The organism is Antrihabitans cavernicola (assembly GCF_008297975.1).
In the GTDB taxonomy this organism is placed as follows: domain Bacteria; phylum Actinomycetota; class Actinomycetes; order Mycobacteriales; family Mycobacteriaceae; genus Antrihabitans; species Antrihabitans cavernicola.
The window spans coordinates 1-56,870 of the sequence record NZ_VLNY01000017.1 but is presented as its reverse complement, the minus strand read 5'-3'; the positions used below and the strand labels follow the sequence as shown (position 1 = coordinate 56,870).

Genomic DNA, 56,870 nt, shown 5'->3' with positions numbered 1-56,870 from the left:
CACCGAAACGATGACAGCGCCGTTCTTGGCTTCGTAGGGTTCGCTGAATATCAACACTCGTCCATCATTGCCAATGGAAGCCGCGTGCGGAAGCGGCCGTCTGGATGTGTCGGGGCAAAGCTTCGCTCAATCACGGGCCGTCGCGATCGATTCCCGAGGCGAGGCGCAGGCGACCTGGCGACGTTTCCACGTTAGGTGGTCTAGGGCTGAGTGGAAATCGACACCCGCCGCGATCGAACCAGCACGGGTCGGACGAGACCCGTCATCGGTTCACACGTACGTCACCGAGTAACTGACCTGGACGGAGTACTTGAACTGGTCGCCGTCGGTCGGGTCGGCTTGCACGGTCTTCGACTGGTTGTCGACCTCCTCGACCTGAAGTTGGCGGCGGGGTCGTCGGTGCCGAAGTCGTCCTCGGCCAGCCCGCGGGTCAGCAGCGCCATCGAGTGGCTGTCGAGGTCGATCACCGAAGGCCCGATCACGTCCGGCTGCCCGAATTCGGCGCCAAGGTCGATGTTCTCTTGGCCTTCGTCCCCGGGGTCGGGCCGGTCATTGATCCGCCGACGGGCCAACTCGTAATGGCGCACGACCGTCGCCTGGCTCCCGAAACCCTGCACCAGCCAGAACGCGAAGGACGCGTTGGTGGGTCGACGTTGCTCACCAGCGGGGATGACGACTTTCGGGTTGTTCGTCCGTAACGCGGCGCGGCGGGGCGAATATCTACAACACCTGTAGGTTCTCAAATTCCGTGTCATCCCGCGACGCTCTGACTTGCGGTTTTCCAACCTGTCTCACGACGATGGCCAGGCGGTTTGTCTCACGAACGGTGTCATTTCCTACGCCGGCGCCGACGGTGCGTGGTTGATCCCGACGAAAGTCGGTCACCCGTTGAGTTCGCGTTCAGTGGCAGGCCAGGTGTAGGGGGCCGGGGTGCTTCCGAATGGTTGTCCGGCGACGAGCGCTGCGGCGGTAGCTGGGTTTCGAGATTGAATGGCTCGATCGAGTTGATTCGAGTGGCCCGCGGTCGAGACGCGGTATGAGAGCGCAAGGGGCTGTGCCGATCCCCGATCCCGGTCACCTTTGCAGCATTGCCGTGAAGTCGCTCATCGAACGGCAAGCTTCGGGCGTCGTCCAGTCCGGGCCTAGTTTTCGGTCAGCGCTGATAGGTGTAATCGTCGAGATCGAAAGTGGCACTCTCCCAAATTGTTTCCAGCGTCAGCGCCGGCCGGAACGGAACGTCGCCGTGCTTGTCGAAGTAGTAGCTGTTCGCTCCGTCGCACCCGCCCTGGAAGAACACCTGGTTCGAGCGACGCGACCGCATCGTCGCCATGTACTCGTCGTTGGCCTGCGCGGTCACTTCGACGCGGGTGGCCGACGTTCGTCGCGCTTCGGTGAGGCAACGCAGGATGTGGCGAGCTTGCGTCTCGATCAGGTTGAAGTACGAGGACCCGTTGTAGCCGTACGGCCCCAGAATGGTGAACATGTTCGGAAAGCCGGGCACGCTGACTCCGTGATACGACTGGTACCGGTTGTCGTCCCACCACGCCTCCAAGTCGAGTCCGCCGAGGCCCGAGACCGGAAACGGCGGCGTGTTCCCGGATTCGAACACCTTGAATCCGGTCGCGAGGATGAGAACGTCGACGTCGTGATCGACACCGTCGACGGTGCGCACTCCCCTGGGGGTGATCGAGTCGATGGTCGTCGTTTCCAAGGCGACATTGCCGCGGTTGAAAGTGCGCAGGTAGTCGTTCGACGCACTGGGTCGCTTGCAGCCGAGCGCATACCGCGGGGTCAACTTCTCCCGCACTACCGGATCGGCGACCTGCTGACGCAGAAAAGCCCGGCCGAGTGGCTCGGCGAGCCGGGCAATCGGAAGCGTGCCCGCGAAGTGCGCAGGAATGGGGAAAGTTGCCTCGACGAAGATTTGGCTGAGCAGTCGCGTCGCCGATTTCGCGCCGGGGAGATACTTCATCGCAATGCGGGCGGGCGACGGTAACGGTGCGTCGGGCTTGGGCAGGCACCAGATCGGGGTCCGCTGAAATACGACGAGGTGCTCGACTTCCGGAGCGATCGACGGAATCACCTGAACCGCCGACGCACCAGTTCCGATGATCGCGACCCGTTTCCCGGCTAGGTCGACGCCATGGTCCCACCGTGCGGTGTGCATCACGGTGCCGGCGAAAGACGACACGCCCGCGATGGCAGGCGGTTTGGGTTTGGTGAGGATTCCGGTGGCGCTGACCACGTGGCGGGCGGTGTACTCCACCCCGCCCTCCGTCGACAACCGCCACACATCGGCCTGCTCGTCGAACACGGCGCCGGTCACTCTGGTTTCGAACACGATCCGATCACGCAGCGCGTACTTGTCGGTGCACGATTCGGCGTACTTTTTCAGTTCCGCGCCCGGCGCATAGGTTCGCGACCAGTCGGCGCGCCGGTCGAACGAGAACTGGTAGCTGAAGGACGGGATATCTACCGCCACACCGGGATAGGTGTTCCAGTGCCACGCTCCACCGACGCCGGAGCCTTCTTCCAGAAGGACGAAGTCGTGGAAGCCCGCTCGATCCAAGGCGATGGCAACACCGATGCCGGAGAACCCCGCGCCGACAATGACGACCTCATGATCTGGCAAGACTGACATTCACGTGTCTCCTCATCAAGATTACCGAATAATCTGAATGACGCGATCATCGCACAGTAGGATGAAACTATGCAAAGGCTGTCTCGTGCCGAAAGCCAGCAGCGCACTCGGCAGCAGATCCTCGACGCTGCGGCGGAACTGTTCTTGGAGCGAGGTTTCGGGGCTACGTCGATCGGCGAAGTCGCGGAGACAGCGGGCTTCTCGCACGGCGCTGTGTACTCGAATTTCACCGGTAAAGCTGCACTCGGAGTCGCCGTCATCGACTTGCTCTACGAGCGTGAAATGGCGCAATTGCAACACGAGGTGGAGGCCACTGCGGGTGACCTTGCGGCGCTGATCCCGGCGTTGGCGGCATGGGGAGCGGGCGCGATCGGCGATCCGCGGTGGGCTCGTCTCGAACTCGACGTGGCGGCGGCCTCTGCAGGCGGCGACTCCGGTATCCGCGGCTCCAACGCGCGGCGCTACGAGCGTGTTCGTAGTGCGGGTGCCGACATCTTGGCGACGATCGCCGATCGCAACAAGATTGAGCTGCCGATGGCGCCCGACGACCTGATGGTCGGAGTGTTGGCGCTCGGCCTGGGGCTCGGCCTGCAGCGCGCAGCCGATTCGGAGATCCCCGGATCGCTGTTCGGGAAGTTCCTCGCAGCCTTGATCGCGTAGATGTGCCCCCCAACCGGGGAGGCATGCACTAAGGGGAGTGGGGTGCCAGAAACACGACGAAAGTTCGACCCGGAGTTTCATGAAGGGGCAGTCCGTATCGTTGAGGAGACCAACAAGTCAATCGCGCAGGCTGCCGAGATTTGGGCACACGCCGGCACGCTCGGCATTTGATCGCGAAGGACCGCCTCGACACAGCGTCGGCGACCTCATGCACCGCCAGGGCTTACAGGGACGCACACCAAGCACCGGCGGGGGCTGGTGTTCCGCAGGCATCGAAGTAGCGTCCTTTTGCCGCCTTGGTAGTCGTTTCGTCGGACATCCGTATGGGTCCGTTCTCGAATCAATGGCCGTCCATGTCTGCCAGATTTGTCCCCCACGAGATGAAGGTGTCAGATAGGGAGCGTTCGTCCCGACGCCGGTCCCGAAGGATGCGAGACGTAAAACGGCGACCATCGGCTCGATCACCCTAGGGGAGCACGCACCATCGGGGGATGTGCACACAGTTCGGCGGACACGAAGGGTGCAGACCGCTCCAGCACTTCGAACGCACGCCCCGGGTGAGGGAAAACAGGCGCTTGGATTCCGGCTTCCCTGGGTTGTCGGGCACCTCCGGCACCGCGGGTCGGCATCGCGTCGCTCCGCGACGCCGATTCAGAATGCCGCCGAATCGAGATCCATCACGTCGCTGTCCTCGGTCGCCAACACGGTTCGGGTGGCGGTGAGTTCGGGCAGGACGTGTCCGGCGAAGAATCGGGCGACCCCGACCTTGCCGTCGTAGAAGGCCTTGTCTGCACCCTGCACTCCGCCGTCGAGTGCCGCGATCGCGATCTCGGCCTGGCGCAGCAGTTGCCAGCCGACAAGAAGATCGCCGACGGCGAGCAGGAACGGCACTGCACCGAGACCGACCTTGTACAGCTCGGTGGGCTGTTCCTTGGCACCCATCAGATTGCCGGTCAGTGTCGCCGCCATCGCCTGCACATCCGCGAGCGCCGTGGCCAACAGCCCGCGCTCGTTCTTCAGCAGATCGGTGGCCGGTCGGTCGATGAAGCTCTGGATCTGCCCTGCGACATGAGCGAGCGCGACGCCGCGGTCACGTGCGATCTTGCGGAAGAAGAAGTCCTGCGCCTGGATCGCGGTGGTGCCCTCGTAGAGCGAGTCGATCTTGGCGTCGCGGATGTACTGCTCGATCGGATAGTCCTGCAGATAGCCCGACCCGCCAAGAATCTGCAGCGACTCGGCCAGGTACCGGTAGGCCCGTTCAGAGCCGACACCCTTGACCACCGGCAGCAGCAGATCGTTGACCCGTGCGGCCGTTTCGGCGTCGGCGCCGGAAACGTGCTGCGCCACATCCGTGTCCTGATGCGCCGCGGTGTAGAGGTAGATCGCACGCAAGCCCTCGGTGTACGCCTTCTGCAGCATCAGACTGCGACGCACCTCGGGATGGTGAATGATGGTGACCTTCGGTGCGGTCTTGTCGGTCATCTGTGTCAGGTCGGCACCTTGAACACGCTGCCTCGCGTATTCGAGGGCATTGAGGTAGCCCGTCGACAACGTACCGATCGCTTTGGTGCCCACCAGCATCCGCGCGAACTCGATCACATCGAACATCTGATTGATGCCGTCGTGGGTCTCGCCGACCAGCCAGCCTTTCGCGGGGACACCGTGTCCGCCGAAGGTCAGTTCGCAGGTCGCCGAACCCTTCAATCCCATCTTGTGCTCGAGATTGGTCACGAACACACCATTGCGTTCCCCGAGTTCGCCGGTCTCGGTGTCGAAGTGGAACTTCGGGACGAAGAACAGACTCAGACCCTTGGTGCCCGGCCCTGCGCCCTCGGGGCGAGCGAGTACCAGATGGAAGATGTTCTCGAACAACTCACCCGAGTCACCGGAGGTGATGAAGCGCTTCACGCCCTCCAGATGCCAGGAACCGTCGTCCTGGCGGATCGCCTTGGTTCGACCGGCACCCACGTCCGAGCCCGCATCGGGCTCGGTCAACACCATCGTGGAACCCCACAGACGTTCGGCAGCGATGACTGCCCACTTCTTCTGCTCGTCGGTGGCGTTGTGGAACAAGATGTTCGCCATGGTCCCGGTCGACCAGTACACGTGTGCGGCAGGATTGGAGCCGAGAAACAGCTCCAGCATCGCCCAGTACAACGCTTGCGGGGCCGGCGTTCCACCTACTTCGGGCGCGAGACCGAGCCTGTCCCAGCCACCCTCGAATGCGACGCGCAACGACTTGATCATCGATTCCGGCAGCGTCACGGTGTGGGTGTCCGGATCGAACGTCGGCGGGTTCCGGTCCGCATCGGCGAACGAATCGGAGTACGGACCCTCCGCGATGCGGCGTACCTCGTCGAGGATGCTGCGCGCCGCGTCCACATCGAGGTCGCCGTAGCTTCCCTGCTCGAGTATCGCGTCGAGGCCTAGCACCTCGAACAGGTTGAACTCCAGGTCTCGAACGTTGCTCTTGTAATGACTCACTGCCGCTTCTCCTCGATGACGTCGTGGGCGGTTCGGGCTACAGGTGCGAGCTGAATCACGGACACGATATCACTGTTATGACAGCGATATATCGTTGCGCGGATACGATGCAGAAGTGACGGAACGCAGGCTCGATACCGACGTTCGCGCCCGGCTTCTCGAGTCCGCGGCCCGACTGTTGGCTCAGGACGGACCGAGCGGTATGTCGACGCGCAAAGTCGCCGCCCAGGCAGGCACATCGACGATGGCGCTGTACTCCCAATTCGGGTCGATGCCCGAGCTTGTCCGCGCTATCGTCGACGAAGGATTCACCCGCCTCCGCGAGCAGATCGACCGAATTCCGCAGACCTCGGACCCTGTCGCGGATCTGGGCGCAATCTTCGCCGCTTGGCTCGACAACGCGCGCGACAATCCCGACCTCTATGTGGTGATGTTCGGCGCGACCGCACTCGGCGGCTACCGCCGCAGCGGCGACGACCTACAGCAGGGCCGCTACGCCTTCGACGCACTGGCCAGCGGTGCCGATCGCGCGATCAGTGCGGGCCGGTTCAATCCGGGCGAACCGGTGGCGATCGCCTCGCGGCTCTGGAGCGCCCTGCACGGGTACGTCATGCTCGAAATCGTCGGCTACTTCGACCCGCCGAACTCGGGCGTCAAATACGTGTTGCAACCGATGCTCGTCGACCTCGTCATCGGCCTGGGCGATCAGCGCGCTCGGGCGCAGGCATCGGCCACATCGTGGTTCGCGGAAGCAGCCACCGTCGACAGCGCGTGACACCCCCCGTTCGCGCACTACCTGCGTTCATCGCATCGAGCGATCGCTTCGAGTGTTGGTTTCTTGCGCGGGCGATGTGCGACATGATCATGGCTCCGCCGGTCGAGTTTCGGGCGGGAGTTCGACATACCTCAGTCCGTGCGGCACTCGAGTCTCCGGGCATGCCGGGACGATTCACAAGTTGTCGCGCAGGTCGCTACACGCTGGAGATGATTACTGGATAAAATCGGCACGATGGCCGCATCTCGCACATGTTGCTTGTTGGAGGGTGTAAATGAGCGCTTCGCCAGACTTGGACGTCTACAGGGCAATCGACCGTATCGGTTCGGTGGGCGCGGTGCGGCTCGATCGGCTCAAACGGAAGTACCGACCCCTCCCCGATTACGGTTTCTTCGGGCCTGGTTCGGTGACGTGGAAAGTGTGGTCGTATCCGACTTCGGCGATCATGGGCTTTCAGCGCGCTGTGACAATCGAGTTCCTGGACCCGAATCTCAATGCAGCGGTCGTCGCATCGGGCGGCGTCAAATCTCGTCCTCGCAACCGGTACGAGCGGACGATGCGCTATTTTGCGCTGGTCGCGGTCGGGGACACCGCGGCGGCCACCAAGGCCGCCGATATTCTTGTGAAGGTTCACTCGTTGGGCATCGGGGTCGACCCGGTGACGGGCGGTCGGTACGACTCGAACTCGCCGAAGTCCCAACTGTGGATTCACATGACGGCGTGGCATTCGATCCTGTACTGCTACGAAGTGTTCGGACCGGGCCAGCTCTCTGCCGCCGAGGAGGCGGAGTACTGGGAACAATGTGCGGTTGCGGCCCAATGTCAAACTATCGACCCGGATGAAGTGCCCCGCACCCGCGATGCCGTAATCGAGTATTTCGAAGCCTGGAAGCCGCGGCTCGCCGCTTCGCAAACGGCGCAGTCGATGGCGAGGATGATTCTCCACACCGAGGTTGCCTTGCCTCCCAATCAGCCGGCATGGGCGACGCCGGTGCTGCAGCCGGTGGCACGGCTAGCCGCGATGGCGACGATATCGACGTATCCGCAGTACATGCGCCAGTTGTTCGGCATTCGACAATCAGCAGCCGAGGATGCGGTGGTGCGCCCGGCCGTACGTGCTCTGATGACGGCCATCAACAGCAACATGCATCTCTACGATGCTGTTTGGTCGTGGCTGGTGCCGGGGGTTGCGGACCTCGTCATGCCTGCGGCGCTCGGTCTACCGGCAACCAATCCGATCACCATGACGCCGCGTGCTGCTCAGCAGCTCTACGGCTACGACATTCCAGCACAAGCCCACCCGCAGCTACGCCGGAAACAGGAACAGCGGGTCTTCGGCGAGCACACAGCACCGAGTTACGAGGGGTTGGAGGAGTCCGAAGAGTTCTTCGGGAACATGCGCGGAGTCCCCCAATAACTGATGCACTGAGTTATAGGTACCAGCTAGCCCCGCGCCATATCGACGAAGCGACTCAAATGCAATTGATGTGCGACGGTAATCGTTGCTGTCGGACCATTGCGATGCTTGCCGAGAATCAAGTCAGCCTCACCACCACGCGGATCATCGCGCTCGAACGCATCTGGTCTGTGCAGCAAGATGACCATGTCGGCGTCCTGCTCCAGCGAACCTGATTCACGAAGGTCGGAGACCATCGGCTTCTTGTCGGTGCGCTGCTCGGGACCACGGTTCAGCTGACTGATCGCGACGACGGGGACTTCCAGTTCCTTCGCCATCAGCTTCAAACTTCGCGAGAATTCCGAGACTTCTTGCTGACGCGATTCGACCTTCTTGCCGGACGTCATCAGCTGAAGGTAGTCCACCACAATGAGTTTCAAGTCGTGGCGCTGCTTCAGCCGTCGCGCCTTGGCACGGATTTCCATCATCGTGAGGTTCGGCGAATCATCGACGAACAGGGGCGCTTCGCTGATCTCGCTCATACGGCGGGCGAGCTTGGTCCAGTCGTCGTCGCTCATCCGCCCGGAGCGCATGTCACCGAGCTTGATCTTCGCCTCCGCGGACAGCAGACGCATCACGATCTCGGTGCGGCTCATTTCCAGCGAGAAGATGACGCTGGCGAGGCCCTGCTTGACCGAGCACGAGCGCATGAAGTCCAAGCCAAGTGTGGAGTTGTGTGTCGGCACCATCGAACGTCCAGCGAGGTAGAGGTGCTCCCCGTTCTCGACCTCGACGCAGCGCACCGGCACGCTCTCGACCTTGCGAACGTCGACGATGTAGCGCGAACCCGAGCGGGCCGTGCTGTGGCTGGCGCGTCGCTCCTTGTGCAGTAAGGACTTTCGCGTCAGGCCGAATACTTCGTCGTCTGTCGAGAATGTCAAGGTGAATGCGGTCGAGGAACTTTCGCTACGACCGCGGACTCGCTTGGTCGCCGTGTGGCAGCGGTAACCGAGGCTGACGATCAGTTCCTCGACACCGCGAACCAATTTCTCACTGGTGACCGAGAACTGAACCGAGCCACCGTTGGTGACAGTACCGTCCGTATCCAGGAGTCCGGCAAGCAGAGCGCGACGCTGCGACTCGGAGCCGCGTAGGTAGTCGGCGGGTACATGCTTGTCGCCGAGGACACCGATGGTCCGCAGCCGTCCCTGAACGGTCCCGACCTCGTTACGGCACACCTGGCACAGCCGCAGCCCGATGGAGCGGCCACCGCAATGCGCACAGGTCGGCGCCGCGACCGGCTCGGACATGAACCGCGCTTTCCCACACGATCGACCGCAGGTGCGCACCTCACTGGTGTGCGGAATGAACTCCGCACCACAGACAACGCATTCGCGCGATGCGATTGGAGCCTCGGGCGGAAGTTGGATCTGATACCGCAGGGCAGCCGACTTGGACGGAACTGCGACGTGCCCCTCCGCCTCGATTCGCACGATGATTTCCGGATCAGCAGAGGTAATCTGCGCGCACGCCGACGTCCCATCGCCCAGCCACGCACCTAGCGTGTAGGGCCCGACGAGATACTCGCGGGCAGGCAGCTGGAGCGGCTCGGTGTTGACGACCGAGTGGTTGAGCCGCCGATCAGCGCTGTTGCAGCGAACGGAGTCGGCAATGTCGGCCGTGGTGCGAACTTCGGCGAATGTCTTCTGATTGCGATAGCGGTTGTAGCCAGTTCGCGCAGCTTGGGCCGACTTTCGCGACGCACGCGTCTCGGTCAACCACTGGTGCTGCTCGTCGGCCACGATCACCGTGCCATCGGAGAACTCGACCTCGTAGCAGGGACGTCCGCTCATCACCTCGGTCGCAGCGACGACGCGGGTAGGACGGCCGTGTGCGTCGAGCAGCTGATCGCCGACCGATACCGAGCCCATCGTCGTCCAGCCGGTCGGGGTCGCCAGCGGTGTATCCAGCGCCAACGCCTTACCCACACCAGGCCGGGCCGCCACGATGATCATCTGACCCGGATGCAAACCGTTGGTCACTTCGTCCAATTCGGCGAAACCTGTTGCCACACCGAGTGATACGCCACCACGACTCGCGATGGAGTCGATCTCGTCCATCGTCGGCTGCAGCAACTCTTCCAACGGCACGAAGTCTTCCGCGGTGCGACGCTCGGTGACTTCGTAGACCTCGGCCTGCGCGCGGTCGACCACCTCGGCCACTTCTTGTCCGTCGGCGCCGGCATAGCCGTACTGCACGATCCGCGTACCGGCCTCGACCAGCCTGCGCAGGATTGCCTTCTCCTCGACGATCCGCGCGTAGTAGCCGGCGTTCGCCGCGGTGGGCACGGTCTGGGTCAACGTCACCAGATACGGCGCGCCACCGATTCGACGGAGCTGGCCGCGGCGGTCGAGCTCTGCGGACACCGTCACCGGGTCTGCAGGCTCACCCTTGCCGTAGAGGTCCAGGATGACGTCGTAGACGTCCTGATGCGCGGGGCGGTAGAAGTCGCCCGGGCGCAGCACCTCGAGCACGTCCGCGATCGCATCCTTGCTGAGCAGCATGCCGCCGAGCACCGACTGCTCTGCCGCCATGTCCTGCGGAGGCTGCCGTCCGAAATCCTCCCCGGTGGGAGAGGGCTCCGACGGACCCGAGTAGTCGGACCCGGAGTGCTGGGACCCCGAGTACTCCGCACGACCTCGATCATCGACAACCGCCACTCGACTCGTCCGCCCTCTCTCGGTCGACACAACCACAGCCGTCCCTCATCGCACACAAGTTCTACCCGGGGGTACCGACATGTTCGTGGCAACCCGTTCGAATCGCAGCGATGGAGAGATGTTGAGACGACGTTAGGGACTGCTGGACCTCCGTACAAACCGACCTGTGTACACACCTGGGGAGGGATTGTGGAAACGCTTGGACAGCTGTGTGAACCGTATGGGGATAACCTGAGGATAAGTACGAATCACACTTGTATCGTTGCAGCTAGACGCCAGTTTTCACAGATTTTTGCCTGTGCATTGATTTCGGGACGGCGTGTCGCTCAAGTTGACGGCTCGGGCGTGTTGAGTAAACAGACGACAAACTGACCTATGACCTGGGCCACAGTATGGTCGGTATGTTTGTAGCCCCGCTTTCGATCTCACGCTCAATTAGACGCCCGTCCAGGCGATGTTCGGTTAGGGAGCCCGCAAACACGCCGCGAACGCATGCGCTCGATGCGGCGAGTCGCAAAATGACAGGATCGGATTGCGGTTTTTGGCCATGCGGAGCGGACTGAAGGTCGCCTTCGGTCCGTTCGACAGCAGCGAGGTGACATTCAGTCCGCGGCGGCGGACGGCCACATTCGACCCGTCGGGCGACTGAAGGTCACGTTCAGTCCGCCTGACGGCATCACAGTGACCTTCGGTCCGCAACGGCCGGAGCCAGCCAACGCAAAAGGCCCCGCAGATCGAAATCTGCGAGGCCTTTCGAGGTAAATCGGGGGACTAGCTGCCGACCACGTTCAGATCGAACTTGGCGGTGACATCGGGGTGCAGGTTGACCACGATGGCGTGCTTGCCCGTCGACTTGATGTGCGCCTTCGGCAGGTCGATGCTGCGCTTGTCCAGCACCGGGCCACCGGCGGTCTTGACCGCACCGGCGACGTCGGCCTGAGTGACCGAGCCGAACAGCTTGGACGAGCCGGCCGTCTTGACCGTCAACGACACGTCGGCCAGGTTCTCGATGGCCTGCTTGAGCTCGTTGGCGTGATCGAGACCGCGGACCTGACGCGCCTCCTGGGCGCGACGGATGCCCTCGACCTGCTTCTCGGCGCCACGGGTGGCGACGATCGCAAGACCGCGGGGCAGCAGGAAGTTACGGCCGTAGCCATCCTTGACCTCGACGGTGTCGCCGGGCGCACCGAGGTTGTCGACATCAGCAGTGAGAATCAGCTTCATGATGTAACTCCCTTTCTCAGCGTGCCACTGCGACGTAAGGCAGCAAAGCAACCTCACGCGAGTTCTTCACTGCGACAGCGATATCGCGCTGGTGCTGAACGCAGTTGCCGGTGACTCGACGCGCGCGGATCTTGCCGCGGTCGCTGACGTACTTACGCAGCAGCGTCGTGTCCTTGTAGTTGATCTGCAGGTTCTTCTCTTTGCAGAAGGTGCAGGGCTTCTTCTTGAGCACCTTCTCGCGAGCTGGCGCCTTCGCCATGGTTATTTCTCCGTACTAGTTCTCGATCGTTCCCATGTGGATGGGATCAGAACGGTGGCTCATCGTCCGCAGGTCGCGATCCGCCGAAGTTGCCCGATGCCTGAGGCGCGCTGCCCCAAGGATCGTCCCCGCCGGAACTCTGCTGCTGCGGACGTCCGCCGCCCGATCCACCGGAGGAACCGCCGAACCCGCCTCCGCCGCCACCACGACTGGCCTTGTTGACCTTTGCGGTGGCGTACTTCAGCGATGGGCCGATCTCGTCGACCTCGAGCTCCACGACAGTGCGCTTCTCACCCTCACGAGTTTCGTAGGACCGCTGCTTGAGCCGCCCGCTCACGATCACTCGCGAGCCGCGGGTCAAACTTTCGGCCACATTCTCCGCCGCCTCACGCCAGATGTTGCAGCGCATGAAGAGGGCTTCGCCGTCTTTCCATTCGTTGGAATTACGGTCGAACATCCGCGGTGTCGAGGCGACCGTGAAATTGGCCACCGCGGCGCCCGCAGGGGTGAATCGAAGCTCGGGATCTGCCGTCAAGTTTCCGATGACGGTGATGATCGTGTCGCCTGCCATGTGGTTCCTCCTGCAGTGTTGTGTTGCGCTAGAGCCTAGAGCCCAGCTCCGACTTACACCGGAGGCTCCAACTCAGCGCAACCAAGAAATCACTTGTCGTTGCGCAGGACCTTGGTGCGAAGCACCGACTCGTTCAGGCCGAGCTGCCGGTCGAGTTCCTTGACCGTGGCAGGTTCTGCGCTGATGTCGATCACTGCGTAGATACCCTCAGCGTGCTTGAGGATTTCGAAAGCGAGACGACGCTTTCCCCAGACATCGACCTTGTCGACCTTGCCGCCATCCTTGCGAACGACGTTGAGGAAAGTATCGAGCGACGGGGCGACGGTGCGCTCATCCAGATTGGGATCGAGAATGACCATCAGTTCGTATTGACGCATAAGACCTCATCACCTCCTATGGACTGTGTACGGCCACGGACGTTCCGTGGCAGGAGGGTCGTTGCGTCAGCAACCTTTGCAGGGTACACGAGGGGCCCCTGACCTGCGAAATCGTCGGAGGGGCCTGAACACGGCGGCTGACGACTTAGGCTGTTGCCATGCGCAGCGGAGCCACCACCAGCAAAAAGCTGATTGCTGTCATCGTTCTGCTGTGCGCGCTGACCCTCGCCCTCGCCTACTTCAACAAGGCCCGTTGTGCGGGTTCGCCGTACTACGACAACGGTCGCAGCATCATCTTCGACCAGAAGAAAGACAGCAACGTCTGCTATTCGGACATCCAGTTTCTGTGGTTGGGCCGCGATATCGACAAGCACGTCTTCCCTTATGTCGACGGTGGCATCAACGGCAACGGCGACCTGGTCGGCGGCTCCGTCGAGTACCCGGTGCTCAGCGGTGCGTTGATGTGGATCGGCGCCATCGGGGCACACACCGATGCGCAATTCCTCTTCGACTCCGCACTGTTGCTCGCACCGTTCGCTTTGCTGACCGCGTGGATGTTGGGACGAATGGCGGGCCGCGCGGCACTGTTGTGGGCGATCGGCTCACCGCTGGTTCTCTACGCGTTCCACAACTGGGAACTACCGGTCGTCCTGACAGCCGTTGCCGCGATCTATCTGGTGACGATGGTGCAGCGAATACCCTTGCGCACGCGCGCAATCGGCGCCGCCGTGCTGTTGGGAATAGGTTTCTGCCTCAAGCTCTATCCCGGCGCTTTCGTCGTCCCGCTCGCTGCGTTCGTGCTCACCGGCGGCATCGGCGGACGTGAGCTGCCGTCGACGGTCAAGGGGCGCTACGACATTCGCGGCGCCATCGCCGTCGCGGTCGCCGCCGTCGTCACGGTCGTCGCGATCAACGTGCCGTTCGCGGTCGCCGGATTCACCGGATGGCGCGCGTCGTTCACGTTCCAGCAGAACCGTGAAGCAGACATCACCACCAACTCCATCTGGTACTGGGGACTACGCCCGATGTTCGGGCCGGATCCTGCGAGCGAGGCCGCCTTCCAGCACGCGGTCAGCATCGCGTCACCGGTGTTGGTATTGGCATCGTTCGCCCTGGCCGTCTGGTTGGGATGGCGCAAATTCGGTACCACGGGCAGCTATCCGTGGGTCGCGGTCAGCGGCGCGATGCTCTGCGGGTTCCTGCTTTTCCACAAGGTGCATTCACCGCAGTACACGCTGTGGCTGGTCCCGTTCCTCGTGCTGCTGATCGTGTCGTGGCCCGCCATCTTCGGATATCTGCTCGCCGACGCGGCGATCGGAATCGGCGTGTTCCTCTACTTCCATGCACTCTCGTCCGGCGGACCGGCCGATTGGCAGGAGAACGTGGTCCAGTTCGGCGTCTGGGGTCGCGCGGTGCTGTTGGTCTTCTTCTTCTTCGCGTTCCTGCGAGCCGGGCAGAAGTCCGCGGTCAAGTCGACCGAGCCGGCGACGCTGCCGGGCGCACTCGTCCAATCGGGCAGCACCGCATAGCTCCTGTCATTCGACTGAATGAATGCCTCTGACCAGCGCCGATTACGGTGTTCAATGGGCAGGTGGGGAGTTCTGGTTGGTTCACCAAAACCGTGTCGACACGCGTCGCCGACAGCCCGATCCGGCGAATCGGGCATGTCGAGGACCACGAGACGATGGCGATCGGACTCGCGACCGTCCTTGCCGACGACAACAGCCTCGAGCTGGTCGCGGCCGCCGACACCGTCTCCGGGCTGTTGGCCCAGACGACCGACCTCGATCTCGCCATCCTCGATCTCCGGCTCGGTGACGGATCGACGCCGCGATCCAACGTCGACGCCCTCGCCGAGCACGGCATCGAAACGCTCGTCTACACCTGCGGCGAGGATCCGTACCTGGTGCGGGCAGCAGCGAAGGCCGGGGTACTGGGAATTCTGCTGAAGTCGACACCCGCGGCCGACACGCTCGATGCGATCCGGCAGGCCGCGCAAGGCACACCGGTGCCAACCCAGGACTGGGCCGCCGCCATCGACGGTGACCCCGCTTTGCGTGAAGTCGGTTTGACACCAAGGCAATTGGATGTGCTCGCGTTGTACGCCAATGGCGAGAAGGCGTCGACAGTCGCCCGGATGACGGGCCTGGCCGAACAAACGGTGATCGACTACCTGGCCCGAATCCGCAAGCGCTACGCCGAAGCCGGTCGACCGGCGCCGACCAAGACCGACCTGTACAAGCGAGCGTTGGAGGACGGATGGCTACCACGGCCGGAGCAGCCGCGGCGCTGACCAGCATCCCCAGCGCGCACGACCGGCTGACGCGCAGTGCGGCCGCGTTTGCCGGCGTCGGTGGCCTGTTCTACGGCGTCGTGCTCATGCCCGACATCCTGGGGCAGACGATTCTGAGCCCGGCATGGTGGACGCCTTGCGCGGTGATCGCCGTGTTCGGATCGGCGCTCGCCATCGTGATCGCCGCAGCCCGCGGCTCGATCCGTGCGATCCACTGCTCGATCAGCACGTTTGCGATCGTGTATCTGGTCGCGATTGCGACCTGGTTCGTAAGCTACGACGGCGCCGCCACACTCTCGAACGAAAAGGGTCTGTGGCTCAGCATGTTTCCCGGCTTGGCCGCATTGGCAGTCTCCATCACCTGGCGGCCCACCGCAGTCTTCGGATACCTGGCACTGGCTTGTGTGATGTGCCAATTGCAGGGCTTCAATGCACGCATCGATCACGGCAACAATCCGGTCTTCTTCGAGATCGCATTCGGATTCACGTTCAGCGCGTTGTTCACCGCTGCGTGCATGGGCGTAGTCCGCGCGGGGCGAATCCTCGACGAGACAGCGTTGTCGGCGCGGACCAACGCCGCACAGTCCGCGGCCACCGAAGCAAGGGGTGCCGAACGTCGGCGATTCGACGCTCTGATTCACGACGGCGCCATGGCGACATTCCTGAGCGCATCGCGCGCCGACAACACCGCGGAACTCGCAGCGCAGGCGACCGCAACTCTGCGACAGCTGGACCGCTTGCGATCGGGTGCGTCGTCTGCCGACACATTCGACGCCGCCGGCCTGGTCACCCACATCCGAACATCGGCGGCGGCGATCGACGACAACGCACCGATCGTCGTTGCGTTGCAGCCGAACTCGTCCGAACTGCAGGTTCCACCCGAAGTCGCTCGTGCACTCGGCGCAGGCGTGATCGAAGCGATTCGCAACATCGAGCGCCACGCAGGCGCTGCCTCCTACGAGGTGCGCGTCGACGTGGATGGGTCGTCAGCCCGCATCGACGTCGTCGACGACGGAGTCGGGTTCGACCCGACCGCCGTGCCACCGCACCGCTTGGGATTGCAGGTGAGCATCCGTGGCCGATTCGACGAGCTCGACAACGGCTGGTCCCGCGTGGAGTCGGCACGCGGTGTCGGTACCCGCATCAGCATGGGCTGGCGACGCGTCTGATGCCGAACCCCGTTGTCAGCCAAGATGTTCGCGACATCCTGCGACTGCGTAGTCCGGCGGCATGGTTGCTGGTCGGCATGTTCTTCGCGACCTGCCTGTCGATGGGACTGTGGAACGACGAGGGGGTCGACCACATCTGGGTCATCGTTCTTGCCGCGGTTCTCTTTGCTGTCGCAGCACTCGGCGTCATGTACCTGCCTGGCGATCCGTTACCGACCTGGGCGGGTGCGCTGCTTGCCGCAGCCAGTCCCGTCATGGCTCTGCTGGTGGTCAGCCAACTACCCACCCCGCCCTTCAACGCCCAGCAGCACTGGTTCTTCGCAGCAACCGTGGCCTACCTGACGTTCATGTGTGTCCGCGGCGCCGTCGTGTGGGCATGGATCGGGCTGGCCTGCCGATTCGCCGTCTACATCGGCTGGTGCGTCGTGACCGGACAGGGTGCGTTGACGGGCCTCACACAATCAGCGGTCGACATCGCACCATTACTGATGGCGACCTTCTTCGCATACACCGTCCGCCCGACCGCGCGATCGATATTCCAGCTGCGCGAGCAAGCCAACCTCAGTGCCGCATCGGAGGCCGCGAGTGCCGCAGTCCTCGAGGAACGTGACGCGCAACTCGATCGTCTGGACGTGATCGCACGTCCACTGCTGGAAGTCATCGCGAGCGGTCGGCCCTTGTCCCGCGCGGAGCAAGACGACTGTCGTCTCCTCGAAGCCCGCCTGCGCGATCGATTGCGCGCGGGACTGCTGATCGACGACGGGGTCGCCGACGCCGCGCGCGAGGCACGTCGGCGGGGCGTCACCGTTGTGCTTCTCGACGACGGCGGCCTGGACGACTCGACGCCATCTGTCCGGGAGTCCGCGCGCGGGGCCGCGAGATCCGCACTGACACTTGCACGTAGCGGCAAAGTGTCCGCACGTGTGCTGCCACCCGGCCGTCCGATGGTTGCGACGATTCTGGTCAACGACGGCGATTCCGAGTACCACGTGGAGGTCGACCGCGCAGGCGTGGTGCATTCGGATCAGTTCGTTAGCGTGGGTAACTTTGACCCCACAACACTGGGCTTGGAAGATTCGGATACCACGATGCCCGGCAAAGGCATACATTGAGCTTCACCGCTATCGGGGTAGCGGCGGAGGCACCAGATCAACTGGTGCACAAGGTAATTAGGGGAGGAAACCAGTGGCTACCCTTCGTCAAGAGCGTGCGCATTCGACGTCCCGAGATCTGCTCAATCATCTGCAACACGAAGTCGCCGCTGCCGAAACGCGCAGCGTCGTCGTGCCTCATCTGTCGGACCGCGAGAAAGAAGTGCTCCGCACCTGGCTGCTTCTCGACTCCAAGAACGACGTCGCCCGTGCGCTATATCTGTCGCTCGGTACTGTCAACACCCACCTCACCCGGATTCGATCGAAGTACGAGGCCGTCGGCCGAGTAGCGGCCACCAAGACGGCACTCCTGGCGCGCGCCCTGCAGGACCGCATCATCGAACTCGACGAACTGTAGCCGCCTCAGGGGCACAGGCTGCCGACGGGAACACCGGGGAGATACCGATCTCGTTCGTCTTCGGTCAGCGCCGTACTTCCGCTGGCGCACAACCGATTTGCGACGGCATCGGGGTCGGTTGCCCAGAGACGGACGGTTTTGTCCGGCCCTGCACCTGCCAGGACGTCGCCGCCATGACCGAACGTCGCATCGTTGAGGTCGCCGGCGTACGCGGTGAGCGTGGCATACCCGGTCGGCTGCGCGGGATCCGTTGTGTCCCAAACCCACAGCGCATCCTCGACGCCGGCGGCCAAGCGATCACCGCGTGGCGCGAAGTTCAACGACTTGATCGCGCCCACCGGCCCCGTCGCAATGCCGATCAAGTTCGGCTTGGCGGCGTCGGACACATCGAACATGCGAACCTGCCGATCCGATCCGCCCGCGGCGATCGTCTTGCCGTCCGGGCTGAACGCGACCGCAAGGACATCGTTGCCGAACCCGGTCAGCGACGGCAACGGCTGTGGCGCAGCGGGATCGGAGACATTCCACAGCCGGACCACGTTGGCGACCGTCGCGACCGCGAGGATCGTGCCGTCCGGGCTGAACGCCGACAGTTCCGGTAGGTCGCCCGCGTCCAATTTCGCAAGTTGGGTGGCGGCCGCCGGTGCGGCGGTGTTCCACAGCGTCACGTCGTTGCCGTCCTGTCCCGACACCGCCAACACCGTTCCGTCCGGCCGAAACGCAATGCCCGCAACCAAAGTCGAGGTCGCGGCGAACGGCGTTCCTTCGAGCTGCGGCGGATCGACGGCGATGTTCCACAGGGCCACGCGGCCGGCGGCGGTGCCGACCGCGGCCAACGCACCGTCTGCACTCACACCGACCGCACCCGTCACCACATCGCCCGGCCCCGCACCGAGCCGCCCACGCTCGACGGGATTGCTCGGATCGCCGATGTTCCACAGATGCGGGCCCGGATCCTTGGAGCCGACACCCACCAGCAACGTCGTTCCTGCCTTGTCGAAAGGCGTCTGGAAGATCGTCGAGGTCGCGGACGAGAGCACTGGGCCCGGCAGGTGCCACAGCCGAGCGCTACCGTCGTCGGAACCGGTGATGATCGTGGTACCCGCCGCGTCGAACCTGACCGACTCCAGCGTCACCGCTCCCGGCAGAACATGTTCCAGCGCAGCGGTTTCGGTGTTCCACACTCGTACCGAGTTGTCCGAGCTGCCCGCGGCGACGTGCTTGCCGTCCGGGCTGTACGCGACGTCGTTGACATAGCTGGTGAAACCTGTCAGCGAGGGGAGCGGGGCCGGGTGAGCCGGATCGTCGAATTGCCACCGCCGCACCTCGGCTGAGCGCATCGCCGCGGCGATCGTCTTCCCATCCGGGCTGAAGGCCACAGCCTGCACCTGGTTGGTCGAGCCGTCTCCCGCAATGTCGACCAAAGGAGATGCCGCCATGGCGTCGGTCGGCCAGATGCGCAGCGCGGCCTGACCGCCGTACGCCACCAGGAATCGCCCGTCGGGACTGAAGGCGAGCGAGGCAAGATCGGTCGGCAACGCCGCACCCGGAAGCGATGCGGGATGCGTCGCGTCGGCAATGTTCCAGGCCGCAATCGTGTCCGCATCGGCAGCGCTGGCGGCGAGTCTGGTGCCGTCCGTGCTGATGGCGAGATCGTTGATCACGTACGTGGTGTCCAGCGCCGCGTCTCGACTCGGCTTCGCCGGATCGGCGATGTTCCAGATCTCGATGTGCTGCTTGCCCGCGACCACCAGTAGATCGCGAATGTCGTTGATCACCACAGCATTCGGCTCCGCAGCACCACCCGGCAGCGTGATGGTCGACAGCAAGTGACCGTCGACATTGCTGAGCAATTGCACTGTTGCACCCGCTGTCGCGACGGCGTCGACGTTCTTACCGGTCGCCACCAGCGTGCGACCGGGCGCGTTCAGCAGCCGAACCGGCGTCTCCACAGCCGTCGAATCGAGCAGCGCCGAGCGCGCCGCCACAGTCGGCCGCACCCGATACGCTGCCAACGCCAGCTGGGCTGCGAGCGCAGGATCCTTGGTACGCAAGCGAATCGACTCGGCCGCCACTTGCCGAGACATGGCGTCGTCGCGCGCTCGTTCGGCGACCGATCGCTGCTCGCCTGCATTCGATCGGGCGACGAAGGCGGTGATCGCCAACACCAGAGCGATCACCGATGCCACCGCCAACGCTCCGACCAGCCTGCGCAGATTGCGGGTACGGCGCCGCTCGGTGACGGTTCGGCTTTCTTGCTCGGCGATGCTGGCCTGCAGGTACTCGCGTTCGAGAACATTGAGATCGGCGTTGTTGGTCTCGGCCCAATTGCGCACCAGCGGCAGGCTGGTCGCGCTCATCAACGATCCTGTGTCCCTTCCGCTTTCCCGCCAGAGATCGGCCGCGCGGGTGAGTCGACGATGAATGACCAGACCGGTTCGATCTGCATCGACCCAGTCACCCAGTCGCCCCCACGCGCGCAGCAACGCTTCGTGCGAAATCTCGACCGACTCCTCTTCGACCGTCAGCAGGCGATGCGACGCGAAGCGGTCGATGACGGCGTTGACGTCGGCAGTGGCGTCGTCGTAGAACAGCTCGCCGCGATGAACGGTGCGCCGAGTCTGGGCGGTCTCGTCGACGTGAACGAGGCGCAGGAAGATGCGTCGTGCGATGTCGGCCTGCGTTGCGCTGAGCGAGAGATAGGCCTTCTCCGCCGACTGTTCGACCGCACCGGCGATGCCGCCGGTCTCGGTGTACGCGCCAACCGTCAAACGCTTGCGGCGCGCGCGTTCCCAGGTCCCGAGCAAGGCGTGTGAGAGCAGCGGGAGCGCGCCGATATCGTGCGCCGAACGAGAACCCGGCGGGGCAAGCTCGGTGAGCAGCAACTGGACCAGGTCGTCATCGACCGACCAGCCCCGAGTGCGAGCAGGCTCGACGATCACCTCGCGCAGGGCCTCGCTGGTCAACGGTCCCACTACGACTGGACCGGATTGCAGCGCGGGAATCAACGCTTCGTCTTCGGCGGCGCGCGCGTAGAAGTCGGCGCGCAATCCGATCACGACCACGGGTGCTGCCTTCGCGAGAGCGTCGAGGAAGGTGCGGCGCTCGGCATCGTCGCGGCACAGGCTCCACACTTCTTCGAATTGGTCGTAGACGACGACGTCCGCTGGCTCGACGACCGATGGGTGCTCACCGGGCGACGTCACGCACGCCGTGACTTCGCGGCGGGCCAGCGCGGGCACCAGACCTGCTCGCAACAACGACGACTTGCCCGATCCCGATGCGCCGATCACCACGATCATGCGCGGGCCGTCGGCGCTCAGGACACGATCGGTCAGATCGGCGGCCAGCTCGGCTCGACCGAAGAAGAGCTCCGCGTCCTGCTCCTGGAATGCCTCCAGCCCGCGGTAGGGGCAGCTGGTGTCGCCCGGCTTGCCGCCCGGCGCTTGGCGCAATCGTCGAACTGCATCGATCCACGGTGTTTGAGCATCGCCAGCGACACCGCATGCGACGAGCAGCTCTCGGAACGTGGACTCGCTGTGCTTTGTCGGCACGTGATGGCCGACGAACCAGCCGCTCACCGTGCCCGGATGCGACCTCACCGCTCCGGCAAGCTCACGCACCGTGAATCCAGAGGCGACGCGGAGCTCGGACAGGGCGTCGGCGAACTCTTCGCGAGTGTGAGCCTGCGCAGGATCGTGCACGACTGGACACTACAGAACTGCAGGTCAGCGCGCTGGGTTTGTACGGACTTGTACGGACCCGGCGGTTTCTATCGACTGGGGCGCACCGTCACCGCACGATCGAAATCGGGCTGTTCGGCCGAACAGAACAGGGGAGATTCTCACACACGGGGAGAGGCATGACCGCTGTGCTCACTTTGCTCACGTCACCGGAACCACCGCGCCGACCCGCGCTCAGCACTCGCGAAATCGAGGTGATGCTCGCGTGGTTTCGCTCGGACTCGAAAGTCGACGCGGCACGCAGCCTCTTCATTTCGATCGGCACCATCAACACGCATCTGAGTCGGATCCGTGCCAAATACTTGGCGGTCGATCGCCCTGCGACCACCAAGGCAGCGCTGTTCGCCCGCGCGCTGCAAGACGGGATTACCCGACTGGGGGACTGGTGAGCTCTCGAGCTCGAGGCCGCAACCACGTCGGCAACCACTTCGGCTGTTCGTCGGCGGCTTGATCGAGCACACCGCCGACCGGGTCGTCGATGAATCCGTAGCGAACGATGTCTTCGTCCGGCCGGTAGATCTGCCGAACGATCAACGCGCACAGACCGATCACCGCGATGTCACGCAGCACGACGGCACCGGTGAACCACTGCTCGGGCAAGCCCTTGTTCGATTCACCCAGGTAGTAGTACATCCGTGGCACCCATACCAGCGCGTCGATCGCCATCCACGTCAAGAGGATTCGGCGATGCGGCAGTGCCAGCACCGCCAACGGCACCAACCACAGCGAATACTGCGGGCTCCACACCTTGTTGGTCAGCAGGAATCCCGCGACCAGCAGAAAGCACAGCTGCGCAACCCGAGGTCGTCGCGACGCGGTCAGAGCGATGTAGCCGACGCCGACGCACACCGCCGCGAACAACAGCAGTGACACCAGGTTGAGGATCACCGGCTTGTCCGAGCTTTCGAGAACGCCGTCGAAGCCGGGCCAACCTGTGAACGAGGTGATGACATTGTAGATGGAATCCGGATCGGCGGGCCGATCGGTGTTGAGCCGGAAGAACTCTCGCCAGCCGGTGAAGAACAGCGCGGCGATCGGCAGGTTGACCACCAGCCACGCGCCGACCGCGGAGAAGAAGGTGATCATCCACGGCCGCATCTTGCCGACCCGCAGACACAACAGGAGCAGCGGCAACAGCAGGAAGAGCGGATACAGCTTGGTCGCACCGCCGACGCCGAGCAATATCCCGGCCAGGACGGGACGCTTACGCGACCACGCCAGCAGGCCCGCTGCCGCGAACGCCGTCGCCAGCGGATCGAAGTTGGTGAACGCGTGCACCGCAACCAGCGGCGAGCACGCGATGAGCGCACCGTCCCAAATGCGCCGTCCCGCAAGCAGACTGCTGGCCCAGACCGTCACCAACCACGCAAGGGCGAGGCCGAAGGCAACGATGTTGAAGTAGACCGCGACCTGAATGGCCTGCGGAAGGAAGGTGGCGGAATCCCAGGCCTTGGCCAGCTTCATCGACACGTACTGATACATCCCGGCGACCACCGGGTACTCCATGTACCGCGTCTGCACGACCCCGTCGGGCGACTTCTCCTGCCACGACTTCTTGTACGGGAAGGCGCCCTCGTTGAGATGCTCGGCGCCGTAGAGCGGCACCGTGTCGGAGTAGCACATGGCCGTGTACTGGCGGCTGCCCGACCAGTCGAGGCCGAGTACACCGTTCGGCCCGGACGGGGCTTGCTGGATGCAGCCCATCTTGGTGAACCAGCCGAGAGCCAGGAAGATCACCGTGAGCAGCATGATCACGCGCATCGGCGTGAAGAACCGCGTCCGACCCAGCAGCGCGTGCTTGCCGACCGGACCACCTGCCAGCGAGGACAACTCGATGGTCAGGGGGTCGTTGGTGCCGGGCAGATCACGCCAGTCGGCGGAACGTAGGTCGTCGGCAACCGGTGCCGGGGCCACGTATTCGCGCTCTTGCGTCACCGGGCGACGCCCCGGCCGACAAGTCGCTGCACCGTCGGTTCGCTCACCACCTCGCCGAGGCTACCGGGGCCTGCCGGGCACAGCCGGTTCACCCGGTACTGCTGCCCCGCCTGCTCCGGCCCCACCTGCTCCGCCCTGCTCGGGTTCCACAGCATTGGGCTCCGCACCGCCACCCGCAGCGCCACCGCCAGCCTGACCCGGTTGCACGGACTGTTGCGGCTGCGGTTGCTGCTGGATCCCCGGCACCGGAATGGTGATGCCCGGCAGGATCTCCACCGGCGACGGCGTGATCACGATCGGCGCAGGTGCCGACTGGGTCACGCTCGGCTTCTCAGATGCCTGTTGCTGCTGCGTGGTTTTCGGCGCGACGTACGGCGCTGTGTACTCGGGTACGCCTGCCTGACCACCGATCGGATCCGGGTCCGGGAAGTCCTCCACGTCGGTGCCCGACAAGGCACCGTCCATGGTGGCCTTCCAGATATCGGACGGAACACCCGAGCCGTACATCGGTCCGCCGTACGACGTGCGCAGCGGCAGCCCCTGCTCGGTTCCGACCCAGACCGCGGTGGACAGCGACGGCGTGAAGCCGATCATCCACGCGTCCTTGTCTTCACCGGTGTCGCCGAGCTGCGTCGTGCCGGTCTTCGCCGCCGACGGCCGCCCACCCTTGAGGTTGTGGCCGTTGGAGTAGCCGGCGATCGGTTCCATGGCCGACGTCACGTTGTCGGCGACGGCCTTGTCGATGCGCTGCTCACCCGGCGGATTACCGCGATCCAGGAGTACGTTGCCGTCGGCGGTGACGACCTTCTGCACGAAGTGCGGCGCGTGATACATACCCGAATCCGCGAGCGTCGCATAGGCGGACGCCATGTCGATCGGGCGCGACTGGTACTGGCCGAGCACGATGCCGTTGTTCGGCGGGCCGCCGTCGGGCTCCACCAACGACTTGCCGACGCCCGGAATGACGTCCGGGATTCCGGCCTTGTGGGCCATGTCGGCAATCGCCTCGGGGCCGTTGTTCAGCGACAACTCCAACCGGTAGAAGCTGGTGTTCAACGAGCGCTTGAGTGCCTCGGCGATGGTGCAGGTACCGCAGGCCTCGCCCTCGACGTTCGTGATCTCGATGCCGTTGACCGTCAGCGGCGACGAGTCGAACATCTTCGACAGCGGGATGCCCTGATCGAGCGCGGCAGCGAGGCCGAAGACCTTGAACGACGAGCCGGTCTGCAATCCGGAGTTGGCGAAGTCGAAGCCCTTGCCGTCGGTGCCGCCGTAGTACGCCCGCACCGCGCCGCTCTTGGGATCGATCGACACCACGGCCGAACGCAGTTCCGGCGATTCGCCTTCCAGATTGTTCTTCGCAGCATTGACCGCCGCGTTCTGCGCCTTGGGATCGATGGTCGTGGTGATCTGCAGACCCTCGGTGTTGAGGTCCTGCTCCGAGACACCGGACGATTGCAGTTCCTTGAGGACCTGCGCCTTGATCAGACCTTCGGGGCCTGCGTCCTGGTTCGGATCGGCGGCGGCGTTGGCCGGGGCGACCTGCGGGTACTGCATCGTCTTGCGGTCGGCCGCGGACAGGTTGCCGCCGTCGACCATGCCGTCGAGAACGTAGTTCCAGCGATCCTGCGCACCCTTGGGGTTGGTCTCCGGATCCAGGTTCGACGGCTGCTGAATGGTCGCGGCCAGCACCGCGCCCTCGGCGACGCTGAGCTGCTCGACCGGCTTGTTGAAGTAGGCCTTCGACGCAGCCGAGATGCCGTACGCGCCGCGACCGAAGTAGATGGTGTTGAGGTAGGCGGCGAGAATGTCGTCCTTGCTCCACTGCCTGGCCATCTTCGACGAGATCACCAGCTCGTGCATCTTGCGGGTCAGCGTCCGCTCGTTGCCGACCAGCGCGTTCTTCACGTACTGCTGGGTGATCGTCGAACCGCCGCCTGCGCTGTCCTTACCGAGAATGTTGTCTCGGGCGGCGCGGGCGAAACCGGATACGGAGAATCCGGGGTTGGAATAGAAGTCGCGGTCCTCCGCGGAGATCACCGCGTTGCGAACATGCGGCGGGATCTGCGCGATCGTGACGTCGGACCGGTTGCCCTGCGGAGGCACCACCTTGCTGAGGACCGTGGTGCCGTCGGACGCGAGGATGGTCGCAACCTGATTGGTCTTGATGTCCCCCGGCTCGGGCACATCGACAACCACGTACGCGACCAAGAACCCCAGAATCGGGATGACAAGGCCGAGAGCGACGAGTGTGAGCAGGATGTTGCGCACCTTGTGCGATTTACGACGACGCGGTGGCTGGCCGCCGGGGCCGCCTGCTCCGGGCGAACCGCCGGGCGGCGGCGGACTCGGCGGCTGCGACGAGCCTGCCGGGACGTAGGGCGGTACCGGGCGACGATCAGCGGCGGCAGCCCGTTGTGTCGGCGGCGGAACCGCGCGACGACCCATCGGCGTCGCAGGTGGCACGCGGCGGACTACGGGTGGCTGACCACCCTGGTTCAGATCGGTGCGCGGGGGGAGATCGGTGCGCGGCGGCAGATTGCGCGGCGGGTAGCCACCACCCTGCGGCTGGGGGTTACGCGGCGGCGGTGGGTTGCGCGGCGGCGGCGTGCTCCGCGGGACGGGACCGCCCTGCCGAGGCGGTGGCGGCGGCGCATTGCGCGGCATCGGGGCGTGACGCGGTGGCTGCTGCCCGAACCGATCACCGTCGGCTCCACCCCGATTCGCTGGGGGCGGAGGGAGCGGGCGCCCCGGCGGGGGTCCACTCGGCCTGCGGTGTGCCGGCTGATCTCCCGGCTGGTCATCGGAGGGGTAGGTCACTGAACGAAACTCCCGTGGTCGGACTGACTCCCGTGGTTCGGCCTACACGGGCGGTGCTGATTACTCGGTGGCGGTGCGCCGGCTGGGTCCTTGCGAACCCGTGGACCGTCGCCGCTTGGGGGCAGGAACGGCGCCAAGTACATACGACTGGACCAAGTGGTTCCAGCTGCACGTGCGGCACACCTCGACGACGTGGACCGAGAACTCTTCCCGAGAAGCCGCCAACCGAACCAGCTCTTCGGCGGTTCGCGCCGAGCCGTTGACCGGTCCGAGCTTCTCGCCGAAGACCCAGGATACGAGCGTCAGCTGCTCTTTCCTGCAGATCGGGCAGACGACGTCGCTTCCTTTGCCATGAAACTTGGCCGCACGCAGGAGATAGGGATTCGCGTCACATACCTCGCTGACACCGGTGCGGCCTGCGTATACCTCGGCCAGCACGGACCGACGCTGAAGCGCGTAGTCCACCACCTGCCGCTGTATTCGCACGGGAACCAGAGTACGTGCACCCCACCTGTGCGCGGGCCGTGCGGACCCAAGTTCACAGCAATGTCGTATCTGGAAAGCCACATTGCCGACACTGCGAAAGTCGTGCACAACGGACATATCATCAGCGCCATGCCGCCCCGATATTCGTCCGCCGTGCGCGCGCGGGATCAAGATCGAACCGATACCTGTTCGGCGCTCGACGAGGGGCTCGCAGACGGTCAGCTCAGTGACGCCGAACATGCGACACGGATCGCGTCGGCAATGATCGCAACGACGCTGCAGGAACTGCACGCACTGGTCGACGATCTGCAAGGCGACAACGACCTGGCGCCGATCCGCGAGCAGCGGCCGGTCCGCGACTACTCGACGCTGATCGCGGTCGTGGTCGGCGCCGCGATACTGCTGGTCGGGGGCGGGTTGGCCTTCCGCTCGTGCGGTGGACCGGACAGTCCTGCCGAGTCGTTCGGGAAGATCGGCTATCTGACACCCGCAGGCCTCACCGATGTGGTCGCGGCTACCAAGAAGGAATTCGGCAACGGCATCGTCGACGACATGACCGTGTACCCGAACTATGCGGTGATCTTCCGACCCGATCCCGGTGCGCCGCGACGCCAACTGGTCTATCGCTACGACGAGGACGGGTTCGCCGACCCGTCGACGTCCAGTCGGGATCCGAAGGAGCCGCCGGTCGACCTGACGCAGCTCGACGTCGCGAAGACCGCGGGCGTGATCGCGGGAGCAGGCCAGAGTTTGAATCTGCCGCAGATCGACACCATCTATATCGTCGTCCGCAGCTCCGACGACGGCCCGGAGTTGGTGCTGCACGCCAACAACGACCGGAACGAGAACGGCTATCTGACCGCCGATCTGCAGGGCAACTTTCGATCGGTGACCCGCTTCGATCCGGAGAACTGACAAATGGCCACCACCGCTCCGCGCCTGCGTGCGCGCGATATCGATCGCGCGACCGTCGCCTCCGCCCTCGATCAGGCGTATGCCGACGGTCAATTGAGCTTCGACGAGCATCGCGCACGGATCGCGACCGCACAGTCCGCCAAGACGCTGGGCGAACTGCATGCGATGGTCGCGGATCTCCAGTCGCCCGTCGACCTACCCGAGCCGACACCGCTGCCGCGGCCACGTCGTGCGCGCTGGGTCGTGATCGCGGGTGCAACAGCCGCGGTCGCCGTCATCGCGATCGTCGTGGCAACGATGTGGCCGGACGCGACGACGGTCGAGGCGGTCGATCCCGCGCCGACCACCATCGCGCCGACAAACACCGTGGCCGTCGCGCCCGCAGCTGTGGTGCCGATCGTCGCGCCGCCGGTTGTGCTCGACAGCGCCGAGGGTGTGCAACGGTTCATCGATCAGTACCGTGCACGATTCCGCGACACCGTTGCGGATCAGATCGTGCTGTATCCGAAGTCGAAGCCGCCGTACGGCTACGTGACCCGCGAGGTGGCACCGGGAACGCAGCAGAACTACAACTTTCGCGGCGGCTTCGACCTGTCCGGACCTCAGTCGGCCAGGCAACCCGATGTGCAAGCCGTCGATCTGGCAACGATCGATGTGCAGGTTCTCGCTGCGACCATGGGCGCTGCGCCGGCGATACTCGGCGCACCGACAGGAGCGATCAGCCACGTGATGATCGAGAACGACGGCACGCCGGAGATGCGGTTCTACGTCTCCGACGGCGTGCGCAGCGGGTACCTCACCACGACGTTCACCGGTGAACAGCTGGCGTTGTATCCGGTGAACTAGCGGTACGGCCTGGTTGCGGACTGCCCAGATCGGTGGTCGACTTGGTTCGACCGACGATGCCGAGGAGTTCCTGTCATGCCGTCTATGTTCGAGTTCGCCTGCGGCGCCGAACCGATTCACCGGCTCGAGGGCGATTTCTATGCCCGAGTGCTGGCGGACCCGCTGTTGCAACCGCTCTTCGGTGCGGGAAAACCCGAGCATGTCGATCACCTGAGCGCGTTCACCGCAGAGTCCTTCGGCGGGCCCGACAGGTTCACCCGCGAGTTGGGATTCGCGCACCTGATCGACGTGCATCGCGGGCTGGGGATAACCGAGGAGCAGCGGCAACGTTTCGTCGAGCTGTACATGGCGGCACTCGACGACAGCGACCTGCCGTCCGATCCGCAGTATCGCGCAGCGATTCGCGAGCACGTCGAATTCGGAACGAAGGTCGCGATGCAGAACTCGAACGCCACCACCGACGACGAACTCCATCCGCTGCGCGAGGTGCCGCGATGGACTTGGCCAGGCGACTAGAGGTACGGCCTGGTCAGCAGCTCGAGAGCATGACCTGACGGATCTTTGAAGTACACGCCGCGGCCTCCGTGCTCATGGTTTATTTCGCCGGGGCGAGTGGTCTGCGGATCGGCCCAGTGTTCGATGTTCCGCTCGACGATGCGGGCGTAAGCGCGGTCGAACAGGTCGTCGTCGACGAGAAATGCGTAGTGCTGCATCTGAATCTCGACCGGCGGCTCGGCAAATTGCAGCAGGACACCGCCGTCGAGCTGGAGGTTGGTGAACGGACCCCACGACGGCGCTTCGGCCGCTTCGAGAATGTCGCGATAGAACGCGGCAGCGACCTGCTGATCGATGGACGCGACGATTGTGTGATTGAAAGTTGCTGGCATGGGAGCCCGATTTTAGCCCGAATCAGGGTCACCCTGCCGCTGTCTGACGTGGTCAGGGGACCCTCGACTCGCGTCGTGGAACGTGCGATACCTCGCAGATGACTATGCGAAGTTATATCGGTGCGATATAGTCAGGCATCGCATCAATCGGTTAGGTTCGACGACTCTGGGGGTGAAGCCCGTTGCTGGAACTTGCAGTGCTCGGGCTGCTGCTGGGGTCGCCGATGCACGGATACGAGCTGCGTAAGCGGCTCACCGGCCTACTCGGCGCTTTCCGTGCCTTCTCCTACGGCTCGCTCTACCCGACGCTGCGTCGTATGCAGGTCGACGGGTTGATCGCCGAAGAAGTGGGCCCGGTAGCCGTGAAGCGTCGTGCGCGTCGCGTCTATCAGCTCACCCCGCTGGGCATTCAGCGGTTCTCCGAACTGGTAGCCGACACCGGCCCGCAGAACTACACCGACGATGGCTTCGGCGTTCACCTCGCCTTCTTCAGCCGCACCCCCGCGGAAGCGCGGATGCGGATTCTCGAAGGCAGACGACGCCAGGTCGAGGAGCGCCGGGAAGGGCTCCGCGAGGCAATCGGACGGGCCAGCGGCTCGCTCGACCGCTACACCAAACAGCTCCACGAGCTGAGCCTCGAATCCAGCGAGCGCGAAGTGCGCTGGCTCAACGAACTGATTGCCGCAGAGCAGTCGCCGAATTCGGCACTACCGAAAGAAGGAGAACCCGACCATGGGTGACAACAGCAACGCAGTGCGCGTGGCCATCGTAGGCGTAGGTAACTGTGCGTCCTCCCTGGTCCAGGGCGTGGAGTACTACAAGGACGCGGACGAAACCGCGACCGTCCCCGGCCTGATGCACGTGAAGTTCGGCCAGTACCACGTGCGCGACGTCCAGTTCGTCGCCGCGTTCGACGTCGACGCCAAGAAGGTCGGCTTCGATCTCTCCGAGGCCATCTTCGCGAGCGAGAACAACACGATCAAGATCTCGGACGTTCCCCCGAGTGACGTCGTCGTTCAGCGCGGCCCGACCCTCGACGGCATCGGCAAGTACTACGCCGAGACCATCGAGCTGTCCGACGCCGAGCCGGTCGACATGGTCAAGGCGCTCAAGGACGCCAAGGTCGACGTCGTTGTCTCCTACCTTCCGGTCGGCTCCGAGCAGGCCGACAAGTTCTACGCGCAGGCATGCATCGACGCGGGCGTCGCCTTCGTCAACGCGCTGCCCGTCTTCATCGCCTCCGACCCGGTCTGGGCCGAGAAGTTCAAGGCTGCCGGCGTCCCGATCGTCGGTGACGACATCAAGAGCCAGGTCGGCGCCACCATCACCCACCGCGTGATGGCGAAGCTGTTCGAAGACCGCGGCGTGCAGCTCGACCGCACCATGCAGCTCAACGTCGGCGGCAACATGGACTTCAAGAACATGCTCGAGCGTGAGCGTTTGGAGTCGAAGAAGATCTCCAAGACCCAGGCCGTCACGTCGAACCTGACGCGCGAGCTCGGTGCGGGCAACGTCCACATCGGCCCGTCCGATCACGTCGGCTGGCTCGACGACCGCAAGTGGGCCTACGTGCGCCTCGAAGGCCGCGCCTTCGGTGACGTGCCGCTGAACCTGGAGTACAAGCTCGAGGTGTGGGACTCGCCCAACTCGGCAGGCATCATCATCGACGCCGTTCGTGCGGCCAAGATCGCGCTCGATCGTGGCGTCGGCGGACCGGTCTACCCGGCGTCGGCATACCTGATGAAGTCCCCGCCGATCCAGATGGCGGACGACAAGGCTCGTAACGAGCTGGAAGCGTTCATCATCGAGGCGTAGCGCTCTCGTAACGACGAAAAGCGCTCACGACCACTCTCTTGTGGTCGTGAGCGCTTTTCGTTTCGCGTGATCAGGCGAGGATCGAGACGTACACCTCTACCGATGTCGCATCGACGAAACGCTCGATATCGGTGTTGTGCGTTCTCGTGATCCTGCCTTCGTTCTCGGCCTTCACGACTTCTGCCCAGGCTGTCCGCGTCAAGTCGTAGGGCTTGCCCGCGACGACGAACTTCGCATACGCGCCCGCCGGAATCCGGGTCACCACGTCGCCGGGCTCTGCCTCGTCGAGCGACCCGCACTCGTAGCCGAGCACCGCCGCGCTTCGACCGTCCTGTGCCACATAGGCCGCGACTCTCGGGCCGTCCTTTTCCCGGGCCAGATACCGGTCCCAGGTGAAATTCACCAGATCCAGGTCGCGGCGCGTTACTTCTTTGCCTGCGAGCGGAATGGTCAGACCAGCGACATAACTGTCCGGCAACTGCACTTTCTCGAAATCCATGCTGTCCCTACTCGCTCGCCAGAGAGACGAAGACTTCTACCGTGCGCTCGTCTGGGTAGCGTTCGAAATCGCCTGTGTACGCCCGCACGATCTCGCCGTCGGCCTCCGCATCCCATACCGACCGCCACAGTCCGGCAATGGTGTCGCCGATCTCGTCACCGCTGGCGCGAAAGTGCGCGAACCTGCCTGCCGGAACTCGCGCGAGTACATCGCCCGGTGCCAGGTCGGCGATGGTGTGGCAGCGGTATCCGATGATGTGGGTCAGGTACGAGTTCAGCTCTGGCGCGTGATCGACGTAGGCCGTTGCGGGAGGTCCTGGTAGCGGCCGAGACAGCGTACGCTGCCACACTTCTTCGACTCTCGTGCGGCGCGAGCCCTCGACTGCAAGGGCCGGGCTTCGAAGCACGGTTCCTGCTACCAGCGTTTCCCTCCGTTCCACCACGCTGAAGCTCACCCGGCTCCCCCCTTACTCGATGTTGTAACTGTCGTTTCATCATGCCGCACGGAACGCTGTTTCCAACCCGATCGCAACTTGATCACGACTGTGATCTGACACCTAGCATTGCATCATGGCGAGGCGGCGGCGATAACACCGGTCTGATAAATCCGTCGAACATTGTCACCGAGTGTTAGCTCGGGTCCCGAGAGATGCGTCAGCCGGGGATCGGAATGGTCACACCCGGGAGGATTTCGATCTGGCGTGGCAGCGGCGGCGGCGGCGGCAACTGAATCTGCGGAAGCTGGATCGGCGGCGGCGCCACCGGCGCGTTGTTGGTCTCCGGAGCGGGCGCGGCAGCACCACCACCGGCGCTGGTGTTCGTGTTGCTGTTGCTGCTGCCGGAGCCCGACGAGGACGACCCGCCACCACCGCTGTATGAGGGCACACCGGCCTGGCCGCCGATCGGGTCGGGCCACGGGAAGTCCTCGAAGTCGGTCCCCTCCAAGGCGCCGTCCATCGTCTTCTTCCAGATGTCCGACGGCAGCCCTGAACCGTAGATCAAGCCGCCGTAGCTGTTGTTGATCGCCGTACCCTGCTCGGTGCCCATCCAGACAGCTGTGGACAGCGACGGCGTGTAACCGACCATCCAGGCGTCCTTGTTCTCACCTGTGTCGCCGAGCTGCGCGGTTCCGGTTTTCGCGGCGGAGTCACGACCGCCTGCGAGCCCGTGGTTTCGGGAGTAGTTGGCTATCGGCATCATCGCTTGCGTCACGTTGTCGGCGACGGCGGCATCGAGCTTTCGTTCCCCCGGCGAAGGCGCCCGGTCGAGCAGTACGTCGCCGTCGGCGCTGACCACCTTCTGCACGAAGTACGGCTTGTGGTACATGCCCGACGCGGCAAGCGTCGCATACGCCGATGCCATGTCGATGGGTCGAACCTGGTACTGGCCCAACACAATTCCGGTCTCCGGCGGGTCGACACCGTTCTGATACAGGGACTCACCCTGCACGCCGGGAATGTGCTCCGGGATGCCGGCCTCATGGGCGGCGTCGGCGATCTTCTGCGCACCGTCCTCCATGGACAGCGTGAGCCGGTAGAAGCTGGTGTTCAGCGATTGCTTGAGCGCCTGCGCGATGGTGCAGGTGCCGCAGTTCTCACCTTCGACGTTGCTGATGTCGATGCCGTTGACCGTCAGCGGCGCGCTGCTGTACATCTCCGAGAGCGGGATGCCCTGTTTGAGCGCTGCGATCAGGCCGAAGACCTTGAAGGCCGAGCCGGTCTGCAGCGGCGCCTGGGCGAAGTCGAAGCCTGCCCCGTCGGCGCCGCCGTAGTAGGCACGCACCGCACCCGAGCGCGGGTCGATCGAGACGACGGCCTCGCGCAACGCCGGATCCTCACCCTGCATCACGTTGTTCACCGCGCCGACCGCGGCGGCCTGCGCCTTCTGGTCGAGCGTTGTGGTGATCTGCAGACCACCGGTGTTGAGTTGCTCGTCGGTGATGCCGGACGCCTTCAGCTCGTCGACCACCTGGGTCCGGATCAGGCCCTCGGGTCCATGCGCCGCGTTCGCATCGGCAACCTGGTTGGTCGGGACCACCGCAGGGAACGTGGTGGAGCTGCGCTCTTCCTTCGGCATCACGTTCATGCCGACCATGCCGTCCATCACGTAGTTCCAGCGACCCTGCAATGCATCCATGTGCGTTTCCGGATCGAGGCCGGATGGGCTGCGGATCACCGCGGCAAGAACGGCACCTTCGGCGGCGGTCAACTGCTCGACCGGCTTGTTGAAGTACGCCTTGGACGCCGACGCGATGCCGTACGCGCCGCGTCCGAAGTAGATGGTGTTCAAGTAGGCGGCAAGGATGTCGTCCTTGCTCCACTCGCGGGCCATCTTCGTCGAGATGACCAGTTCCTTCATTTTGCGGGTGATGCTGCGATCGGCACCAACCAGCGCGTTCTTGACGTACTGCTGGGTGATCGTCGAGCCGCCACCGGCATCGTCCTTGCCGAGGACGTTGTCGCGGGCCGCACGGAAGAAGCCGGTGACGGAGAACCCCGGGTTTGCGTAGAAGTTGCGGTCCTCGGCGGACAGCACCGCGTTGCGCACCTGCTCGGGCACCTGATTCAGGGCCACTTCGGTGCGGTTGCCTTCCGGCGGCACGATCTGGGTGATGACGCTCTTGCTGTCCGACGCCAGGATCGTCGCCACCTGGTTGGTGCGCATGTCCGACGGATGCGGCACGTCGGCCCTGACATACCCGATCGCGAACGCGACAAGCGGAACGATGATCACGAAGGCCAGCAGCCCGATCAGCAGGCGGCGGAGCGTGTGCTTGCGATTGGGGCGGTGATGCCGATTGCTTGCGGCGAGTGGCGACAGCGAGCGATCACCGAGGGGTCCGCCACCGGGCGGCGACGCAATACGGTGCGAGCTCACGTTCACATCCTTCGATTCTTGGACACCCGCCAAGCTCGACCCCTACTACAGGGTCGGTCGCTAACCCTAGCGGCAGAACTGATCGAACAACCAGTCAGCGGCTAGCACAGACCGAATTTCAGCGCCCGACGACACGCCGTCGAGCCGCTATCGCCAAGACCGAAAGCACGACGCAAACAGCCAGGACCAGCGACGGAACGACACCGGGGTCGCCCGAAACAATACCGACCAGTGCGGAAATGAAGGCCATCGAAGTGAAGAAGCCCAGAATGCCGATCAGCACTTCCAGACGCTGTTTTTTCGCAACCGGGTGCATTGCTAGCTCTTCACGCCGCCGGCCGTCAGCCCCGAAATGATTCGACGCTGGAACAGCAACACCATGACGACCAAGGGAATCGCCACGAGCGTGCCCGCCGCCATGATCGCGGCGTACGGAACGACGTGCGGGTCGTTTCCGGAGAAGCGCGCGATCGCGACGGTGACGGGCTCGGTGGAGTCCTTGGACAGCTGACTCGCCAACAGATATTCGTTGACCGCGGCGATGAATGCCAGGATCGCCGTCGTGAACAGGGCGGGCGCCGCCAACGGCAGCATCACCAGCCGGAAGGCCTGGGCACGGCTGGCACCGTCGATGCGCGCGGCTTCCTCGAGTTCCCACGGGAGTTCGGAGAAGAACGACGTCAACGTGTACACCGTGAGCGGCAGCACGAACGAGATGTTCGGGATGATCAGCGCCTGATACTGGCCGATCCAGCCGATGTTGGTGAAGAGCTGGAACAGCGGCGTCACGAGTGCGACGACGGGAAACATCGACGCGCCCAGGATGATCCCGACAACCACGTATTTGCCGCGAAACGTCATGCGCGCCAATGCATACGCCGCGAAGATGCCGACGACCAACGCGATCAGCGTGGTTGCCCCACCGATGATCAGGCTGTTGACGATAGCGCGGGCGAAATCGTTGCCGTTGCTGGTGGAGAGCGCGTTGCGGAAGTTGGCCGTTGTCAGATGAGTCGGCCACGGCGTGGTGTCGAAGGTGTAGTCCGGGTCCCGGAACGCCGTGACGACCATCCAGTAGAACGGCGCGAGTCCCCAGATGAGAATGACCGCGACACCCACGTAGACGCGCGCACCCTTGAAACGGCGCGCTTGTGACTTCACAGGTGCGCCGGCGATTTCGGGTCCGCGATGTGCCATCGTGCGGTGTGACATCACTTGGCGGCCTCTCGCTGGTTTTCCTGCGTGCGAACTGCGTTGGCGCCCAAGAACTTCACCAGCACGAATGCGACGAGGAAGATCAGCACGAACGTGATGGTCGACAGCGCCGACGCATTGTTGAAGCCCTGGCGAACCTGATCGACCACCAGGATCGACACGGTGGTGGTCGCCGGAATGCCGCCGGTGAGGATGGCGGGCAGGTCGTACATGCGGAGCGCGTCCATGGTGCGGAAGAGGATCGCGACCATCAGCGCAGGCTTGACCAGCGGCAGCGTGATCTGGGTGAACCGCTGCCAGGCCGACGCGCCGTCGACGCGGGCCGCCTCGTACACGTCTTCCGGAATCATCTGCAGCCCAGCGAGAATCAACAGCGCCATGAACGGCGTCGTCTTCCACACGTCCGCGATGATCACCGCGAATCGCGCGGGCCACTGATCGTCGGTCCACAGAATGTGGGTGCCCAGCGCTTTGTTGGCGATGCCGTCGTAGGCGAAGATGAAATACCAGAGTTTGGCGGTGACTGCCGTGGGAATCGCCCAGGGGATGAGCACAGCCGCACGCAGCAAAGCCCTGCCGCGGAACGACTTTCCCATCACCACGGCCATCCACAGCCCTACACCGGCCTCCAGCGCAACGGTGATCACCGTGAAAAAGAGTGTGATCCCGACGGCGGACCAGAACTGTGCACCCAGTGTTCCTGGCGGGCACGACACCATCTGGCCGCTGGGAGAGGGGCACTGCTGCAACAGCCAGTGGGTGTAGTTGGAGAATCCGGCGCTGCCGCCTTCGACGAACATGCCGGTCGACGGGTCGAGGCCGGCGTCCTTGGTGAAGGACATGATCAGCGCGCGAACTACCGGATACCCGATGACCAGCGCGAGAACCACCAGCACCGGGCTGATCAGCAACCACGGCGTCCGGCCGAAGGCCGACTTACCTTTGAGCACACGCCGACCGCGGCCGGAGGTGGAACCTCCGGCCGCGGTGACGTCTTGCTTGGCTTCCCCAGTAGGAACAGCCATCAATCGACTCCTGAGTTACGACCCGGCCGACTCGATGCCTGCCTGCATATCGGTGACGGCCTGATCGACAGACTTCTCACCCTTGAGAGCAGCATAGGCATTGTCCTGCACAGCCTTTGACACCGCGGGGTAGAACGGCGACACCGGGCGAGGCACGGCGTTGGCGATCGACTCCTCGAGCGCGGGCAGGTACGGCATCTTCTGGATCAGTGCCGGATCGTCGTACAGCGACGCGAGCGTCGGCGGCAGCGCGCCGTCCGCGATGATGCGCTGCGCGTCGTCACCGGTCAGGAACTTCAAGAAGTCCAGCGCGGTGGCCTTGTGCTGCGAGAAGGCGTTGATGCCGACGTTGTAGCCGCCGAGCGTCGAGGTGCCGACGCCGTTGACACCGGGCAGCGGCGCAACGCCGTACTTGTCCTTGACCTGCGAGCTGTCCTTGGCGGCGGTGCCGAACACGTACGGCCAGTTACGCAGGAACAGCAGCTTGCCGTCCTCGAACGCCTTCTGGCTCTCCGGCTCCTTGTAGGTGATGGCTTCCTGCGGGATGTCGCCGCTCTTGAAGCCGTCGACCAGCTGCTGCAGACCGGCGCGCGCCTGCGGGCTGTTGACCGTCGGTGTCTTGCCGTCCGGTCCGACGAAGGTGCCGCCGTTGGCGTTGATCGCTTCCGCGGTGCTGACCGTGAGGCCCTCGTACGGTGCGAACTGGCCGGCGTAGCAGCCGATGTTGTTGGTCTTGGCGATCGCGCAGTCACCGGTCAGCTCGGCCCAGGTCTTGGGCGCGTTGGGAACCAGATCCTTGCGGTAGAACAGCAGGCCCGCGTTGGTGTTCTTCGGCGCCGCATACAACGTGTTGTTGTAGGTGGCGCTGGCAACGGTCGGCGGGAGCAGCTTGCTGGTGTCGAGCGCGAACTGATCCTTCAGCGGCTGCAGCCAGCCCTTCGCTGCGAACTCGGCGGTCCAGACGACGTCGACGGCCATCAGGTCGTAGTCGGATTCCTTGGCCTGCAGGTGCTGAACGAAGTCGTCGTGGGCCTGATCGGCGTCGTTGGACTGCTCCTTGAACGTCACCTGCTCGTTCGGGTGCGTGGCGTTCCACTTCGCGGCGAGCTGCTTGACGACGCCCGTCTCGGTGGTGTCCTTGCCCTCGACGTAGGTGATCGGGCCGCGGCCGTCGGTGTTCGACGACGCCGAGTTGTCCGATCCGCTGTCACTCGAGCAGCCCGTCACGGCGAGCAGCGAAACCGCCGCACCAGCCACGACCACCCGCGAGATCAGCGATCTCCTGATCAAAGTCATATCGAATTCTCCAGTTGAGTTATGCGGGCAGCTGTGACCCGACGCACAAGGAAGATACAGGGCCGGGTGGGTCACGCGCGCGGTCAGCTGGATTGTCCGACCGGCTGCGTACCCTCGACGCCGTGAGTTCCGAGAAGATGCTGACGCGGATCGGCGGCCTACTACGCCAGGCCGAGTCCACCGACAACGAGCACGAGGCGGAGGCATTTCTGGCGGCCGCGCAGCGGCTCGCGACCCAGTCGTCGATCGATCTGGCTGTCGCACGCTCGCACATCTCCAACCGGGAACGCAGGCCGGTGCCGAGCCAGCGCATCATCCGGATGGGCGAGCCGGGCAAGAAGGGGTTGCGCACGTACGTGCAGTTGTTTCTGCGGATTGCCGCGGCCAACGACGTGCGATGCGACATCGCGCAGTCGTCCACGCAGGTATACGCGTACGGCTTCGATACCGACATCGACGCGTGCGAGGCTCTCTACGCCAGCTTGATCGTGCAGATGGTGCGGTCGTCGGATCTCTACATCAAGTCGGGCAGGTATCGCGACGAGACGGTCGAGCGGCTCGAGACCGTGGTCCGCGGTCGACGACGGGTCACCCGCACAGTGCAGGCACCGCTGGCCGGAGTGACAGCGCGGTTGAATTTTCAGCTCGCCTATGCCGATCGAATCGGGAAGCGACTCGACGCGGTCAAGCGCGAGGCCGAGGTCGAGGTGGTAGCGGCCGCTACCTCCACCGAGACCGCACTGGCGTTGCGCGACAAGCAGATCGAACTGAGGGACTTCTACAAGGAGACCTCACCGGCACGCGGCACCTGGCGGGGTGGGAAGGCCGCTGCGGGCTACTCGTCGGCGGCGCGACGAGCCGGCGATCGAGCAGGCCGATCGGCGCGATTGGGAATGTCGCCGGAGTTGGGCGGCGCGCGGGGTGAGCTCTCGTCGTGACGCGCGACGCGCAACGATCGAAGGTCTACGACGCGGAACAGTTGGTGCGCACCATCTTCGACCGCGCCGACGAGCATGGGGTCCGGTCGTTGGCGGTGGTCGGGTCGCAGATCACGTTGCCGATCGAGCGGCGCTTCGCCTCCATCGAATCGGTGCAGAGCTACTGCGATCGGGTGTTGGAATTGAACTGGGTGCAGGAGCAGTGGCCGGTTCGACCGATCACCGTGCGCGCTCGGGCCGGACATCAGGCGGCGCACTACGAGGTGGAGACGGCAACTCTTGCAGTGCCGCTTCATGTTTCGGGCAAAGCCTGGGCGCTGCGCGAGCTGGTGGTGCTGCACGAACTAGCACATCACCTCGAGCCCGCGGGGGAGTTCGCGCCGCACGGCCCGGAGTTCGTCGACCGCTATCTGGATTTGATCGACGAGATAGTCGGTGGCGAAGCGGCATTCCTGATGAGGACGACGATGCTCGATTGCGGCGTTCGCATCGGCTGATTCGAGAGGGGACATCATGGAGTATCGCGAGGTAGATCCGACGGGTGCGTCGGCGGCAGGCCTGCGTGCGGAACTGTTGGACACCTGGATCGCAGCGACCAATGCCGGCGGCAGTGTCGGTTTCACGGCACCCGCACCCGAATCGCTGATCGCCGTGACGCTGCACCGCGCCCTGGAACGAGTATCGACCGGCGTGGACGCGCTGGGTGTGCTGCACAACGGCGAGCGCTACGTCGGTATGGGGCTGCTGGTCGCGAAAGAGTCTGCGTTGACAACGCATTGGCGAACCGTGCTGCGGGTGATGGTGCATCCGGAACACCAAGGTTCGGGAGCGGGCCGGACGTTGATGACGGGGTTGCGTCAGACCGCCGTCAAGCTGGGACTCGAGCAATTGCAGCTCACCATTCGTGACGGCCAAGGCCTGCAGGGTTTCTACGAGCCTCTGCGCTCCGCGCAGGTGAGCGGTTAATTGGGACAGGGACCAACTAACCACTCACCTGTGACGAAGTCACATAGCTTCGTAGATCGTCGCGTTCGCCAGACCGCCTGCTTCACACATGGTTTGCAGGCCGTAGCGCGCGCCGCGATCGCGCATCGCGTGCACCAACGTCGTCGCGAGTCGCGCGCCGCTGGCACCTAACGGATGTCCGATCGCGATGGCACCACCGTTGACGTTGACCTTGCTCATGTCGACGTCGAGTTCCTTCGCCCACGACAGGACCACCGGCGAGAACGCCTCGTTGATCTCGAACAGATCGATGTCGTCGATGCTCAATCCGGCTCGCTGCAACACCTTTCGCGTGGCGGGGATGACGCCGGTGAGCATCAGCAGCGGATCGTCGCCGACCACCGAGAAGTCGTGCACGCGCGCCAGCGGAGTCAAGCCGAGTTCTCGAGCCTTCTCGCTCGACATGATCAGCACCGCCGAGCTGCCGTCGCTGATCTGGCTGGCCGTCGCGGCGGTGATCTCCCAGCCGATCTGCGGGAAGCGCTTGCCCATCGCCTCGTCGTAGTAGGCGGGTCGCAGCTTGGCCAGCGATTCCAGATCGCCGCCGATCCGAATGCCCTCGTCCGTAGTGAGCCCGTTGATCGGCGCAAGCTCCGCGTCGAACAGTCCGTTCTTGGTGGCGTCGGCCGCCTTCGCGTGGCAGCTGAGCGCGAACGCGTCCAGCTCCGTACGAGTGATTCCCCACTTGGCCGCGATCAGTTCTGCGCTGATGCCCTGCCCGACATGCCCTTCCGGGTACCGCGCCGCGAAACCCTTACCCACCAGATCGTCGCTGCCGATCAGGTTGGCGCCCATCGGAACGCGACCCATCGATTCGACGCCTGCTGCGACGACGATGTCGTAGGCGCCGGCGATCACGCCCTGCGCGGCGAAATGTATTGCCTGCTGGCTACTTCCGCACTGGCGGTCCACCGTCGTCGCCGGAACCGACTCGGGATAGCCCGCAGCCAGTGCCGCTCGGCGGGTCATGTTCGAGCCCTGCTCGCCGACCTGCGTGACGATGCCGCCGATCACGTCGTCGATCAGCACCGGATCGATACCAGACCGGTCGACCACCTCGCGCAGGCTGTGCGCCAGCAGATCCACTGCGTTGACGTCGTGCAGGGCGCCGTTCGGCTTGCCTTTACCGATCGGGGTCCGAACCGCCTCGACGATCACTGCGTCTCTCATGGGAGTTCCCTTCAGCTGGCTTTGTCTACCTATAGTTAGAGCCTAAATGGCTGACTATGCATTCCGCAAGTCTGCGGACGTATGATGTACGCCATGGCAGCTGTGATGGAAGGACCGTTGGCGGACTTGCGCGCGTGGAAGCCCACGCATTGCTCGATCGCGCGTGCGCTGGAAATCGTGGGCACGCGCTCGGCGCTGCTGCTCATGCGGGAGGCGTACTACGGCACCACCAGGTTCGACGGGTTCGCGGAGCGCGTCGGCGTCACCGAGGCCGTCGCCGCCAAACAGCTGCGCAAGCTGGTCGAACACGGGCTGCTGGAAAAGCAGCCCTACCGCGAAGAGGGCCAGCGAACCCGGCACGAATACGTGCTCACCCAGATGGGTCGCGACCTGCTACCGGTGATTCTGGCTCTCTGGCAGTGGGGCGACAAATACCAGCAGGACGACGGCGTGCCCCTGCTGTTGGTCGAAGACAGCACCGGATCACCGGTGAACGTGCAGATCCGCAGCGCCGCGGGTTCCGAAGTGGGGCTCGAGGACATTCGCGTGCGCGTCAATCGCGACGCCTACCTTTCGCGCTGATCACGAGCAACGGGTGGCAGATTTCCCGACTTCGACCGCCCTTTGTTCGGTGTCGTCGTAGCGACTGAGACATTCGTTCCTACGCCGAAGCGTCCTCGAATTTCGCACGCGCCGTTTCGAGTTCGTCGATGTGCTCGTACGCCCACGTCCGCAGCACTGCAACCGCGTCGCACAGGCTGGCGCCGAGTGGCGTCAGGGTGTACTCGACCGTTACCGGAACCGTCGGGAACACCTCGCGTGCAACCAGTCCGTCGCGTTCGAGCGACCGCAGCGTCTGCGTCAGCATCTTCTGGCTGATGCCGTCGATTCGCCGACGCAACTCGGAGAACCGCATGGTGCCTTGCTGCAGCGCGAGCAGCACCAGGCCGGTCCAACGCTCGCCGATGCGGTCGAACACTCCGCGCGACGGGCAGCTTCGCGCGAAAACGTCATAGCCCTCGGGTGCCTTGGTTTCCATCAGGTACCTATACCACTATTTACTGCCTTCTTCCCAGATGAAACCCGAGTTCGTAGCGTGATCGGCATGAAAGCACTGACCGCAACCGGCGATCGCGACCTGATCGCACCGAGCGACCTTCCGGAACCCACCCCTGCCCCAGACGAAGCAATTGTCCAGGTCGAAGCATTTTCCGTGAACCGCGGCGAAATCTTCCTGCTCACCGGCGTCTACGGAACGCCCGCCGAGCCCGGCCGTCCGATGGGGCAAGACGTGGCAGGCCGCGTGATCCGAGCGGCGGCGGACGGCACCGGTCCGGCCGTCGGCCAGCGTGTGGTCGGGCATCCGGCCGGCGGGGGATGGGCGGAACGAGTCGCCGTCCCGGTCTGCGAGCTGGCCCCCATCCCCGATTCCGTCGCAACAACCACAGCGGCCGCGCTGCCGCTGGCGGGTTTGACCGCGCTGCGCTTGGTCCGCGAGGCCGGCAGCGTGCTCGGGAAGCGAATCCTGGTCACAGGCGCATCCGGCGGGGTCGGTCACTACGTGGTCGAACTTGCCGTCGGTGCGGGCGCGCACGTCACCGCCGTGACGTCGTCGATCGAGCGGGGTTCGCGGCTTCGTGAGCTGGGTGCGGAGTTGATCACCGATGTCCACGACGCCACGGGTACCTACGATCTGGTGCTCGAGTCGGTCGGCGGCAGTTCGTTTCGAGCGGCCGCCGCACTGGTTGCCCAGCACGGCACCCTGCTGTGGTTCGGGCAGGCGTCGCTGGAGCCGATCACGCTCGACTTCTTCGACCTGTTCGCCAACACGCCGATCACCATCAAGCACTTCCCGCACTTCGTCTCGGATGTTTCCGACGCCGACGACCTCGCAACTCTTGTCGACCTCGTCGCGACCGGTCGCTTACACCCCGAAATCGGCCGCATCGCTGATTGGGCCGACACCACAACCGTTCTCGACGACCTGAACCACCGCCGCATCCGCGGCAACGCCGTCCTCACCATCGAAGGCTGACATCATGACCACCACAGAACAGACCCGCGCCGTCATCGAGGCGTACATCGAAAAGCTTCGCGGCGGCGACGTGCAGTCGCGAAAAGCCAGCTTCACACCTGACGCCACCTGGACGTTGATCGGCTCGCTTCCCGTCTCTCGAACGTGGCGCGGACCGGACGAGATCTTCGACGGCTTCCTCGCCGCCATGGTCGCGCGACTCGACCTGTCGAAGCCGGTCACGCAGGAAGTGCTCACGGTGATCGCGGGCGGCGATCGAGCGGTGGCCGAATGGATTACGCACGCAACGGCTTTGGACGGCACGCCGTACGACAACGCGGTGGTGATCGTCTACCGCGTAATCGACGATCGGATCGCCGAGGCGCGTGAGTATTTCGATACCGCCTATGCGGAGCGGGTGCTGTTCTCCCACCCCGGCGATCTGCCGAGCAACAGCAAGATCTGATCCAACGTGCTTGCACCGTCAACGACAGCCAACCCAGGCGCAAACGCCGAACCCGGCTCCTCGCGGAACGGACCGTCCGGAACCGACTGCGCCACAGCGAGAGCGGCGGCAAGCACCTCCGAATCGACAAACGCGGCGTCGAACTCGATCGGAACACCCAGCGCAGCTGCAACGTCCCAGGCATGGACCACGTTGTCGACGAGATGAAACCCGATCGCCAGCTCGGCGGCGAACGGGTATTCGAGCAGAATCTCAGGTAGCAGGAACTCGCGATCGGCAACACCCGGTTGGGCAAATGCCGCAACCACTCGCTCCGACGCGGCCCGGTATTGGGCAACGGGGTCGGTGAGCGGTACCGGCTCCCAACGCGCAACGTCGGTCACGATGCCTGCCGCGGCATCGGCAAAGCCGTCTTGCTGAACGGTCATGTGTGCCAACAGGTCTGCAAGGTTCCAGGTTCCGCAGGGCGTGGGCAGGGTCAGATCGTCGGCAACGATCCGGTCGACCATCGCAACAGTTGCGGCGACCGCACGACGATCGAGCTCGATCGAGTTATTAATAGGCATACGCTTACCATCCGCTCATGTAGACGAACCGTCAAGGCGTATTTTCGATCAATGCCCCGTCCCGATCTCGCCGCGATGCTGTTACAGCTCGGCCGCGCCACCGCGATCGCCGAGGAGCCGATCCTCCGCGACCACGACCTCACCATGTGGGCATACGTGGTACTGCTCCACCTCGACGACCAGCCCGTTCGCACCCAAGCCGCATTGGCGGAGGCGATCGGCGCCGACAAGACCCGCATCATCGACGTCCTCGACAACCTGCAGCATCGTGGGCTCATCGCCCGCGAGCCCGATCCGGCCGACCGCCGAGCCCGGCTGCTCTCGATCACTCCCACCGGCCAGAAGCTGCGCAATTCGGCCCAGACGGCAATTCAGGCGAACGAGCAGTCGTTGTTGGGGACCCTCACCGCCGCCGATCAGCGAAAGTTCCTCGCGACACTGCAGCGACTGGCCGACGAGATCAGCTAGATCGAGCGACTTCGTCCGTACTGTGGTCGAGGTGGAGGAGGGTTACGCGCCCGGATTCGGCGCCGACGCGATCGCGATGCTGTCGGCGCGCGATGCCGCGGATCGTGCCGGCTTTCTGATCGACTCGCTCGACGGTTCGCGCAACTATCGGATTGTCGACCTAGGCTGCGGTCCGGGTGCCATGACCGTCGGACTCGGCCAGGCGCTGCCGACATCGCAAGTGCTCGGCATCGACAGCGACCGCAGCCAAGTCACCGACGCGCTGCAGGCGGCACAACAGCTCGGCATCACCAACGTCGACTTCCGAGCCGCCTCCGCCTACGACCTCCCCCTCGCCGAACACACAGTCGACGTCGTCTTCGCGCATGCACTCTTCGGGCACCTGTCGGAGCCGAAACTTGCTCTCGCAGAAGCTATGCGAATCTTGCGGCCCGGCGGCACCCTCGCGGTCTCGACGTCGGACTGGAGTCGCGCGAAGTTTCGACCCAAGACCGTGAACGTCGATGCCGCGATGCGCGGCCACTACATCCTGCGGCAACGCGCAGGCGGCGACCCCTTCGCCGGTCGTCGTATCGCCGACCACGTCCAGCACGCCGGCTTCACCGCGGTGACCAGCAAAGTGGCGCACCGCGCCGATCTCGGCTACACCGAACTCGCGAATTACGTCGAGACGCGGCTCGCCGCCGCCTTGGCAGAACCCGACGGCCACGATCTCCAGCTGGCCAGTGCCGCCCGATCGGCGGCGGCATGGGCGGGCAGCGGTCGCGGCGACGTCAAGCAATGCTGGGTCGAAGTACTCGCGATCGCGCCTGCCTGATCGGCATCGAAGGGCAGCGGCGCTATGCCAGCCGGCGCCCATCGTCCTCGGCAAAGAAGTGCAGGTGGCCGGGATCGGTCGCCAGATTTACCCGCTCGCCCTTGGCCGGCGGATTGCGCCAATCGGCCCGCGAGACGATCTGCTGGTCGGAGCCCGCGACACGGCCGTAGATGAAGGCGTCGGAGCCCAGTTCCTCTACGACGTCGACCTCCATCGCGATACCCTGCGACCCGAGTTCGAAATGCTCGGGCCGAATGCCGACCACCACCGAACCGCCGCCGGATGTGACCTCCCGAGACACCGGGATCTGCGAACCACCCAGCGTCACAGCACCGTTCGAAACGGGGAGCGTGAACAGGTTCATGCCCGGCGAGCCCATGAAACCTGCGACAAAGACGTTGACGGGTCGCGCGTACAGCTCGCGCGGGGTCGCACACTGTTGCAGCACACCGTCTTTCAGCACGGCGACGCGATCGCCCATCGTCATCGCCTCCACCTGGTCGTGGGTGACGTAGACGGTGGTGGTGCCGAGCCTGCGCTGCAGCTGCGCAATCTGGGTGCGCGTCTGCACGCGCAGCTTGGCGTCGAGGTTGGAGAGCGGCTCGTCCATCAGGAACACTCGAGGTTGCCGCACGATCGCACGACCCATCGCGACACGCTGGCGCTGACCGCCGGAAAGCGCTTTCGGCTTGCGGTCGAGGTACGGCTCCAGATCCAACAACCGCGCAGCCTCGAGCACGCGCGCTTCCTTGTCAGCCTTGCTGGTGCCTGCGAGTTTCAGCGCGAAGCCCATGTTCTCGGCCACCGTCATGTGCGGGTACAGCGCGTAGTTCTGGAACACCATCGCGATGTCGCGTTCCTTGGGCTCGGTGCCGGTGACGTCGCGATCGCCGATCAGAATGCGACCGGCATCGACGTCCTCGAGCCCCGCGAGCATCCGCAACGACGTCGACTTGCCGCAGCCGGACGGGCCGACCAACACCAGGAATTCGCCGTCCTGGATCTGCAGATCCAGCTGATCGACCGCGGGGTTGGGCGAGCCTGGAAACAGGCGCGTCGCACGGTCATAGGTCACCGAAGCCATGCCGGTACATCCCTTCACCGGCAGGAACGTGCCGGACGATCCGAGTAAAGGTTCTCGACGCCGGTCGGCGTCGCTACCGCAGCATAGGGCCTACACCGTGTTCCACGGCGCGAAGGCGTTACCGAGTCCCTTCAACGCGGGCGCCAGCTCCGGATGGTGGCGCAGCAGGACATCGGACATGGTGTTGCCCTCGATCCACGCCAACCCCTCGGCGGTGTAGACCTCCGGCGTGTAGTCGTTGGTGAAGAAGCGGTCCGACTTGAGCCTGCGCGACGCCATCAGGATGAAGATCCGAAATGCCGTGTCGCTGAAGCCGAATCCGGGCGGCGGCGTCTCGGCGAGCATGCCGACCTGCAGGTCCACCCGATCGATGTCGTTGTCGTAGACATCGCGAATCTCCTCGACCAGCTTCGGATCGTCGGACAGTTCCTCGAATTTCGTGAGGCGTGGCTTCCGTAGTTTTTCGCGGAAGTCGTTGTACCGCGCGACCCCTCGCTCGCGGTCGCGCATCACGTCGATGGTCGCCAAATCGACTCGGTCGCCGTTGAAGCGGACGTGGTTGGTGAGCGCCTTCGGATGGTTCTTCAGTGTGATGGCACCGGGATTGGCGACGCCGAAGGAGTACAGCAGGTTCGACCAGCCGTACTTCTTGATGGTCGGCCGAACGTCCTTGCCCTCCATGGGATCGAAATCGAGTTCGTCGATCAGCGCACCGGTCTTGTGGTCGCGCACCTCGTAGTCGTCGGGCAGCAGTGGATGCATCCGGTAGACGGACACGAATTCTTCCGTCAGCGAGTACGGCGCCGCGCCGTGTTCCAAGTCGGATCCGACTATGCCGCCGATCATTTCGGTGCCGACGTGACCGAAGTTGTCACGAATCCAGCGCGGCAGAATGCCGTACCAGTTGGCGTTCATGCCCTTCTCCAGCACCGGATTGGCGAGGATGCCGGGCGTCCACTCGACAGTGTGGATCTTCGCGATCAGCGCCGCGTTGATCAGCCGGGCGGTCAGGAAGATGTGCTCGTCGTCCCAGGTTGGATGCAGACCCTTCAGGTGATCGCAGATGGAGTTGTGCTCCTTGACGAACAGGGTGTGCAGCAGCGAGAGACCGACCCAGTAGTTCTCGTTGAAGCCCGTCTTGTCCAGTCCCGCAAGCTCTTCCTTGTCCTCACCGGGCAACATGTCGCCGTCGACGGCGAGCTTGCCGTCCACGCCGCTGCGCAACCGCCGGTTCGCCTCTTCGGTGGCGCCGTAGATCTGCGAGCCGTCCCACCAGTGCGTAACCGTGTTACGGAACGCGGGTGGTCGGTGTTCGGTGGTGGGCTTGTTTCGGTCCGGATTCGACGTGCGAATCCGCATCGGACTGCCCTCCGGCCAGTCGTCGTTCTCGTCGAGCGGCAGGTCGACGAACGTCTTCGACGACAGCTCGCCGTGCCCGAACCAGCCGTGGTCCTGGAACTGAATCCACGCCGCCGCCAACACGTTCAACGTGGTGGCGGGCTTGAAGGATTCCCGGTGCAGCAGCCGAACGGCGACCTCGCGCGGGCTTGGCTCCATCCGCTTCGGGAGCGCTTCCGGCTCCGTCGAATCGATGGGCGCGTTGCGGCCGAACCGCGAACCGACCATGCCCATCTCCGGGTAGTGCGGGTCGGTGCGGGAGCCGTCGTAGGTGCGATACGGCGGCAGATCCGTTGCGGCGGCGGGCAAGTCGGCACCGGCACCGGTGTCGTAGAGGTTGTACTCGCGCAGGTCGTCGCGCAGGGCGCGGAGGTTGAGAAGCGCCAGCGGCAGCGGCAATTTCCACCAGTCGGCAACGCGGTTCACCTGACGGAACGCCGTCGAGTTGACGGTCCCGAACCCCTTTTCGACAGTCTTCTCCAGCAATCCGACGGCGTGGTCGGACAGGCTCTTCTCGGCGCTGACCGGAAACGCGTTCTCCAGCGCGAAGAACCCGATGTTGGTGTACGAGCTGCCGGAACGGTAGAGGATCTTGCCCAGATACACGCCAGGGACGATCTCCACCAGCTCGTCGCGAATGCTCCGAATCAGCAGCGTCGGATTGGATTCGACGGGACCGTAGTCGATGACAAGGACGTCGGTCGACGGGTCGTCGGCGCTGGGCTCGACGCGGGTCTCGAACTCGAAAGCCACCCGCTCGCCGTCGCTCGACCGCGTTCCGTACAACGGCCACAACAGTTTCGCGGGCCAGCGCGCACTGTCGACCAGACGGTTGTCGCCACGCGCGTTCGCCTTGTCGAATCGCTTGCCCTGCCACGGCATCCAGAGAGTGGTGATGGTGCCGGCAACCTTGTCGAGCATCGACTGCACCAGTGGTGCGACAAGAATTCCGTCCGTCGGGCCGTCGAGGTCCTGTGGCACGGTGCCGCGCGCGAAGAGGGCGTTGAGCGCCGCCTCGCCGCTGGCTCTGTCCTTGCCGGTCAAGGTTCCGAGTTCATGGAAGAGCGTCCACGTTCGGCGCGCGGCTCCCGGTCCGTCGGATTCGGCGACCTTGCGGAGATCCGCGAGGCGCTCGCTGATATTCGTGGCGGAATCAGACATGCTTGCGACACCTTTCACACTGCCGACGCAGCGTTGAGCGGCAGTTTTGGGACCTTCGATGTGCGACGACGCTACAGACTGAATGTTCATTCCGCGGCTGTTTGAGCCGATCCGATCGGCTACGGTAATCCCCGTGCGGACATCAGAGGACGTCTCTCCCGCGGATGCGGAACGGATCGATCGGCGGCGCAACGAGATCATCGGCGCTGCCGCCCGTCTGTTCAGCGAGAAGGGCTATCACGAGACCGGGATCGCCGACATCGCCGCATTTCTGGGCATCGGTCACGGCACCTTCTACCGCTATTTCAAGAACAAGATGGACATCGCGTCCAGCGCCTTCGATCGCGTCGTCGCGCTGCTCGGAAGCACGATGCTCGGCGAGGATCCGGAGTCCAGCAACACCATCGCCGAGTACCGCGAGCAGGTCGGACGCATCGTGTACCGGCTCTTCGAACTCCTGGACACCGAGCCCGCGCTGGTTCGGCTCTTTCACCGAAACTCGCTCGATATCGACCGGCTCTCCGGTGCGATGGACGAATTCACCCGCTACACCGAACGATTCATCGTCAACGGCGTGCGTAAAGGCTTTCTCCGAGCGGACTTGAACACCGAACTCGCCGCCCAACTGCTGATGGCGGTGCTGTTCGACGTCACTCGCCGCGCCGCCCAGCAGACCCCGTCCGCCGAATTGCGCGAGCGGTTGCTGACCGACGGGCTCGACATCATTTTCCTCGGCCTGGGGGAGCGGCCGGAGCGTAGGTAACCTCGGGTGTGACGCCTCTCCCAGCCAAGGAGCTACATATGTCGCACCCCGTCCGCATCGGTGTTCAACTCCAGCCGCAGCACGCTCCCGATTACCACCTCATTCGCGACGCGGTGCTTCGCTCCGAAGACGCCGGCGTGGACATCGTCTTCAACTGGGATCACTTCTATCCGCTCTACGGTGAGCCGGACGGTCCGCACTTCGAATGCTGGACGATGCTCGGTGCCCTCGCCGAGCAGACCGAGAACGTCGAGATCGGTGCGCTGGTCAGCGGCGGCGGCTACCGCAACCCGGATCTGCTGGCGGACATGGCACGCACCGTCGATCACATCAGCGGTGGCCGGCTGATCCTCGGCATCGGCGCAGGTTGGTTCGAGAAGGACTACGACCAGTACGGCTACCAATTCGGCACTGCCGGAGGCCGTTTGGCGTTGTTGAAGGAAAACCTCGACCGCATCGCAGCGCGACTGAAGGTGCTCAATCCGGCGCCGACGCGGGAGATCCCGATCCTGATCGGTGGCGGCGGTGAGCGAAAGACGCTGCGGCTGGTGGCCGAGCACGGCTCCATCTGGCACAGCTTCGCGAAACTCGACGAATACAACCACAAGTCGCAGGTGCTTGCCGATCACTGCAGCGACGTCGGTCGCGATCCCGCGCAGATTCAGCACTCGTCGTCGTGGCCCGGCGCGGAGCAGGCGCAGTCCTACGTCGACGCCGGGGTGTCCCTGTTCACCGTGGGTACCGGCGGTCCGGACTTCGATCTCACCACCGTCGTCGAGGCCATCCAGTGGCGCGACAAGGCTGCCTCTTAACGCAACAGCAATGGAAGACGTTGCCGGGGCGTATGTCCCATTAGGCTCAGGCAATGGTCCGCACTCCCGCCGCGAAAGCGCGTGCCCTGATACTGCTGGTACTGACGGCGCTGTTGACGATCTCCCTTGCGGGTTGCTCGTCGGGTTCGGACAACTCGGCGTCGACCGACCTGTGCTCGCCGCCTGGGGTGAACAGCGCATCCGCCGCACCCACCAACCTGGACACCGCGTCGGCGCAGGCCGGCGAAGATCGCTACACCACACCGAACGTGAAGCCGCTCGACCAGATCGACGTCAAGGCGTTGGGGCTGCTGACGCCGGGCAAGCTGAGTGTCGGCACGCTGTCCGACGCACCACCGAGCATCTGCGTGAACTCGGAGGGCAACTTCACCGGTTACGACAACGAGCTGCTGAAGGCGATCGGCGCGAAACTCGGCTTGCAGGTGGAGTTCTCGGGCACCGAGTTCGCCGGTCTGCTCTCGCAGGTGGCGAACAAGCGCTTCGACGTCGGATCCAGCTCGATCACCACCACCGACGATCGGCGTAAGACCGTCGGCTTCACCAACGGCTACGACTTCGGCTACTTCTCCTTGGTCGCCCCGAACGGCAGTGCCATCAAGGGATTCGGCGATCTGAAGCCGGGCGTGCGGATCGGCGTCGTTCAGGGCACCGTCCAGGACGACTATGTGGTGAACACGCTGAAGCTGGATCCGGTGAAGTTCCCGGACTACAACACGGCATACGCGAACCTGAAGACCGGTCAGATCGACGCCTGGGTCGCGCCGTCGCAGCAGGCCGAAGGTGCGATCAAGCCGGGCGATCCCACGTCGATCGTGCAGAACACGTTCAGCCTCAACAACTATGTGGGCTGGGCGGTGAACAAGGACAATCAGCCGCTGATCGACGCGCTGAACTCCGGACTGGACGCGGTGATCGCCGACGGCACCTACGCCAAGCTCTACTCGGATTGGGTACCACGCCAATTGCCCGCAGGCTGGAAGCCGGGCAGCAAGGCCGCAGCTGCACCGCAGTTGCCGGACTTCGCGGCCATCGCCGCCGAGAAGGCAAAGAGCGGTCCCGCCGAGAAGGCAGCGCCCAAGTCCACGCTGGCCCAGCTCGGTGACACGTTCTTCAACTGGGAGCTCTACCGCAAGGCCATCCCCGACCTGTTCAAGACCGGCCTGCCGAACACGCTGATCCTCGCGCTGGTCTCCGGCGTGATCGGCACCCTGCTCGGCATGCTGCTCGCCGTCGCGGGAATCTCCCGAACCCGTTGGCTGCGTTGGCCTGCCAGGATCTACACCGACATCTTCCGCGGACTGCCCGCCGTGGTGATCATTCTGGTCATCGGCCTCGGTATCGGTCCGGTCGTGAAGAACATCACCGGCAACAATCCGTACTGGCTCGGCGCACTCGCGTTGTCGCTGTTGGCGGCCGCCTACATCGGCGAGATCTTCCGGTCCGGCATTCAGAGCGTCGACACCGGCCAGTTGGAAGCATCCCGCGCGATCGGGTTCAGCTACCGGCAGTCGATGTCGCTGGTAGTGATTCCGCAGGGCGTGCGACGGGTGCTGCCCGCGTTGATGAACCAGTTCATCTCGCTGATCAAGGATTCGTCGTTGATCTACTTCCTGGGTCTCCTTGCCACGCAACGCGAATTGTTCGCCGTCGGACGCGATCTCAACGCCCAGACCGGCAACCTGTCGCCGCTGGTCGCGGCCGGACTGTTCTACCTGGTGCTGACGATTCCGCTGACACACCTGGTCAACTACATCGACAAGCGTCTACGCACCGGTCGCGCCGACACCTCGGGAACCCTGGATCCCGTCGAGCAGGCCATCGTCGTGGAGAGGGGATAAACGATGACAACTCCGGTCTCGCAAGGTTCGGTCTCGCAAGGTTCGGTCTCGTTGACCGGCAAGGACTTACATCTTTCGTTCGGCGCCAACAAGGTGCTGCGCGGTGTGAACGTCAACGTCGACGCCGGTAAGACGACGACGGTGATCGGCCCGTCCGGCTCCGGCAAGTCGACACTGCTGCGCGTGCTCAATCGCTTGCACGAACCCGATCAAGGGGACGTGCTGATCGACGGTCGATCGGTGCTGAAGGACAACCCCGACAAGCTGCGCCAACGCATCGGCATGGTGTTCCAACACTTCAACCTGTTCCCGCACAAGACCGTTGCCGACAACGTGGCCCTCGGTCCGCAGAAGTTGCTGGGCTTGTCGAAGGACGCTGCCCGCGCACTGGCGTTGGAGCAGTTGGAAACGGTGGGCCTGTCCGCCAAGGCCGATTCGCGGCCGGGCAATCTGTCCGGCGGCCAGCAGCAACGCGTCGCGATCGCGCGGGCGCTAGCCATGAAGCCGGAGATCATGTTCTTCGACGAGGCCACCTCGGCACTCGATCCGGAGCTGGTCAAAGGCGTGCTCGCGTTGATGGCCGACCTTGCCCAAACAGGTATGTCGATGATCGTCGTGACGCACGAAATGGGTTTCGCGCGTTCGGTTTCCGACACCGTGCTGTTCATGGATCACGGTCAGGTGATCGAGACCGGACCGCCTGCCGCGCTGTTCGACAGCCCGGAAACCGAACGGCTGCAGCAGTTCTTGTCGCAGGTGCTGTGAGCTACCGGCAGTCGATGTACTCGATGTAGGCCCGCCCGGACAACTCCCGGCCCCGATAGATAGCTGTGTAGTCGTAGGTCCCGACGTAACCGGCGCCCAGACCGTACGAATAGTCGCCGCCCGCTTGGCCTTCCACGGCGAGCAGATCGTGGCCGTCGTCGTCGAGCACACGCCAGGCGAGCTGTTGCGGCAGCCGCATCGCCCTACCGTCGGGGGTTTCGCGCGGTTGCGCCTCGTAGGCCTGAACGTCGAACTTCAACCCACGCGTGTAGACGGCGCCGTAGTCGTCGAGCGAACGCAGGTAGACCGCGCGCTGCACAGGCAGCCCGGAAGGGCCGAGCACCACGACCAACAGCGCTTGCGTGGTGTGGTCGAGGTTGAGCACGTGGTAGGTGAAGAATTTGGCGGGCAACTTCGGCCAGGTCGACGAAGACACGCTGTGAGTACCGACGCCGCAGGCGTACTCGACAGTGCACAACCCTTCGACTTCTACTCGCTCATCGTTGTGGTCGACATGCCCGCGATAGCTCGCCAACAAGCTCCAATGCCGATACAGCCCTGGGATATTCGCGAAGTGCGCCACCTTGTCGGTCGCATCGATCGTCAGTTCCACCGTGACGTCCGGGTGCGATCGGCGGACCGCGAAATGCGGGTAGCGGCCGTCGATCTCGAGCTCGCTACCGAAGCGAAGGTGGCTGCCATCGGCTGCGAAGTCGCAGTCCCGGCTGATGCTGTGGACCAGGAACTGTCCGCCACGCATCGACGCCGTCGCCGAGGATGTGTACGCGGTATCCGACGGGTCGGTGAGTATCGCGTGATCGTTGGCAAAGATGGTCACGCCAGGTGTGCCGAGGATCGACATCACCCCGAACGACCGGTGGGGCTCGGGTAGGTCCGGAACCATCACTCCGTAATGGACCCAATTCCGGACTCGGCCGGACGGTGGCGGCATCGGCGTCGCGGCATCGAACGGCATGCCGTTCACGTGCCCGGTGCGATTCACCAAGTCGATCAGCCGCTCGGCCAACGTCCGCATTTCGACCACCCTCTGCCTCTGCAACCTCATTTGCAAGTGTCCATTGCCGTTCGGCGTTCTTGTGTGTACCGTCACATTTCAATTGTGGGACATCGATGTCTCACTATGAAGCAGGGCGGTCGAAAATGCGGCGAACTCAGAGCCGAGTGTCAATGGTCAGCCTGGTGTCGGCAGCGATAGTCGCTGTGGGTGCGCTGGCGCTGCCGGGCGTCGCGCAGGCCGACGACCAGGACTTCTTCTCCTATACCGGAGCCCAGTCGATCGGTTCGTTCGCTCCCGGAGCGGTATTGAAGACACGGAGCGTGCCCTATCACCTGGCCGGCGTGGCAACTCCGTTAGAGGCAGTACAGGTTGTGTATCGAACTACCGATGCCAAAGGTGAGCCGGTCGCGAACGTGACGTCGTTGTTGAAGAACCCGACGAAGTCGATCACCGGAGTCGTGTCGTATCAGTCGGCATACGATTCGCTGAACCCCGCCGACAGCCCGTCACGCGCCGTCGCCGGCGACTTTCATTTGTTCGGGATGACCCCTGTTGGTCGCAACATCAGCGTCGGAAACGTGATGTCCAACGCCGAAAACGCCATCATGCCCGCCGTGCTCGCGCTCGGATATGCGGTCAATCTTCCCGATACCGAGGGGCAGAACGCCGATTTCGCCGCTGGGCCCGAATACGGCATGAACACCCTGGATTCCTTGCGGGCGATCAGTGCGGTTGCGGACACCGGCGTGTCCGCGACAACGCCGATCGGTTTGGTCGGCTATTCGGGTGGTGCGATCGCATCGAACTGGGCGGCAATCCTCGCCGCCAAGTACGCCCCGGATATCAATCGTCGAATCGTCGGAGTTGCTCAGGGCGGCGTGCTGGTCAATCCGGCCCGCAATCTGCAATACGTATCCGGCAGCCTCGGCTGGGGTGGCGTGATCGGCATGGCGATCAACGGCGTGGCCCGCGCGTACGGTCTCGATTTCGACAGGTACCTCAGCGACTACGGCAGACAGGTGCTGCGACAGCTGTCGGACGCATCGATTCTCAATTTTTGGTATCCCGGACTGACGTGGCAGAAGCTGGTCAAACCCGAATACGCCGATCCGAAGTCGGTGCCCGAGTTCGTCGATGCGGTGAACAAGCTCAACATGGGGACGGCGCCCGTTCCCACCACACCGATGTTCATCGCCCAAGCGGCCAACGGCATCCTCGAAGGCACAGCACCGGGTCCGGCAGGCATCGGTCCTGGTGACGGCGTCATGATCGCCGGGGACGTTCAGGCCCTCGCCCATCGCTACTGCGCAGCTGGGTTACCGGTGCTCTATCACGCATACGATCCGCTCAGCCACACTCTCGCTCCCGACCTGTGGGGACCCGAATCGGTGCTGTGGCTCTTGGATCGCTTCGCGAACAAGCCCGCACCGGACAACTGTGCTCAGGTCGGGCCAGGAAATCTCGACGCGTTCGCACCGCAACAGCACGCGCGGTAGCGGAGGGTCATCCAGCCGCCAACGCCTCCTGGATACCCGCGAGGTTCCGAGACATTCCATCGCGCCATTCGTCCAGCCGATTGGCGACGATCCGCGCTTCCTTGTCCGGCATCTGGGCGATCGCGCCTGACAGACCGGATGGTGCGGGCCCCATCCGTGCCCATTGCCGAACGGTTACCGCGTCACGTCCCGGATCGACCTCGAAGCCCCAGGTCGCGCTGACCTTTCCTTCCCAGTTTTCCACCTGCCACACCCAGCGACGGCCTTCTTCCACCTCGATCACTTCGGAGTCGGTCGACCAATTTCCCAGCGCCGGATGCACGTTGTTGCCGCGGAACCTGTTCCCGACCGCGAGCGTGGTCGCGCCGGAGAGCCACTCGACCGATTGCAGCTCGGTGGAAAACGACACGGGAAACCCGATGTCGGACACCAACGACCAGACAGCCGCGGGCGTCGCGACCACTCGGACGGCGACTTCCACGGTGGGGCAATCGCGATACCGCATGATGGTCCTAATCGTTTAGTAGGGATGGGTGGCCGGTCGACTGGCCGGGATTTGTTCCTTGTGGGTCTGCCGCTCGGTGATGCCTGTGTTGTCCCGTCGTTCGACGGCTTACGAAAGAACGGCGCGCCT

Annotated in this window: 55 protein-coding genes (1 of these 55 running past the window's edge); 27 read left to right on the top strand and 28 right to left on the bottom strand. The window is 64.2% G+C overall.

Features of this window, described 5'->3' with window-relative positions:
* The 3 genes from FOY51_RS23755 to FOY51_RS23745 all read right to left on the bottom strand — a co-directional run.
* Positions 1 to 3, bottom strand: partial view of a hypothetical protein gene (locus FOY51_RS23755; protein WP_235916691.1) — the start only. 243 nt of this gene lie to the left of the window's left edge; 3 of the gene's 246 nt are visible here — the first part of the coding sequence; it begins with the start codon at positions 1 to 3; the stop codon falls past the left edge of the window.
* A 278-nt stretch (positions 4 to 281) separates the two neighbouring features.
* The gene (locus tag FOY51_RS23750; RefSeq protein ID WP_149432754.1) at positions 282 to 755 is read right to left on the bottom strand and encodes a hypothetical protein; all 474 of its coding nucleotides are present in this window, start codon (positions 753 to 755) and stop codon (positions 282 to 284) included.
* Between the two features lie 398 nt (positions 756 to 1,153).
* The gene (locus FOY51_RS23745; RefSeq protein ID WP_149432753.1) at positions 1,154 to 2,641 is read right to left on the bottom strand and encodes a flavin-containing monooxygenase; all 1,488 of its coding nucleotides are present in this window, start codon (positions 2,639 to 2,641) and stop codon (positions 1,154 to 1,156) included.
* 69 nt (positions 2,642 to 2,710) lie between these two features.
* Here FOY51_RS23745 and FOY51_RS23740 point away from each other — a divergent pair, with 69 nt between their 5' ends.
* Positions 2,711 to 3,301, top strand: a complete 591-nt coding sequence (locus FOY51_RS23740; RefSeq protein ID WP_149432752.1) for a TetR family transcriptional regulator — start codon at positions 2,711 to 2,713, stop codon at positions 3,299 to 3,301.
* A gap of 651 nt (positions 3,302 to 3,952) precedes the next feature.
* Here the strand turns inward: FOY51_RS23740 and FOY51_RS23735 are convergent.
* Positions 3,953 to 5,785: an acyl-CoA dehydrogenase gene (locus FOY51_RS23735; RefSeq protein ID WP_149432751.1), complete on the bottom strand. Its 1,833-nt coding sequence runs from the start codon at positions 5,783 to 5,785 to the stop codon at positions 3,953 to 3,955.
* 115 nt (positions 5,786 to 5,900) lie between these two features.
* Here FOY51_RS23735 and FOY51_RS23730 point away from each other — a divergent pair, with 115 nt between their 5' ends.
* Complete coding sequence (locus FOY51_RS23730; protein WP_187776444.1) at positions 5,901 to 6,560, top strand: TetR/AcrR family transcriptional regulator; 660 nt, start codon at positions 5,901 to 5,903, stop codon at positions 6,558 to 6,560.
* A 274-nt stretch (positions 6,561 to 6,834) separates the two neighbouring features.
* A complete protein-coding gene (locus FOY51_RS23725) occupies positions 6,835 to 7,977 on the top strand; it encodes an oxygenase MpaB family protein (protein WP_149432749.1) in 1,143 nt (380 codons plus the stop codon).
* Between the two features lie 26 nt (positions 7,978 to 8,003).
* Here the strand turns inward: FOY51_RS23725 and dnaB are convergent, their stop codons facing one another.
* The 5 genes from dnaB to rpsF all read right to left on the bottom strand — a co-directional run bounded on the left by dnaB (position 8,004) and on the right by rpsF (position 13,107).
* Positions 8,004 to 10,676 (bottom strand): replicative DNA helicase, encoded by a 2,673-nt coding sequence (gene dnaB, locus FOY51_RS23720; protein WP_290367920.1) that lies wholly within the window; start codon positions 10,674 to 10,676, stop codon positions 8,004 to 8,006.
* A 771-nt stretch (positions 10,677 to 11,447) separates the two neighbouring features.
* Entirely contained in the window at positions 11,448 to 11,900 is a 453-nt protein-coding gene (rplI, locus tag FOY51_RS23715) for a 50S ribosomal protein L9 (RefSeq protein WP_149432747.1), read from the bottom strand.
* A gap of 16 nt (positions 11,901 to 11,916) precedes the next feature.
* The gene (gene rpsR / locus FOY51_RS23710; protein ID WP_149432746.1) at positions 11,917 to 12,159 is read right to left on the bottom strand and encodes a 30S ribosomal protein S18; all 243 of its coding nucleotides are present in this window, start codon (positions 12,157 to 12,159) and stop codon (positions 11,917 to 11,919) included.
* Between the two features lie 46 nt (positions 12,160 to 12,205).
* Positions 12,206 to 12,730, bottom strand: coding sequence for a single-stranded DNA-binding protein (locus tag FOY51_RS23705; RefSeq protein ID WP_149432745.1), 525 nt, complete (start codon positions 12,728 to 12,730; stop codon positions 12,206 to 12,208).
* Positions 12,731 to 12,819: 89 nt separating this feature from the next.
* A complete protein-coding gene (rpsF, locus tag FOY51_RS23700; RefSeq protein WP_149432744.1) occupies positions 12,820 to 13,107 on the bottom strand; it encodes a 30S ribosomal protein S6 in 288 nt (95 codons plus the stop codon).
* 158 nt (positions 13,108 to 13,265) lie between these two features.
* On the opposite strand from rpsF, the gene FOY51_RS23690 reads away from it, so the two are divergent.
* From FOY51_RS23690 to FOY51_RS23670, 5 genes are all read left to right on the top strand, one after another.
* Positions 13,266 to 14,636 (top strand): glycosyltransferase family protein, encoded by a 1,371-nt coding sequence (locus FOY51_RS23690; protein WP_149432743.1) that lies wholly within the window; start codon positions 13,266 to 13,268, stop codon positions 14,634 to 14,636.
* Positions 14,637 to 14,791: 155 nt separating this feature from the next.
* A complete protein-coding gene (locus FOY51_RS23685; protein ID WP_149432805.1) occupies positions 14,792 to 15,400 on the top strand; it encodes a LuxR C-terminal-related transcriptional regulator in 609 nt (202 codons plus the stop codon).
* Positions 15,367 to 16,569 (top strand): sensor histidine kinase, encoded by a 1,203-nt coding sequence (locus FOY51_RS23680; protein ID WP_149432742.1) that lies wholly within the window; start codon positions 15,367 to 15,369, stop codon positions 16,567 to 16,569. The genes FOY51_RS23685 and FOY51_RS23680 overlap by 34 nt, the downstream gene beginning before the upstream one ends.
* The gene (locus FOY51_RS23675; RefSeq protein WP_149432741.1) at positions 16,569 to 17,681 is read left to right on the top strand and encodes a DUF8320 family protein; all 1,113 of its coding nucleotides are present in this window, start codon (positions 16,569 to 16,571) and stop codon (positions 17,679 to 17,681) included. Before FOY51_RS23680 ends, FOY51_RS23675 begins: the two co-directional genes overlap by 1 nt.
* Before the next feature lie 73 nt (positions 17,682 to 17,754).
* Positions 17,755 to 18,078: a LuxR C-terminal-related transcriptional regulator gene (locus tag FOY51_RS23670; RefSeq protein ID WP_235916690.1), complete on the top strand. Its 324-nt coding sequence runs from the start codon at positions 17,755 to 17,757 to the stop codon at positions 18,076 to 18,078.
* Positions 18,079 to 18,083: 5 nt separating this feature from the next.
* Here FOY51_RS23670 and FOY51_RS23665 read toward each other — a convergent pair whose 3' ends face one another.
* On the bottom strand, positions 18,084 to 21,782 hold the full coding sequence (locus tag FOY51_RS23665) for an nSTAND1 domain-containing NTPase (protein WP_149432740.1): 3,699 nt from the start codon (positions 21,780 to 21,782) through the stop codon (positions 18,084 to 18,086).
* A 158-nt stretch (positions 21,783 to 21,940) separates the two neighbouring features.
* On the opposite strand from FOY51_RS23665, the gene FOY51_RS23660 reads away from it, so the two are divergent.
* On the top strand, positions 21,941 to 22,210 hold the full coding sequence (locus FOY51_RS23660) for a LuxR C-terminal-related transcriptional regulator (RefSeq protein ID WP_149432739.1): 270 nt from the start codon (positions 21,941 to 21,943) through the stop codon (positions 22,208 to 22,210).
* Here FOY51_RS23660 and FOY51_RS23655 read toward each other — a convergent pair.
* The 3 genes from FOY51_RS23655 to FOY51_RS23645 form a co-directional block, all read right to left on the bottom strand.
* Complete coding sequence (locus tag FOY51_RS23655; RefSeq protein ID WP_149432738.1) at positions 22,188 to 23,756, bottom strand: glycosyltransferase family 87 protein; 1,569 nt, start codon at positions 23,754 to 23,756, stop codon at positions 22,188 to 22,190. The genes FOY51_RS23660 and FOY51_RS23655 overlap by 23 nt on opposite strands.
* A 60-nt stretch (positions 23,757 to 23,816) precedes the next feature.
* On the bottom strand, positions 23,817 to 26,423 hold the full coding sequence (locus FOY51_RS23650; protein ID WP_187776443.1) for a transglycosylase domain-containing protein: 2,607 nt from the start codon (positions 26,421 to 26,423) through the stop codon (positions 23,817 to 23,819).
* A gap of 213 nt (positions 26,424 to 26,636) precedes the next feature.
* Positions 26,637 to 27,062: a DUF5318 domain-containing protein gene (locus tag FOY51_RS23645; protein WP_149432737.1), complete on the bottom strand. Its 426-nt coding sequence runs from the start codon at positions 27,060 to 27,062 to the stop codon at positions 26,637 to 26,639.
* Between the two features lie 60 nt (positions 27,063 to 27,122).
* Between FOY51_RS23645 and FOY51_RS23640 the strand changes: the two genes are divergently transcribed.
* From FOY51_RS23640 to FOY51_RS23630, 3 genes are all read left to right on the top strand, one after another.
* Positions 27,123 to 27,977, top strand: a complete 855-nt coding sequence (locus FOY51_RS23640) for a DUF1707 SHOCT-like domain-containing protein (RefSeq protein ID WP_149432736.1) — start codon at positions 27,123 to 27,125, stop codon at positions 27,975 to 27,977.
* Between the two features lie 3 nt (positions 27,978 to 27,980).
* Positions 27,981 to 28,823: a DUF1707 SHOCT-like domain-containing protein gene (locus FOY51_RS23635; RefSeq protein ID WP_149432735.1), complete on the top strand. Its 843-nt coding sequence runs from the start codon at positions 27,981 to 27,983 to the stop codon at positions 28,821 to 28,823.
* Between the two features lie 75 nt (positions 28,824 to 28,898).
* Positions 28,899 to 29,339, top strand: a complete 441-nt coding sequence (locus tag FOY51_RS23630) for a group II truncated hemoglobin (protein WP_149432734.1) — start codon at positions 28,899 to 28,901, stop codon at positions 29,337 to 29,339.
* Here FOY51_RS23630 and FOY51_RS23625 read toward each other — a convergent pair.
* Entirely contained in the window at positions 29,336 to 29,710 is a 375-nt protein-coding gene (locus FOY51_RS23625; RefSeq protein ID WP_149432733.1) for a VOC family protein, read from the bottom strand. The genes FOY51_RS23630 and FOY51_RS23625 overlap by 4 nt on opposite strands.
* A 182-nt stretch (positions 29,711 to 29,892) precedes the next feature.
* Between FOY51_RS23625 and FOY51_RS23620 the strand changes: the two genes are divergently transcribed.
* Positions 29,893 to 30,450, top strand: coding sequence for a PadR family transcriptional regulator (locus tag FOY51_RS23620; RefSeq protein ID WP_149432732.1), 558 nt, complete (start codon positions 29,893 to 29,895; stop codon positions 30,448 to 30,450).
* Positions 30,443 to 31,525, top strand: a complete 1,083-nt coding sequence (locus tag FOY51_RS23615; RefSeq protein WP_149432731.1) for an inositol-3-phosphate synthase — start codon at positions 30,443 to 30,445, stop codon at positions 31,523 to 31,525. The genes FOY51_RS23620 and FOY51_RS23615 overlap by 8 nt, the downstream gene beginning before the upstream one ends.
* Before the next feature lie 70 nt (positions 31,526 to 31,595).
* Here the strand turns inward: FOY51_RS23615 and FOY51_RS23610 are convergent, their stop codons facing one another.
* The 7 genes from FOY51_RS23610 to FOY51_RS23580 all read right to left on the bottom strand — a co-directional run bounded on the left by FOY51_RS23610 (position 31,596) and on the right by FOY51_RS23580 (position 38,436).
* Entirely contained in the window at positions 31,596 to 32,024 is a 429-nt protein-coding gene (locus FOY51_RS23610) for a GyrI-like domain-containing protein (RefSeq protein ID WP_149432730.1), read from the bottom strand.
* 7 nt (positions 32,025 to 32,031) lie between these two features.
* On the bottom strand, positions 32,032 to 32,463 hold the full coding sequence (locus tag FOY51_RS23605; RefSeq protein WP_353961386.1) for a GyrI-like domain-containing protein: 432 nt from the start codon (positions 32,461 to 32,463) through the stop codon (positions 32,032 to 32,034).
* A gap of 214 nt (positions 32,464 to 32,677) precedes the next feature.
* Entirely contained in the window at positions 32,678 to 34,900 is a 2,223-nt protein-coding gene (locus FOY51_RS23600; RefSeq protein WP_371830483.1) for a transglycosylase domain-containing protein, read from the bottom strand.
* Positions 34,901 to 35,018: 118 nt separating this feature from the next.
* Positions 35,019 to 35,216: a hypothetical protein gene (locus tag FOY51_RS23595; protein WP_149432728.1), complete on the bottom strand. Its 198-nt coding sequence runs from the start codon at positions 35,214 to 35,216 to the stop codon at positions 35,019 to 35,021.
* Between the two features lie 2 nt (positions 35,217 to 35,218).
* Positions 35,219 to 36,097 carry a carbohydrate ABC transporter permease gene (locus FOY51_RS23590; RefSeq protein WP_149432801.1) on the bottom strand — a complete coding sequence of 293 codons (879 nt, stop codon included), beginning with the start codon at positions 36,095 to 36,097 and terminating at the stop codon, positions 35,219 to 35,221.
* Positions 36,098 to 36,111: 14 nt separating this feature from the next.
* Positions 36,112 to 37,140, bottom strand: a complete 1,029-nt coding sequence (locus FOY51_RS23585; protein WP_149432727.1) for a carbohydrate ABC transporter permease — start codon at positions 37,138 to 37,140, stop codon at positions 36,112 to 36,114.
* 15 nt (positions 37,141 to 37,155) lie between these two features.
* Positions 37,156 to 38,436 carry an ABC transporter substrate-binding protein gene (locus FOY51_RS23580; protein ID WP_149432726.1) on the bottom strand — a complete coding sequence of 427 codons (1,281 nt, stop codon included), beginning with the start codon at positions 38,434 to 38,436 and terminating at the stop codon, positions 37,156 to 37,158.
* A 122-nt stretch (positions 38,437 to 38,558) separates the two neighbouring features.
* Between FOY51_RS23580 and FOY51_RS23575 the strand changes: the two genes are divergently transcribed.
* From FOY51_RS23575 to FOY51_RS23565, 3 genes are read left to right on the top strand one after another with little or no spacing between them, the layout of a single operon-like run.
* Entirely contained in the window at positions 38,559 to 39,374 is an 816-nt protein-coding gene (locus tag FOY51_RS23575) for a DUF2786 domain-containing protein (RefSeq protein ID WP_149432725.1), read from the top strand.
* Positions 39,371 to 39,871 (top strand): TIGR04338 family metallohydrolase, encoded by a 501-nt coding sequence (locus FOY51_RS23570; RefSeq protein ID WP_149432724.1) that lies wholly within the window; start codon positions 39,371 to 39,373, stop codon positions 39,869 to 39,871. Before FOY51_RS23575 ends, FOY51_RS23570 begins: the two co-directional genes overlap by 4 nt.
* Positions 39,872 to 39,887: 16 nt before the next feature.
* A complete protein-coding gene (locus FOY51_RS23565) occupies positions 39,888 to 40,340 on the top strand; it encodes a GNAT family N-acetyltransferase (protein ID WP_149432723.1) in 453 nt (150 codons plus the stop codon).
* Positions 40,341 to 40,379: 39 nt separating this feature from the next.
* Here the strand turns inward: FOY51_RS23565 and FOY51_RS23560 are convergent, their stop codons facing one another.
* Positions 40,380 to 41,549, bottom strand: a complete 1,170-nt coding sequence (locus FOY51_RS23560) for a thiolase family protein (RefSeq protein WP_149432722.1) — start codon at positions 41,547 to 41,549, stop codon at positions 40,380 to 40,382.
* Between the two features lie 93 nt (positions 41,550 to 41,642).
* Between FOY51_RS23560 and FOY51_RS23555 the strand changes: the two genes are divergently transcribed.
* Positions 41,643 to 42,131, top strand: a complete 489-nt coding sequence (locus FOY51_RS23555; protein WP_235916686.1) for a winged helix-turn-helix transcriptional regulator — start codon at positions 41,643 to 41,645, stop codon at positions 42,129 to 42,131.
* A 79-nt stretch (positions 42,132 to 42,210) separates the two neighbouring features.
* Here the strand turns inward: FOY51_RS23555 and FOY51_RS23550 are convergent, their stop codons facing one another.
* Entirely contained in the window at positions 42,211 to 42,588 is a 378-nt protein-coding gene (locus FOY51_RS23550) for a winged helix-turn-helix transcriptional regulator (RefSeq protein ID WP_149432720.1), read from the bottom strand.
* 66 nt (positions 42,589 to 42,654) lie between these two features.
* Here FOY51_RS23550 and FOY51_RS23545 point away from each other — a divergent pair, with 66 nt between their 5' ends.
* Together FOY51_RS23545 and FOY51_RS23540 are read left to right on the top strand one after the other, a co-directional pair.
* A complete protein-coding gene (locus FOY51_RS23545) occupies positions 42,655 to 43,584 on the top strand; it encodes a zinc-binding dehydrogenase (RefSeq protein WP_149432719.1) in 930 nt (309 codons plus the stop codon).
* Positions 43,585 to 43,588: 4 nt separating this feature from the next.
* Positions 43,589 to 44,029 (top strand): nuclear transport factor 2 family protein, encoded by a 441-nt coding sequence (locus FOY51_RS23540; protein WP_149432718.1) that lies wholly within the window; start codon positions 43,589 to 43,591, stop codon positions 44,027 to 44,029.
* On the opposite strand, the gene FOY51_RS23535 is transcribed toward FOY51_RS23540, so the two are convergent.
* The gene (locus tag FOY51_RS23535; RefSeq protein WP_149432717.1) at positions 43,969 to 44,595 is read right to left on the bottom strand and encodes a TIGR03086 family metal-binding protein; all 627 of its coding nucleotides are present in this window, start codon (positions 44,593 to 44,595) and stop codon (positions 43,969 to 43,971) included. The genes FOY51_RS23540 and FOY51_RS23535 overlap by 61 nt on opposite strands.
* A 51-nt stretch (positions 44,596 to 44,646) precedes the next feature.
* On the opposite strand from FOY51_RS23535, the gene FOY51_RS23530 reads away from it, so the two are divergent.
* Positions 44,647 to 45,063, top strand: coding sequence for a MarR family winged helix-turn-helix transcriptional regulator (locus FOY51_RS23530; RefSeq protein ID WP_149432716.1), 417 nt, complete (start codon positions 44,647 to 44,649; stop codon positions 45,061 to 45,063).
* A 31-nt stretch (positions 45,064 to 45,094) separates the two neighbouring features.
* Positions 45,095 to 45,880, top strand: coding sequence for a class I SAM-dependent methyltransferase (locus tag FOY51_RS23525; RefSeq protein ID WP_149432715.1), 786 nt, complete (start codon positions 45,095 to 45,097; stop codon positions 45,878 to 45,880).
* A 22-nt stretch (positions 45,881 to 45,902) separates the two neighbouring features.
* Here the strand turns inward: FOY51_RS23525 and FOY51_RS23520 are convergent, their stop codons facing one another.
* Both FOY51_RS23520 and FOY51_RS23515 read right to left on the bottom strand, forming a co-directional pair.
* The gene (locus FOY51_RS23520) at positions 45,903 to 46,964 is read right to left on the bottom strand and encodes an ABC transporter ATP-binding protein (protein ID WP_149432714.1); all 1,062 of its coding nucleotides are present in this window, start codon (positions 46,962 to 46,964) and stop codon (positions 45,903 to 45,905) included.
* 90 nt (positions 46,965 to 47,054) lie between these two features.
* Positions 47,055 to 49,523 (bottom strand): peroxidase family protein, encoded by a 2,469-nt coding sequence (locus tag FOY51_RS23515; protein WP_235916684.1) that lies wholly within the window; start codon positions 49,521 to 49,523, stop codon positions 47,055 to 47,057.
* Between the two features lie 133 nt (positions 49,524 to 49,656).
* Here FOY51_RS23515 and FOY51_RS23510 point away from each other — a divergent pair, with 133 nt between their 5' ends.
* The 4 genes from FOY51_RS23510 to FOY51_RS23495 are packed head-to-tail and all read left to right on the top strand — an operon-like array spanning position 49,657 to position 53,722.
* Complete coding sequence (locus tag FOY51_RS23510; protein WP_187776442.1) at positions 49,657 to 50,286, top strand: TetR/AcrR family transcriptional regulator; 630 nt, start codon at positions 49,657 to 49,659, stop codon at positions 50,284 to 50,286.
* 38 nt (positions 50,287 to 50,324) lie between these two features.
* A complete protein-coding gene (locus FOY51_RS23505; RefSeq protein ID WP_149432712.1) occupies positions 50,325 to 51,098 on the top strand; it encodes an LLM class F420-dependent oxidoreductase in 774 nt (257 codons plus the stop codon).
* A gap of 53 nt (positions 51,099 to 51,151) precedes the next feature.
* Complete coding sequence (locus FOY51_RS23500) at positions 51,152 to 52,957, top strand: ABC transporter substrate-binding protein/permease (RefSeq protein WP_149432711.1); 1,806 nt, start codon at positions 51,152 to 51,154, stop codon at positions 52,955 to 52,957.
* A 3-nt stretch (positions 52,958 to 52,960) separates the two neighbouring features.
* Positions 52,961 to 53,722, top strand: coding sequence for an amino acid ABC transporter ATP-binding protein (locus FOY51_RS23495; RefSeq protein WP_149432710.1), 762 nt, complete (start codon positions 52,961 to 52,963; stop codon positions 53,720 to 53,722).
* A gap of 1 nt (position 53,723) precedes the next feature.
* Here FOY51_RS23495 and FOY51_RS23490 read toward each other — a convergent pair whose 3' ends face one another.
* Entirely contained in the window at positions 53,724 to 54,758 is a 1,035-nt protein-coding gene (locus FOY51_RS23490) for a DUF6670 family protein (protein ID WP_149432709.1), read from the bottom strand.
* Between the two features lie 152 nt (positions 54,759 to 54,910).
* On the opposite strand from FOY51_RS23490, the gene FOY51_RS23485 reads away from it, so the two are divergent.
* Complete coding sequence (locus FOY51_RS23485) at positions 54,911 to 56,236, top strand: lipase family protein (protein WP_235916683.1); 1,326 nt, start codon at positions 54,911 to 54,913, stop codon at positions 56,234 to 56,236.
* 7 nt (positions 56,237 to 56,243) lie between these two features.
* Here the strand turns inward: FOY51_RS23485 and FOY51_RS23480 are convergent, their stop codons facing one another.
* Positions 56,244 to 56,741 carry an SRPBCC family protein gene (locus FOY51_RS23480; protein ID WP_149432707.1) on the bottom strand — a complete coding sequence of 166 codons (498 nt, stop codon included), beginning with the start codon at positions 56,739 to 56,741 and terminating at the stop codon, positions 56,244 to 56,246.
* Between the last annotated feature and the right edge of the window lie 129 nt (positions 56,742 to 56,870).

Bases quoted from the DNA above. Each gene is read 5' to 3' on its own strand.
- FOY51_RS23750 (WP_149432754.1), bottom strand. From the start codon at position 755: ATGACACGGAATTTGAGAACCTACAGGTGTTGTAGATATTCGCCCCGC.
- FOY51_RS23745 (WP_149432753.1), bottom strand. From the start codon at position 2,641: ATGTCAGTCTTGCCAGATCATGAGGTCGTCATTGTCGGCGCGGGGTTC.
- FOY51_RS23740 (WP_149432752.1), top strand. From the start codon at position 2,711: ATGCAAAGGCTGTCTCGTGCCGAAAGCCAGCAGCGCACTCGGCAGCAG.
- FOY51_RS23725 (WP_149432749.1), top strand. From the start codon at position 6,835: ATGAGCGCTTCGCCAGACTTGGACGTCTACAGGGCAATCGACCGTATC.
- rplI (WP_149432747.1), bottom strand. From the start codon at position 11,900: ATGAAGCTGATTCTCACTGCTGATGTCGACAACCTCGGTGCGCCCGGC.
- rpsR (WP_149432746.1), bottom strand. From the start codon at position 12,159: ATGGCGAAGGCGCCAGCTCGCGAGAAGGTGCTCAAGAAGAAGCCCTGC.
- FOY51_RS23705 (WP_149432745.1), bottom strand. From the start codon at position 12,730: ATGGCAGGCGACACGATCATCACCGTCATCGGAAACTTGACGGCAGAT.
- rpsF (WP_149432744.1), bottom strand. From the start codon at position 13,107: ATGCGTCAATACGAACTGATGGTCATTCTCGATCCCAATCTGGATGAG.
- FOY51_RS23690 (WP_149432743.1), top strand. From the start codon at position 13,266: ATGCGCAGCGGAGCCACCACCAGCAAAAAGCTGATTGCTGTCATCGTT.
- FOY51_RS23685 (WP_149432805.1), top strand. From the start codon at position 14,792: ATGGCGATCGGACTCGCGACCGTCCTTGCCGACGACAACAGCCTCGAG.
- FOY51_RS23680 (WP_149432742.1), top strand. From the start codon at position 15,367: ATGGCTACCACGGCCGGAGCAGCCGCGGCGCTGACCAGCATCCCCAGC.
- FOY51_RS23675 (WP_149432741.1), top strand. From the start codon at position 16,569: ATGCCGAACCCCGTTGTCAGCCAAGATGTTCGCGACATCCTGCGACTG.
- FOY51_RS23660 (WP_149432739.1), top strand. From the start codon at position 21,941: ATGACCGCTGTGCTCACTTTGCTCACGTCACCGGAACCACCGCGCCGA.
- FOY51_RS23650 (WP_187776443.1), bottom strand. From the start codon at position 26,423: ATGCCGCGCAATGCGCCGCCGCCACCGCCTCGGCAGGGCGGTCCCGTC.
- FOY51_RS23640 (WP_149432736.1), top strand. From the start codon at position 27,123: ATGTCGTATCTGGAAAGCCACATTGCCGACACTGCGAAAGTCGTGCAC.
- FOY51_RS23635 (WP_149432735.1), top strand. From the start codon at position 27,981: ATGGCCACCACCGCTCCGCGCCTGCGTGCGCGCGATATCGATCGCGCG.
- FOY51_RS23630 (WP_149432734.1), top strand. From the start codon at position 28,899: ATGCCGTCTATGTTCGAGTTCGCCTGCGGCGCCGAACCGATTCACCGG.
- FOY51_RS23625 (WP_149432733.1), bottom strand. From the start codon at position 29,710: ATGCCAGCAACTTTCAATCACACAATCGTCGCGTCCATCGATCAGCAG.
- FOY51_RS23615 (WP_149432731.1), top strand. From the start codon at position 30,443: ATGGGTGACAACAGCAACGCAGTGCGCGTGGCCATCGTAGGCGTAGGT.
- FOY51_RS23610 (WP_149432730.1), bottom strand. From the start codon at position 32,024: ATGGATTTCGAGAAAGTGCAGTTGCCGGACAGTTATGTCGCTGGTCTG.
- FOY51_RS23595 (WP_149432728.1), bottom strand. From the start codon at position 35,216: ATGCACCCGGTTGCGAAAAAACAGCGTCTGGAAGTGCTGATCGGCATT.
- FOY51_RS23590 (WP_149432801.1), bottom strand. From the start codon at position 36,097: ATGGCACATCGCGGACCCGAAATCGCCGGCGCACCTGTGAAGTCACAA.
- FOY51_RS23585 (WP_149432727.1), bottom strand. From the start codon at position 37,140: ATGGCTGTTCCTACTGGGGAAGCCAAGCAAGACGTCACCGCGGCCGGA.
- FOY51_RS23580 (WP_149432726.1), bottom strand. From the start codon at position 38,436: ATGACTTTGATCAGGAGATCGCTGATCTCGCGGGTGGTCGTGGCTGGT.
- FOY51_RS23565 (WP_149432723.1), top strand. From the start codon at position 39,888: ATGGAGTATCGCGAGGTAGATCCGACGGGTGCGTCGGCGGCAGGCCTG.
- FOY51_RS23560 (WP_149432722.1), bottom strand. From the start codon at position 41,549: ATGAGAGACGCAGTGATCGTCGAGGCGGTTCGGACCCCGATCGGTAAA.
- FOY51_RS23555 (WP_235916686.1), top strand. From the start codon at position 41,643: ATGGCAGCTGTGATGGAAGGACCGTTGGCGGACTTGCGCGCGTGGAAG.
- FOY51_RS23550 (WP_149432720.1), bottom strand. From the start codon at position 42,588: ATGGAAACCAAGGCACCCGAGGGCTATGACGTTTTCGCGCGAAGCTGC.
- FOY51_RS23545 (WP_149432719.1), top strand. From the start codon at position 42,655: ATGAAAGCACTGACCGCAACCGGCGATCGCGACCTGATCGCACCGAGC.
- FOY51_RS23540 (WP_149432718.1), top strand. From the start codon at position 43,589: ATGACCACCACAGAACAGACCCGCGCCGTCATCGAGGCGTACATCGAA.
- FOY51_RS23535 (WP_149432717.1), bottom strand. From the start codon at position 44,595: ATGCCTATTAATAACTCGATCGAGCTCGATCGTCGTGCGGTCGCCGCA.
- FOY51_RS23530 (WP_149432716.1), top strand. From the start codon at position 44,647: ATGCCCCGTCCCGATCTCGCCGCGATGCTGTTACAGCTCGGCCGCGCC.
- FOY51_RS23520 (WP_149432714.1), bottom strand. From the start codon at position 46,964: ATGGCTTCGGTGACCTATGACCGTGCGACGCGCCTGTTTCCAGGCTCG.
- FOY51_RS23515 (WP_235916684.1), bottom strand. From the start codon at position 49,523: ATGTCTGATTCCGCCACGAATATCAGCGAGCGCCTCGCGGATCTCCGC.
- FOY51_RS23505 (WP_149432712.1), top strand. From the start codon at position 50,325: ATGTCGCACCCCGTCCGCATCGGTGTTCAACTCCAGCCGCAGCACGCT.
- FOY51_RS23500 (WP_149432711.1), top strand. From the start codon at position 51,152: ATGGTCCGCACTCCCGCCGCGAAAGCGCGTGCCCTGATACTGCTGGTA.
- FOY51_RS23495 (WP_149432710.1), top strand. From the start codon at position 52,961: ATGACAACTCCGGTCTCGCAAGGTTCGGTCTCGCAAGGTTCGGTCTCG.
- FOY51_RS23490 (WP_149432709.1), bottom strand. From the start codon at position 54,758: ATGCGGACGTTGGCCGAGCGGCTGATCGACTTGGTGAATCGCACCGGG.
- FOY51_RS23485 (WP_235916683.1), top strand. From the start codon at position 54,911: ATGGTCAGCCTGGTGTCGGCAGCGATAGTCGCTGTGGGTGCGCTGGCG.
- FOY51_RS23480 (WP_149432707.1), bottom strand. From the start codon at position 56,741: ATGCGGTATCGCGATTGCCCCACCGTGGAAGTCGCCGTCCGAGTGGTC.